Raw genomic sequence first — 51,480 nt, forward strand, 5'->3', positions numbered from 1 at the left:
CGATAAATCGCCACCTGAACAAAAAGATTTTTCTCCCGCTCCTGTGACTACTAAAAAACGCACATCGTCATGATTTTGGATATATGTAATTACTTCTCGAAGACCATTCATTACCTCATCGTTTACAGCGTTGCGCTTTTCCTCACGATTTATCGTAAAAGTCATGATCCCATCTTGATTGTCAATTATATAAGCCACTACAGTTCCCCCTTTGTCCCCATCTTCAATTATGCCTCAGCGCAAGCGGAGCCCGCTTGAAAAGCTCCTCTTAAAGCTACAACCTCCACTAAGACTTTTAACTTCAGCCACGCTTTAAACCCCCGCTGACAGCAAGTTACATAAATTGTATCACACAATTATTATAGTACTATATAACTTTGTAATATTTATTAAAAATTCTGTCACTTCATACAAACAAAAAGGCTAGTAAAGAGCCATGGTCTCTTTACTAGCCTTTTAAGTGAGCAAACACTGTATTATTTGCTTACTACTTCTTTACCTTTGTATTGTCCGCAAGCTTTGCAAACACGGTGTGATAATTTTGCTTCACCACAGTTTGGGCAAGCTACCATACCAGGTACAGATAGTTTGAAATGCGTACGACGCTTTCTTTTTGCAGTTTTAGAAGTTCTTCTAAATGGTACAGCCATTGATGGCACCTCCTTACAGATCGTCTATTCGTCTGTTTGATCAAAATACTTAGCTAAATCAGCTAGTCTTGGATCCACTTTTGGTTCGTCAGTTTTTTTGTGAAGCTTCACGTCTTCATCAGTTGCGTAAGACCAGTTTTTACCACCATGCACTTGTCCTTCGGTATTCTCTTTGAATACTTGCATTGGTACTTCAAGAAGCACTAGCTCCTCAATAACTGGCTTCATGTCGATTACATCACCATCTAAATAGTGAATATTACCGGCATCTTCCCCTCTTTTTTCTTCGTCAATCCAGCTAAATAATTCAACTGTCTCAACTTTGATAGGAAACTCAACATCTTCCCAAGTGCGAGCACACGGGAGTGTTAACGTTGCTGTCACAGTAAGCTGACAAGTCATTTGCGATGCACCGAATGTACATAGCCCTTTTACATGAACGGGCGAAATTGCTCGAATATCCTGGTTTCGCTCCATCACCTCATCCAATTGGACATAGGTATCGATCGGCATTCCGTCTTGACGGTATTTAGATAATTGATGAATTGACCATTTCATTCGTTTAATCACCTCGAGACAACACTGTTGATTATATAATGTGTAAAAATAGATGTCAAGATAATTTCTTGTCACCACTCGAAAACCCACCTATAATTAAATACATCAAAATCATTCCACTTAGCCACAATACACAACCTATACGAAAATTTCAATAGTAATGAGTAAAGAATAGGTTAGAGGCACAGTAAAACTATTTGTACCATCCTGATTGGTCAAAAACAAGAAGCACAAAAAATATATAAAGGGGGTTTTACGTAATGAAAGCAGTCGGTATTGTTGTTGAATACAATCCATTTCATAATGGACATGCTTATCACTTAGAACAGGCAAAAAAAGTAGCGCAAGCAGATATAGCAATTGCTGTTATGAGCGGTACATTTTTGCAGCGCGGTGAACCTGCCATGGTAGATAAATGGACACGCACAAAAATGGCGCTCGCTAGCGGAGTTGATATTGTAATTGAGCTACCGTATGTCTATAGTACCGCACCCGCAACAGATTTCGCAAAGGGGGCGATTTCATTGTTATCGGCAATTCGCTGTGATGCTTTTGCCTTTGGTAGCGAAGATGGCTCCATAGAACCCTTTATGAATACGTACCAGTTAATTTCGAAGCACCGCACCGAATATGACGCACTTATTAAAGAAAGCGTTAAAACGGGTGTTAGCTACCCTAAAAGCCTGCATTATGCCTATGAACAGCTTTCTCAAAAATTCCCTGCTACATACATTGATTTAGCACAACCAAATAATATACTAGGATTCCATTATATCGAAGCGGCAATAACGCTAGGAAGTGCAATTAAGCCTTTAACTATTCCACGTATAGCCGCAGGATATCACGATGCTATGCAGGAGGGGGCATCGATTGCAAGTGCCACTGGTATTCGTAAAGCACTCGCTACGAAAGGAACATTACAAAGCGTTCATGATGTACTCCCCCAATCTTCCTTTAATTATTTAGAGGATTGGTATGTTCAATATAAAAATTTTGCTAGCTGGGAGGCTTTTTGGCCGTTTTTACAGTTTACCCTTATTCGGCATACAGCAAGCGAGTTAACGCGCTATGCGGAAGTAACAGAGGGTATAGAGCACGCACTACTAAAAGCCGCGAAAACGAGTAGCTCCTTTAGAAGCTTTATGGAGAAAATAAAATCTAAACGCTATACTTGGACACGTCTACAACGCATGCTAACACATATTTATACAGGCTTTACAAAGGAGCAACTTAAAAGCTTCCAATCCCCTTCTACAATCCGCTTACTCGGCATGAGTGCGCAAGGGCAAGCATACTTAGGCATGCATAAAAAGGACTTTACATTACCATTAATAAGCCGTGTTGCCTCTACAAATGATGCCATGCTCGCTGTAGATATACACGCTGCAGAAGTATACAACTTTAGTATAGAACAAGGGGCGCAGCAGTTCACATTGCCAAAAGATTATCAAACGCCACCGATTCGATTTTAATGGTTGAATATTGCAGTTAATTGCCGTTGCGAGCGGACGCTTTAAGCTACAGTCTTAAAAGGCTGGAACATAACTTTAAAATTACGTCAGAGCAACGCGTTAGCGGGCTTACTGCGCAGAGCGGAAAGCAACCGCCGTAGCGGACATGCAGCACAGCAAAAAGTGTTAGATTGATGACCATCAATCTAACACTTTTTCTCTTTTGTCGACCACAAATAGACATTTTTATTTAGGTTCTAGTTGTTTTAAATAAGCAATTGCATCATCGACCGTTTTCACAGGTACAATTTTCATTTTTGTACCGATATCTTTAGCCGTTTTGACTGCCGTCGCATAATTCGATTCTAATTCAGGATACTTTGCTTTCATTTCAGTTGAGATTTCATCATCAGGTGCAAAAAAGATTTCCATACCATCTCGATCAGCTGCAATGATTTTGTAATCAATACCACCAATTCGCCCAACTGATCCATCTATGAGCATTTCACCTGTTCCAGCTACTGCATAGCCTTTCGTTAAATCCTCTTCCAATAATTGATTTAAAATTTCAAGTGTAAACATAAGCCCCGCTGACGGACCACCAATATCTTCTGTGTGCATTGTGACACTTGGATTCGTTTCAATCGATTTACTTTCTGCATAGGTAATTCCTAACCCAGCTCGCTTTTCCTCAGATTGAGGAATTTCCTTCAGAGTAACCGTTTCTTCTTGTTCCTTTTGATTACGTAATAATTGAATGGTCACTTTATCACCAATTTGTTTTGTTGATAACAAATCAACAAGCATTTGTTGGTTCGTAATTTCTGTACCATCCACTTTCGTAATTTCATCACCCGCTTTTAAGAAACCATCGGATGCGCCACCATCTAAGACATTTAATACAAATACGCCATTAAAGTGTATTTTCGTCTCTAGCCCAGCTCTTTGAAAGGCCACATATTTTGCATTGAATTGAGAGTCTGACATTAACTTTAACTGTCGGATATTATATTCCTCGTCATCCTCTAATGGATTTCTCACTTGTTGAATATCCATTATTTTTTCATATTTTTGCGTTTTCGCCCATAAATACGAAAACGGTGTGGCTTGTTGCATAGCAACTGTCATTAAACTCATTGACCCCGCTTCATCCGTATGATCATTAGCGACACTAACAAATTTACTAACATCGTATGCACTGCCAGGCTTCATAATATATGCGTCTAGTCGGTATAGCATTAAAAAACAAAGCGCGACTAAAAACACTACATATAAACCAATTTTTTTCTTCATGAATGGACACCTCCTAAGACGCATGCAAAAACCAGTAGTTCATGTTTTTGCCTTTTTCACATATATTAATTTTAGCATTTGCCTATGTGAATGACAAAAAGTTGAAACGAGATGATAACATGTTTGCGACAATTCAAATAGCGCTCTGCATACTTCTTATCCTATTACTCTTGTTATTCCCACAAACTGCTCATACTGGTACCGATTTAGGATTAAATCTATTTATGGAGGCGTTATTTCCGTATTTACTACCTTATCTTATTTTAACGCAATGGTTACTTCGTTTAACCGCTCCTATGCGCGCTAAAACAAAAAGAGTTTCTTTATACGTACAAGCCTACTTGATAAGCGCACTCGGTGGATATCCAACTGGAGCTACAACAATTGTGTATCTTAAAAACAGTGGACAATTACATCCTAAGGAGGCCAATTTTTTACTAGCGGTTTGTCATGCACCAAGCCCTCTTTTTGTATTAGGTTTTGTTAGCCTTGATTTATTACACAGTAATACGTTTGGTTGGCTGTTTTTATGTTTACTACATAGTTTTAATATTTGTTGCTTAGTAGTTGGTTACTTTTTATTTCGTAAAACCGACACACCTACTATTTCTATACACAATACAACCTTATATTCATCCCCATTTTCAGAGAGCATAAAAGAAACAGCACCAACCATCTTGTTAGTTGGAACGACCATCATTTTTTTCACTACGATTCAAACAATATTACAGCAAAGTTTAGATAAAATGTTGCCTAATCTTCCACAACCAGTCGAGCATGCTATCGCCGCTGTATTAGAAGTAACAAATGGATTAAAAATGACTGTCACAGAATTCGGAGATTACCAATACTTATCATTGCTAGTAGTCATTATGCTGACAATGCAAAGCATTAGTATCCATTTACAAATTTTTGTCATCGCAAAATCTGCCAAGCTTTCGGTCAGACCTTACATTAAATTTCGCCTTCTTAGCATAATCATTGTGCCTACTATTTATGCTCTTTTTTTCTTAAAATAAAAAAACGCATTTCTAAGTGCCTGGCACTCACACAATTTTGAATTTTCATGGCACTGCCAATAAAGTAAACCTAGTAAAAATCCACGGAGACTCCTGCGAGAACGCACGCAATGTAAGACCCACAAGCCGTGCGACAGCGAGGGTTGCGGCTTACAACGTGCCCGCGGAAAGCACAGTGGATTTTTACGCTTTTAAAAGTAAATTTAATGCTAGATAGCTTTGGAAAGTGCCAGGCACTCACACAATTTTTATTTATTTAAAATAAAAAAGACTATAGACAGCACTCGATTTTTTCAAGTTTGTCTATAGTCTTCTAAGAGGTTGTCTTAATTAATACATCCTCTATTTTTTATTTAGCAAAACCGTATTTTTCTTTTAAAGCTTGTTCCACGCAAACTGGAACAAGTTCATGAACATTGCCTCCATACTTTGCTACTTCTTTCACAATGCTAGAGCTTAAGAACGAATATTGATTTTTTGTCATGATGAAAAATGTTTCAATCGTCTCATCAAGAAAGCGGTTCATTGAAGTAATTTGCATTTCGTATTCGAAATCCGAAACTGCTCGTAGGCCGCGAACAATCGCCTTTGCGTTCTTTTCTTTAGCATAATCAATAAGGAGACCTGAAGAACTTTCAATTCGTACATTCGGCAATTCCTTTGTAACTTCAGCCATTAATGCCATACGCTCTTCTACAGAAAATAATGGGTGCTTTGATGAATTGTTTAAAACCGCAACATAAACAATATCAAAAACATCAGCTGCACGCTTAATTATATCTAGGTGACCAAATGTAACAGGATCAAAACTTCCAGGAACAACAGCAATTTTCTCCAACTTACTCTCCCTCTTCCCCAGCACAACGATAGACCGAAATAATCGTTCCGCCATATGTTTCTTGTCTCTGTAATAGAAAAGCACCAAAACTAGGTGGTAATTCTACTTCTTTTGCATGTTCACATAAAATAATACCATTGTGTTGTACTTTATCATGGTCCACAAGCACCTGTACTAAATCATAGTATTCTTTATGGTGATAGGGCGGATCTAAAAATACAAGATTAAACGTAATATCACGCTTTAATAGCGCTTTCACAGCACGCTTTGCATCAATGCGAAAAAGCTCTGAACAATTTTCATACCGACACTTCTTTATATTTTCCTGTAATACCTGATAGGCTTTAGCGTCTTTTTCAATAAAGATAGCATGTTCTGCACCTCTGCTGAGCGACTCAATTCCTAATCCACCGCTTCCTGCAAACAAATCAAGTGCAGTTCCGCCATCAAAAAATGGACCTATCATATTAAATATGGATTCTTTTACTTTGTCTGTTGTAGGTCTTGTTGTACTCCCTGCAACTGCCTTAAGGGGCATTCCTTTACGTTCTCCTGCTACTACTCTCATAGATGTATTTCACCGTACTTTCTGTTACAAATAGAAAGCATTTTTGCAGCGAAAGAACTCCTCCGCTGCAAAAAATTATTCTTGTTCTTGTGTTAAAACTTGAATTCGACCATCACTTTTTTGTAGTTCTACTAAAAATAGTCGTTGTAGCCAAGCTTCTTCTACATAATAATGATCAACAATTTTAATAATTGGATCAGAAATTGTGGAATATCTACGTTGATTGAACACGTAGAATCCAGATTCTTTCGGGAAGCGGAATGTTCGATTGTCACTATTTACGTAATAACCGTTCTTCCCTTCTCCTGCTGTATATCCTAGGTAAGGAAGTAATGTATCGGCACTGTATAATACTTGACCTTCATATAAAATAACATGAACATCTTTTTTATGAATGCCATCTACATAAATACTACGCTCGTCTTCCATTAATAACGGATACGTACCATTTTCTAGTGTTGCATTTAATTGGAAATAAGAAGTTTTCCCATTTAACACTGTTGAAAGTAGCTTATCCATTGTCACTGGAGAGATTGGTTCTTGTCCAAGGTTATCCATAGCTTCCTGCCATGCTAACTGTTGGCTTGCTGTCATGTAGTCTTTTAATGTTTGCACAATTTCTTTTGTCTTCTCTGAGCCTATCGTATCCTTCACTAAATAGGATGCCACAACTTCAGCCAACCATGCCGGTGAATTTTCAAAAGTATATTGTGAATGAATTTGCGAAAGAATCACTTCCTGCTCAACCGCTTGTGCTGTTAGCGTTGGTAAAAATAATAATCGTTCGTCATGTTGGGCAACAGGGTTTTTCTCCTGAACAATCGCTATATGCTCATCATTTAAGAACTTTAAATTTTCGAGTGATTTTAAGAAATCTTTTGAAATTGCCTGCTGTGCATAAATTGTTAAGACAGGAGTTTGCTCTTGCGCCTTTAAATCACCAGCTTGCCAATATAAATCACTCGCCGTGCCATTGCCGCTAAACATCGTATAGTTAACAAGCGATAATTGTTGCTGACCTACTAAAGGTAAACCTGTTATCCATTGTCCGACAGTTTTACTATCTGTTGAAATATGTATGACAGAATACGATACCTCTCCATTCGTTAAAGTGGCAAAGACATTTTGAAGCAGCATTTTATCTTTTAAGCCACCCTCGATTGGGATTATGTATGAAACGGATTGTGATTTAGTTTCGCCTTTTTCAAAATAGGAAACTTCCTCTGATAAACGATTACAACTATTTTCGTTATCGATAAAACACGTTGGGTTTGTTGCATCCTCTGGCCATTTTATTTTTACCTTTTGATTTGGCAAGTTTTTAAAATGGTGACGAATATCTAGACTATTTTCACGATAGACAATCTCAATTTCCTGTGAATAATGGAATGCACCATTTCCTGTCTCTAAATCAGAAGAATAGGCCTGATATTGGAAAAACAACACACCAGATACGACTAATACTAAAATTGAAAAAAAACTGACTGCAAATTTCATGTGCTTGACCTCCCGCAGCATGATACTATGTGTATTGGAAAGGATGTGCAATATTAAATGCCACAACAATTTATAGAATTAGGAGAAGGCTATGGCGATGTTTATGAACTACTTGAAATTATTAAAACGAATCAAGGTCGCTTTCACCAAGCCTTTATACTAACATCTACAAAAGAAGATAAAAAGGTAGCTTCTTTAGCTATCGCTTTAAAACCAGTCGGAGAAAGTAAATTCATGCCGATTTATATTTGTCGCGAAGGCATTCCATTCCATGAAGAAAAGCCTTCCAAGCGTCAAATTATGTTCGAAGAAAGTATTGAACAACTAGGTCGAAAAGCGGTTGTTGTAGAAATAAAGCACTCTTCTATATTTTCGGAGCCAAAACTATTTTATCAATACTTAATTGGAATAATGAGACTTCATCACTATATTCCAGCATTAAACTAATGTTATAGCCCCGCTTTATAGTCGTATTCCTTCGCTTTATCTGGCTTTGCATTTTCGAACTCAGTTTTAACGAAGGGACGATAAGATTCTACAACGTCTTTCACAAATGGAAGGCGTTGTAATTTTATTGACATCATTTCAATGTCCTCTCGATTGCAATATAATACTACGTACTTTTGCTTACGAGAAATGTAATGAACATGACCATATTTTCGAAGTGATTTCGCATGTTTTAATTGATGGACGTAAACGATTAGCCCTTGTCGTTCGTTCATATAGTTTCCCCTCATTTCTTACATAAAAGCATACCATAGACCGGAAAATGATAGCAACAGAGTTTAGCTGACAGAACGCTCATTTTTCCGTTATAATGGTAAAGCATAGCGCGTTTATCGACAGATTTACTTTCTCTCATGCTAGATAAAAGTGCTTTAGCTTGAACATTGCAAGTGAATTCGCCAGCACCTTTTATATTAATTTGATTGTTAAGGAGGACGAATATGGGTAAGAAAACGAAGATAGCTATTGCAATAGCAGCAGCCAGTGCAGCTGCTTGGGCAGGTAGTAAAGCTATTTCCAAACCTCAACAGCGTGAAGGGAAACAAGCATTACAATTTGATCGCCCGATCATTCTCGCACATCGTGGCGGAGCACATTTAGAACCTGAGCATACAATGCTTGCTTTTGAAAAATCTGCACAGTTAGGTGTAGACGGCTTTGAAATAGACATTCGCTTAACAAAAGACGAAGAAATTATCGTTTACCATGATGCTACCGTAGAACGTACTACTGATGGTTATGGGTCAGTATCAGAAATGACATTAGCAGAAATAAACGCATTGAATCATGGCTATCAATTTGAAGATTTAGCAGGTGAATTTCCTTATCGGGACAAAAAAGTTGACGTTGTTACACTACGTGAATTACTAGAAAGCTATCCAAATATGTTAATCAATATTGATATTAAAGATGCACCAGATACGTATGAAGGTAGTTTAATGCCTTCTAAACTATGGCGATTAATAGAAGAACTTAATGCAGAGGATCATGTCGTTGTCACTAGCTTTTATGGTGAACAAATTGACCGTTTTAATTTATATGCACAAAATCAAGTTGCGCTTGGAGCTGGTGAATCAGATGTACGCAAAGCATTTGCTTCATTCTCAAGTCAATTCGGACATTTATATCATCCAAAAGTAGACGTATTTCAAATTCCTCCAAAATCAGGTGTCGTATCGCTCGATTCACCGAAATTTATTCAGTTTTTAAATAACTTGAATATCCCTGTCCATTATTGGACAATCAACGATTCTGTTACGATGAATAAATTAATTAATAACGGCGCAAAAGGTATTATTACCGATCGACCTGATGTTGCAGTTGAATTACTACAAGAACATGATTGAAGACATAAAGGTAAGAGCAACTATTGTAAATGCTCTTACCTTTATCTTTTATAAAACGCCATTAAGATAATTGAGCTAAAATTGCATCAGTTACCTCCCGTAATGTGGCAGTTCCCCCTAAATCTCCGGTTTTTATACCTTGCGCCAATGTAGCCTCCATTGCATTTAGCACCGTTGAACCTAGCTCTTGATAGCCTAAAAAATCAAGCATCATTTTGCCTGTCCATATTTGCCCAAGCGGATTAGCAATTCCTTTTCCAGCAATATCTGGCGCGGAGCCATGAACTGGTTCAAACATAGAAGGATATTCGCGTTCAATATTTAAGTTAGCTGCTGGAGCAATACCGATACTTCCCATAATAGCTCCACCTAAATCTGTTAAAATATCTCCAAATAAATTGGAAGCAACGATTACATCAAAGTTTTCTGGTTTCATCACTAGGAAAGCTGCTAACGCATCAATATGGTTAGTCGCTTGTCCAATTGCTTTATAGTCTTTACCAACTTCTTCAAATACCTCATCCCAAAATGGCATGCTGTAAGTTAAACCATTCGATTTTGTTGCACTAGTAACATGCTGACGACGGGTTTTAGCCATATCAAAGGCATATCGCATCGCACGTTCGGTCGCTTTTCTAGTAAAGATTGCATTTTGAATGGCAATTTCATCCTGTCCGCTATGAATACGACCACCACTCTCTGAATACTCCCCTTCTGAGTTTTCACGTACAACAACAAAGTCAAAGCCATTCGGATTACGTAATGGTGATGCTAAGCCTTGTAGTAGCTTCGCTGGACGTACATTAATAGACTGCTTCATTTCACGACGAATTTTAATTAATAACCCCCACAAGGAAATGTGATCGGGTACTAGATCAGGCATTCCTACTGCCCCTAAAAAGATTTGATCATAGCCCTTTAATAGTTCGATGCCGTTATCAGGCATCATTTTACCTGTTTCTAAATAATAATCACAGCCCCATGGAAATGTTGTCCATTCAAATGTAAAGCTTCCATCTAATTGTGCAACCTTGTCTAAAACTTCTATCGCTGCTGGTACTACTTCTTTTCCAATACCATCTCCTGGAATAACAGCAATTCGATATGTATTCATTTCATTGCCCCCTTTTCCCAACTTTACTTACATATTTACTATATAATTTTTATTGCAAAAAAAATAGAAGCAGTGTTTTTTGACATGCTTCTACCTGTAGAGAATATGACACGATGATTTCCGTTCCAGGCGCTCCCTTTCCGTAGGCACGGCCTCAACTAATTTTTTCGGCAATGCCGCAAAAATGGATTTTCAGCTACAGGAGTGTCGCACCTTCCACTCCAATCAACTAGTAGCATCTACATATAAAATAATTTGCTCCTAGGTTATGAATTTTCACAAAAAAAGACACAACACCTCGAGAGGTATTGAGTCTTTACATGAAGCAGTGTCGTTTTGACACTATTTCTATTATGCAGAACAGGAGCAAGAGCCACCTGAGCCACAACCGCTTCCACATGAAGAATTGGATGCGAAAAATGGATTACTTACTGGTACTTTTACTGCTTCTGATACAGTTTTACCTATAAGTAAGCTTATCTCATCTAGTAAATCTTGAAAATCATTTTCAGCTAACTTTAATGCTGAAATTTTTTCATTTAAATCGAGTGAGCGCTTTTGCTGACGAATCGATTTCATAATTGTATGATAATCCGGATGATATTTTCCGAAACGTTGTACATCTTCGTATTGCTCCTTCATGCGACCAAATGCATAAATAGCTTCAACTAGCTCACTATCGCTATATACAGCATTATACGCTACCCTTAGCGCATTCGCAGGCTCGGAGGAAAGAATCATTTCGCAAAGCGCATCGGCCTCATCCAAAATGATTGCCCATTCAGAGGTTATCATCATTTTAATTCCCCCAATCTAATACCCATCATAACAGATTTTGTGGTAATTTTACATTATTGATATTTCTAAAAGAAGGAGTTTTAAAATTGGCAACATCAACTAAAGGACAAATTGAAGAATTACTCGCTACTATTTTACAACATAGTACAGCGGAGGATGAGGAAGTTTTACTACACTTGCTAAATGGTATTCACGGTAAACAACAAGGCATACATCGCCGTTATATCAATGCCGCTTTACATATGGTGGGTAACTTCGAGCCAGACAGTAGTGAGGTACGGATACCTATTACGCCCGTTATTCACAATACCATTAAAGTGCCGCATGGAGGGATTATTGCAACAATTGCTGATGCCGCAATGGGCGGACTCGCATCGCGTTCTGTTCCAGCAGGCTTTAATGTTGTAACAACAAATATTAACGTCTCCTATATAGCAACCACGACCAATAAAGAATTAGTTGCACGAGGACGTTTTGTTCATAAGGGACGTCAAACACTTGTAATGGAATGTGACATTGAGGATGAAACTGGTCGTAAACTGGCCATTGCCACCGCTTCGTTCTTTGTTATTCAGCGTCGTTAGTCATAACAGAGGAAAAATAATCTTTAATACATTGTTGATCGGAAAAAGGGAATTTTTGATTTTTTATTTGTTGTGTTTGTTCATGCCCTTTTCCGGCAACAAGCACAATATCTCCTTTTTGCGCTTTTGCCAATGCCTGATGAATCGCAACTTTACGGTCTAAAAAAATTTCATAATATTGCTGCTCTGAGAAACCAGCAATAATACTTTCATTAATTAATATAGGATCCTCATCACGAGGGTTATCAGTCGTTAAGAAAATAACATCTGCATACTTGCTTGCCACAGCACCCATGGCAAAACGTTTTGCCTTATCTCTATTGCCACCGCAGCTAAACACTAGGTAGATGGTCTTCTTACTATCAAAAGTTTGTAACACTGCCTGCAATGCCTCTGCCGTATGTGCATAATCTACATACACATCAATACCAAGTAGGTTTTCTATTCGCTCCAGTCTACCTTCTGGTAATTTAAGTCCCCACATATGCTCCGCTAGTTCATCAATAGTGAAACCTAAACGCCACACAGCCATTAATGCAGCTACTGCATTTTGCACATGATACTTACCAACAAAAGGAATGGCAATAATGTGCTCACTCGTTGTCGTTTGCAAACATAGTACGGTTTTTCCAATAGTTTCACTCACGATTTGTATATGTAAATCATTGTGATTGTCAAAGCCGAATGAGCATGATTTTTTCTTGTCGTAAATACCAACGGAGCGGCAAAAATTATCGTCTCCATTTAACACAATTTTTTTTGATAAATCCGCTAATCTCTTTTTAGCACGTTTATACGCTTCTAGTCCCCCATGGTCTTCCAAATGATCCTCTGATAAATTTAAAAATACCCCACAATCAATATCGCAATGATCAAGTCTATGCTGTTGCAGTCCCATTGAGGAAGCTTCTAAAACAACATGTGTAACACCTTGACGAACACATTGTTTTAAAATAGGATGCAGCTCTTTTGCTTGTAATGTTGTTAACTGCTCATATTCTGTTTGTTGTTTTTGCCCATTAACGAAGAAGCCTACTGTTCCAATAACTGCTACATTTTTATGTAAAGCTTTTAGTAATTGGCTTACAAAATGACTTACCGTTGTTTTTCCATTCGTTCCCGTTATGGCAATAACCGATAATGCTTCAGCCGGAAAAGCAGCTAGTTTTGCACTTGCATAAGATAAAAACAAAGCGGTATTCGGTACCCAAACGAAAGGAATATTCTGATCGCTGAATGGTATTGCAATACTTTCCTCGGATACTACAGCGGCAGCTCCTCTTGCCAGTGCTTCTTTTACAAAGCGACTGCCAGATGTCTTTTTTCCTTTTCGGACAATGAAAATATCTCCAGGTTTCACCGATTGTGCATAATCCTCTACACCAGTAATTATTGTACGAATGGATCCACCAGTTACACTACATGGCCAATCTTTCAATAGCTCAGCTAATTGCAATGTCTCATTCCTCCTTTCAGTTCTCTATCATATGACGGCTTTTGTAACGGTGTGACGAAAAATGTAGGAGCCTCCAAATGCCATTTAAGTAGGCTATTGTAAACGTGGAAAGTTGCAAGCCATTCACCAATACGAAAAATATTAGCCATTTGATTTTGCCTGTTTTAGACAAAAAAAGATTGTCTTGAATTAATCAAGACAATCTTTTGAGACTGAATAAATTATAGAGTTACCTAAAATAATATAGGGTTCTTAATCGTAAAAATCCTACTCGCAAAGTTCAGAATTGTTTGAGTGCCTGGCACTTATTGAATTGCTTCTTCTGTATCCTCAACAGATTCCTCACTATCATCCTTTTGCTTCGATGGCTCCACGAAAATTTGAGTATAGTAATTTAAAAAGACACCTGATCCTACAGCAGAAAATTTATCGTTTAAAATTACTTTGCGATGTTCAGGTGAATTGAGCCAGCCGTGCATTGCCTCAATCGCATCAAAGTATGCTGTCGCGAGGTTTTCATTCGCATCACTATAGGCAATTTCATGTGTGTCTAAACGTTTCTTTAAATCGCCATTTGTTGGTGATTCATGACCTGAAAAATTTTGCACTTTCATATCTTCACTGTGCAATTTTGCTACTTCTTCTAGTTTTGCATCAAGTTCCAATGGAGCTAAATCATGATGAACGCGCGTGACATTAATTAAATCATCAAGCTGTGCAGTACTTGCTTCATTAATATCTTGTTGTAAAAACGAGGATGGCGGCGTCGGACTAACAAGCTCACCTTGATAAATCATTTCATAAGGCTGATGTAGTACGAGCGTCTCACTATCCGTAAAGCGAACACCTTGTAGTGCACTCGTTTCTCTATCAATATAAAGCTGTGCAAATAGTCCATCAAATTTTATTAGTAGCCTAGTCTGCATATCTTCCTCACTCATAGAGAAAATGAAAATATTTTCCCCCACATTGGCAGCTACTTCATAATCTATAATCGTCATTCGGTAAATATCGTCCCGCTTCTGACCTATTTTAAAAGGTGTAGCATCTAGCTTATCACCCGCTATGTATACTTGTGTCACTACATCATTTTGCACGCCCAGCATAAAAAATGTTGACACACTTGTTTTATAAACCCACCATTCATAACCAAATGATGAAGGCTCTTTCCTTGCCGGTTCACCATATTGTTCTAAGACAACTTGAATTCCTTGGCCAATTAATGTCGACATACCACTTTGCGGACGTGTCATCGCTCCAACTTCTGGTTGCTCCAGCTCTGTTTTCGGAATAATATTTGAATTGGCATTTGGACCTTCAAGTGGCTCATTTTCTTTAGGCGTATTAAAGAACATAAAGCCGATAAACGCAATCGTTGCACAGGCAATTAAAATGCGAAATAAAGCTTTCATAAACGACTCCTTTCTTCCCCATTATTGTAAGTTATTATATCAATTGTAAACGTGTTGACACAATGTTGTCATTGCAACAATGTCGAATATGCTCTATTATAAAAATGAGCGTATACTATGTACGAAAAGCTAAAGGAGGATTATTAGATGTATTTTGAGAATACTAACCTTGAGAATTTAACAGCTGACCAAGAACTGATTGAAAACATTATGAAAAATAATGGTTTAGAATGTGATGGTGCTTGGGATTACGAACGCATGACTTTTGACCGTCGTTTCGATACTCGTGAAGGCCGTTACTACCTACGCGTATTCGCATATGCGCAATCTGGTGATGTTGGGGCACATGATGCTGTCTTAACATTAATGAAACCAGCTCTTGGTAAATACTACTATCCACATGGTGTTGAGTATGGTGACGATGAAGTTTTCCCAGCTCATCTTGTAAAAAAATGTGATGAAATCTTAAAAAAAGTAAGATTAGACTTAGAAGCATTCGTAGTTGAGTCTCCTTCTAACAAAAAAGCGTTGGAAACTGTTAACGCGTAATTAGCGCTTTAGCAACAACGTAAAGCCAATGTCTTTGCATATTAATGACCAAAACGATGGTATTAATGCAACAACAAATTCATGTTTACAGAATTTATATGTATAATTATCAAGAAAAGACTGGTGGTCCAGTCTTTTTTATTTTGAGTAAAAAAATTATTTTTCCTCATACTAACGGTATCTTTCAAATGATGTAGGTGAGATACTTGATACAATTTTTTAAAAGACCCTTTTTTCGTCATCCTATAATTGTCATCGCCATAGGATTAATTATACTATGGTTTTTATCCTTATCTTTTCCTATCCTTCTTGCCTATGTAACCGCACTATTATTAGAGCCTCTTATTATTCGAATGAGCAAACGTTTTCGAAAAAAGCGTAAAATCATTGTCTCCATTTTTTTAGTTTTCTTTTTTTGCATAACATTACTACTATGTATTCTCTTAGGTTATATAAGCTGGAAACAGTTTTCGTCATTTATTATTCATATTCCAGATTATCTCAACCAATTATCAGCACTATGGATTCAAATTCAATCTAAGCTAGCTAATTATACGTATCATTTGCCACTTGATCTTGTGACACAAATTCAATTAATAATTGAACGAGGGTTATCCTCCATTGAAAAATTTGCACTTTCTTTAACAAATATTAATGATTGGTCGTCGTTACTTTCCCATTTACCATCACTTTTGTTTGATATTTTCGTTTATTGGATTGTGTTATACATGCTTCTTTTAGATTTACCATCGATTAACAAGAGACTAATGGCACCTATCCCTTTTCATTACCATCAAAAAATACTTTTTATCGGAGAACGTGTTAAAGTTGCATTATTTGGCTTTATTAAAGCTCAATTACTTGTTGGAATTTGTATATTTGCCGTAGCCTTAATATCATTTTTTTTATTAAAAACGCCTTTTCCGTTTATATTAGCACTTCTAATTGTACTATTAGATGTTATTCCCTTTTTAGACTCATTTATTTTACTGTTACCGTGGGCAATTTACAAAGCATTTACTGGTGATTATGTCTTTGCTATTGCTTTAGTTGTGCTGACAGTCGTACTTTTCTTAATACGTCGTATGATTGAGCCTAAAATTATTGGTGATAAAATTGGTCTTTCTTCGCTCTCCACTTTTATCGCGATGTTTATCGGCTTTAAAGTATTTGGTTTTCTCGGTATTTTAATCGGCCCATTACTCGTTGTCGTTGCTCTTTCTTTATTTAATCAGTCTTCTATAAAAAATCTCCCACCTTCTCAAGAGTAAGGAGGGAGATTTTTGTGTTAAAATCCTAAAATTGCTTTAATAACAGATGTTGTTTCACCTGGCTCAAATAGTATATACAATAACATGTACACCATAACACCTGTTACTGCTACAAAGAACCAGATAATACTAGTGATTGGTCCAATTCGCTTATGAAGCTTAATGTTTGTTTTTAAACCTGAAATAATACTAACTAGTCCAAATACGGCTCCAGCTGTTGCTAATGTAATGTGGAATATTAAAAAGAATGTATAGTAAGGTTTTAAATCCTCACCGCCACCAAAAGCTGTATTACCAATAAAGACCGTACGTGAAGCGTAGATGATAAAGAAGCAAAGTGCAGCAACACCAGCAGCTAACATAACCTTTTTATGTGCTTCTACTTTTCCCTTTATAATTAAGCCCCAACCAATTGCTACAAGTACAGCACTTATTACAATAAATGATGTACTAATAGTAGGCAAAATTTGCAATTCCATTCACAAAACTCCTTATACAAAATAAATTTCAATTATTACAGCTGATGTTGATGTTCTCTTTCCCATTTCTGTTGGTGTGCTTTTAATGCATCGGCAGTAATTTTATCAGGGTCCTTTTGCTCAGAACGGTACCATTTTGTAAAGATAGCGCCGATTAAAACACCAAAAATAATCTCTTGTAATATTTTCATAAGAACACCACCAAGTTGCTGATCCGCAACAGGCGTCATATCTGTAAATAACTCTGGTCCAGATAAAGACAAGCCCGATAAAGTTGAGGCTGGTACACATAGCTCCATTGCTTTGAGCCAAGCTTCACCACTCGTATATGTTTCATACATAGCATTAGGCGCAAAAATGATTAAAGCACATGCAGGAGTAATTAAAACCGCATTGGCAATAATATACGCTAATTTATGCAAAGGTTTCATTTCAGCACTATCTGGTATTTTTTGAATTAGAGGCCAGTACATTAAAACAGCAGAAACAAATAATACAAATGTATAAGTACCGTGTAATGTTTCGTTTAATTTAATGTAGTCTAATACTGATGGTAAATGGTAGATAGAAAATAAACCTATAAAAACAAATATCGCAACCACTGGTAATGTTAACACTTTAAATAAAGGTTTGACAACAGGCGCTTCAATTGCAACTTTCCACACCCACCATGGAATACCCTTAATTAAGAAAATTGGCACAAGTAATAAAAGAATAGCCATTTGCACCATATGCATCGTAAACATAATATGGGCCATTAAATCAATCGGAGATCCTTTAATAATATAAATCGTAATCATTGCCAATACAAAATAAATTGCTTCACTTTTTTTCAATGGCTCACTAACTTTAAAATCTTTACGCCATTTCGTTGTCACTAAAAAGTAAATCGCTGTTATAAAAACGAGAACTCCTATTAAATACGGGCTCCATAAAGCTTGGAAACCAAATATACTAAGTGGCATACAATACGCGCTCCTTTAACTTTTTCCAGCATACATTCCTAACGCCTTAAGCGAGTGATGCACGCCAAAATGTTTTACTTATCTTAGAAACAAACATTTACAAAATAAAGTTACGCCTCTAGCGAATATCGTGTTTTTTTAAAAACGCTAGCACTATAAAAACAGGCACGATTAGACAGAGACAATAAAACTCAGTATCCCTATTATAAAACGCTTACAGCTATACTGCAATGAACGAACGGTGAACAATTTACCAGTACTACATTCTATTAGCAAAACAAAAAAAGCACGTCTCTGCGAAGAGCAGAGAACATGCCTTTTGGTGATTACCACCAAATAATTGTTAAAAATGCTAAGAAGAATGTAAATGCGATTAATACACCCATCCACATAAAGAATGCAATAACACCACCGAAGTGTGTTTTTTTATCTTCTAAGTGCATGAAAGCATAAAGTTGAAGAACAACTTGAACGCCAGCTAGCAATAGAACAAATGGTGCTATTAAGTATTTAGAAAAACCAGCTGCAACTACAGCGAACGCGATAAACGTAAAGAAAATCATGATCGCAAAGTTGATTACTTGTTTACGCATATGAACGGCATTATGATGACGATCATATTCGAATTGCGCTTGAGACTTAGCAACTACAGGTGTATCATGTGATGACATATTATCCGATCACTCCCATCAAGTATACTACTGTAAAGATAAATACCCAAACAACGTCGATAAAGTGCCAGTATAATGCAGCCACAAAGAATTTAGGCGCATTGTACAAGTTAAGTCCACGTTTAGCGTTACGGATAAGTAATGTTGTAATCCATACTAAACCTAAAGTTACGTGGAAACCGTGTGTACCTACTAGCGTATAGAACGAAGTTGCGAATGCAGATTGGTTAAAAGTGAAACCAAGGTGCACATAGTGTTGGAACTCATAAATTTCTAGGGCAAGGAAGCCAAGACCTAAAAGTAACGTGATTGCTAACCAAGTTTGCATACCTTTGTAATTAAAGTTACGCATATGGTAAATCGCATACACAGAAGTCAGTGAAGACGTTAATAGTAACATCGTCATTGCAAATGCTAACGGTAATTCAAATAAACCTTGTGTTGTGAACTCCATGCCAGCTGGCCCTTTGTTCTTAAGTGCTAAGTAAGTTGCAAATAAACTTGCGAAAAGTACAACTTCACAGGCAAGGAAAATCCAGAAACCAACGACTTTATTTTTACCTTCCATCGTTGCTTGTTCAGGATGATCTGGCCAAGTATGAGGAGTAAATTTAGTATTGATATCCATTATTTATTTCCTCCTTTACCGTAAAGTTGTTCTTCAATTTCAATAATGTCTTCTTTGTGTAAGTGGAAGCCGTGATCGTCCTTAACAGAACGGAAAATCATAGCACCAAATGTAATAGCAAGACCAATAATTAATACATAAATTGACCATGGTTTATCTGCATCTGGATTATAAAGAGCACCGAATGCTGCGATAAACATACCTAAAGAAATAACGAATGGTATTGCAGAGTTGTTTGGCATATGAATATCACCTAATGGCTCAGCAAATGTAACATCTTTATTACCTTCTTGCTTTTCGATCCACCATGGATCTAGACCACGAACAAGTGGTGTTTGACGGAAGTTATAGAATGGAATTGGTTGTGGAATTGACCATTCTAAAGTACGTCCATCGCCCCATGGATCGCGACCTGCCGGTTTACCTTTGATAGACATTAAGCAGTTAATTACCATTAAGATAACCCCTACACCCATCATCAATGCACCGATTGTAGAAATATAGTTGAACTGATCCCAACCTTGACCTTCCATGTAAGTGAATACGCGACGTGGCATACCCATTAAACCTAAGAAGTGTTGTACGAAGAATGTTAAATGGAATCCGATAAAGAATACCCAGAAAGTCAATTTACCAAGCGCTTCGTTTAACATACGGTTGAAGAAAATTGGCCAGTAGAAGTGCGCTGAACCGAATAAAGCAGTTACGATACCACCTACGATTACGTAGTGGAAGTGAGCAACGATAAAGTAAGAATCGTGTAATTGGTAGTCAAGTGGAGCAGATGCTTGCATTACCCCAGTAACACCACCCGCAACGAATGACGGGATAAAACCAAGTGCATAAAGCATTGGTGTAGTAACTTTAATAGATCCGCCCCAAATAGTTAAGATCCAGTTGAATACTTTCATACCTGTTGGAACGGCAATTGCCATTGTTGCAACAGCGAAAATTGCGTTCGCAGTTGGCCCAAGACCAGTTGTGAACATGTGGTGAGCCCAAACCATGAAGCCTAGGAAACCAATTAAAATTGTTGCGAATACCATTGAAGAGTATCCGAATAGACGCTTACGAGAGAATGCTGGGATAATCTCCGAGAATAAACCGAAAGCAGGTAATACTAAAATATAAACTTCTGGGTGTCCGAAGATCCAGAATAAGTGTTCCCAAATTACTGTGTTACCACCCATTGTATGGTCAAAGAAGTTACCACCGAACATACGGTCAAATAACATCATTAATAAACCAATAGTTAATGGAGGGAATGCGAATAAGATTAATGCACTTGATACTAGAGCAGTCCAAGTGAATAATGGCATACGCATAAATGTCATACCAGGAGCACGCATAGTAATAATCGTTACGATAAAGTTAAGACCTGAAATTAACGTACCCGCCCCTGAAATTTGTAAACCAAGTACATAGAAGTCGATACCATGTCCTGGAGAATATAAAGATAATGATGCATAAGATGTCCAGCCCGCATCAGGTGCGCCACCCATAAAGAATGATAGGTGAAGGAATACAGCACCTAGGAAGAACAACCAGAACCCTAAAGAGTTAAGGAACGGGAATGCAACGTCACGTGCACCAATTTGTAATGGTACAAGCATGTTCATAAATGCGAATAGTAATGGAGTCGCGGCAAGGAATAACATTGTCGTTCCGTGCATCGTTAATAATTCATTGAAAAAACCAGCTGAAACGAAATCGTTATTTGGTTTCATTAACTGAATACGCATTAATAACGCTTCAAAACCAGCGATAGCGAAGAACAATGTACCGGCTAATAAATACATTACAGCTAACTTTTTATGGTCAACAGTTGTAATGTAATCCCAGACAGCTGCTCCAAAGCCCTTTTTCTGTGTATATGAGCTCACAACTTTTACCTCCCTCAAAGTTTGTTACATAAAACGAAAAATTATTTCTCTACTGATAAGCCCATGATGTAAGTTGCAAGAGCTTGAATTTCTTCTTCAGATAAATCGCCATAGATTGGTGCAGTACCATCTGGATTCATCATTAAGTTACCTGGTTTAAAATCACCTGGGTTTTTAATCCATGCTTGTACGTTTTCTTCAGTATGTTCTAAGAAACCTGCAACACGGTTACGGTCACCGAATGTAGTTAAGTTAGGACCTACTCCACCAGTACCACCTACGCCAGATACAGCGTGACAAGCTAAACAGCTGTTAGCAAATGTAGCTTCACCAAGATCAGTTGAATCTTTTGAAGCAGTTTGTCCTTCAGTTGCTTTCATGCTAGCTACCCAAGCATCGAATGCATCTGGGCTAACTGTTTTTACCTTAAAGTCCATTAGTGCGTGTGAAGGGCCACATAGCTCAGCACATTTACCATAGAATACGCCATCTTTAAGATCTGCTGATTCTTTATCGAATACTAAATAGAATTTGTTTAAGTTCTCTACGTTAGTATCCATTTTACCGCCAATCGCGGGAATCCAGAATGAGTGCTTAACATCAGCAGCTTTTAAGTTAAAGTAAACTTTTTGACCTGTTGGTACAACTAATTCTTGTGCTGTTACAATCCCTTGGTTTGGATATTCAAACTCCCACCAGTATAGTTTTGCAGTTACATTTACTGTTAGGGCAGTTTTATTACCTTCAGCATCTACTTCGTCCATTGCAGCAACATCTGCAAATTTATAAGTAGCAGTAACAACCGGTACAGCTAAGATTAATAATAAAATAATTGGAATAACTGTCCAAATTACTTCAAGTGTGTGACTACCTTCCACTTGCTTAGGAATAACGTTTTCGCCTACTTTTGATCGGCGGAATTTTAAGAATGCAAGTAAATAGATTACAGATACTATTACTACAACTAACGTCATAATTCCAGTAGCCAACATTAATAGGTTAAATTGTTCTTTACCTACTTGACCAGACGGTTTCAGTGCAGAAATATACTCTTCACCACAACCAGAAAGGAAAACCATCATCACTGCTAGAAGTGAAAAAAGACGCCACTTTTTAAGCCCTTTCATCATAGCTTAATTAAACCCCTCTTTCTTTGTTGTATTTTCATGTGTACCTAGGACATTGGTTCTATCTATATGAATTCTTGTGAAAGAAAGAATTCCAAATTAGCTGAATACCGCAAATATTATGATAGCCACAAATAGTATGGTCATATGATTCAATGAATAAATAAACATTTTATTTGCCCACTTCATATCGTCTTTTGTGGTAAAGCCCTTTAAAGCTAGTAATAACCAGCCTACGTTCAAAGTAGTCGCAAGCACTAAGAATCCAACTCCAAGCTCAGGTAAAAGGAACGGTAGCGGTAATAATAAAAGAATCCAGAAAAACATTGAGTACTTCGTTCGTTTAAAACCTTTTACAACTGGTAGCATTGGAATATTAGCTGCACGATATTCTTCAGTACGTTTCATAGCAAGCGCATAAAAATGCGGTGGCTGCCATACAAACATGATAAGAAATAGGGCAAGTGCTCCTGGGCCAAGTGCAGGTTCAACTGCTGCAAAACCAATTACAGGTGGAATCGCCCCAGAAATACTTCCAACAATCGTGTTACTAACATGCTTCCTCTTTGACCACATTGAATATAGAACAACATAAGCGAATATTCCAACTAGTCCCCACATGCCGGCCGCAAATGATGCCGTAAATAACAAAATTTCACCTACAATTAAAAATGAGAGGGCAATAGTCAATACAAAGTTCAGCTTAAATCTACCTGTCACTGTCGGTCTTGACTTTGTGCGTTTCATTATAGGGTCAATATCTCGATCAATGAAATTATTCATTGCACCAGAACCGCCAATAATTAATGCAGCACCAAGCATGATACAAACTATAACATCAAGCTCTTGCAAGAAATGTCTACCAGTAAATTGAAATGCTAGCCACATCCCTGTAAACGTTGTGACAAGATTCGAGTTAACGATTCCAATTTTTATCAGTGCTAAGAAATCTTTTACAACGGATGAAGTTCCTGGATTAGTATTTCTAGTAGCTGAAAACGTACGACCGTTTGACATGTTACCTCTCCTTTCATTTTTGTAAGCATATTCCGCTAACAATAACTATAGCGAAATTTGCGATTGATTTCTAGACGTTTAGTGAAATTTAGATGAAGTTGTAAAAATTAGCTTTGTCTAGAAATATAATTAAAAACAACATATCTATAGTAAATCATTTTCTAAAATGAATTGTGAAGGTTAAAGCACGAAATTATGAACAATTTGTGAAATGGAATCAACATCTAAAACTACCTACTCCTTACAAGTTGTTTTTTAAACGTATTTTAGATATCATCTAGTAGCAGAAACATTACTTTCATGTAATATTGATAGATAAAGTAGGTGACTCATTTTATGCAACACAACAGGTATATGAAGTGGTTTGCTGTTGCCGCTACAGTGGGAATGCTCCTTATTTTACTAGGCGGGGCACTCGTTACTAAAACAGATAGTGGCTTAGGCTGCGGTAGAAACTGGCCGGATTGTAATGGATCTCTTATCCCAAAAGAAATTACAACAGAAGTATTAATCGAATTCTCGCATCGTCTTGTTACAGGAGTCGTATCAATTTCAATTCTTGTCTTAACAATTTGGACATGGCGGAAACTTGGGCATATTCGTGAAGTAAAATTTTTAGGTTTTTTATCGATGTTCTTCTTAATCGCACAGGCACTAATTGGAGCAGCTCAAGTATTATGGGGACAAGGAGACTTCATTCTAGCACTTCACTTTGGAATCTCACTTATTTCTTTTGCTGCCGTTCTTATTCTTTCTATGATTGTATTTGAAGTTGATCGAAAGTTTGATGCAGATAACGTATTTATTGGGAAAAAACTACGTTGGCATACAATTGCTGTCACAATTTATTCTTATTTGGTCGTTTATACAGGGGCACTCGTTCGACATACAGATTCTAGTTTAGTATGCCCAGACTGGCCATTTTGCTACAACGAAACACCGTTTGCCTCACCAAACAATATGTACGAATGGGTACAAATGGGACATCGACTTGCAGCTATCATTATTTTCATTTGGATTACATACATAACTTGGCACGCTATAAAAGAATACAAACAACAACGTGTTATTTATTATGGCTGGATTACCGCTTTCATCATAGTTATATTACAAGTTTTAGCTGGTATGTCAGTAGTCCTTACTAGATTGAATTTAACAGTAGCTTTATTGCATTCATTGTTCATTTCACTTTTATTTGGTCTCCTTTGTTACATGATTATGCTTGTAGCACGTAGCAATTATAATGAAAAAAATAAATAATTTTAGAAAAGGATTCGGCTCTGTCGAGTCTTTTTTTTCATTTACCCCACTTACTCCTCATCCAAAATTAAATAACCCACATGCACGAACTTTGCTAAGAAACAGCTAATTTATATTACTTTTTTGATACGAAGGGAAAGACTAATTGTTTACTTCGATTATAAAATCTTCGATAAGAAATTGGACATAATACAACAACAGCATCAGCAAACAATAAACCGCTTATACCTTAAGTCAAAAAAAGTGAATTTCTACTATTATAATAGTGAAATATTTTTTACTATTAAAACTATTTTTATAGGGTTTTGTACTATATTATTTCTTGAGCACTTCCTACTATTCTTTTTTATAAGAAAAAAGGTTATTAGTATGCAATAGCAGCAAACTAATAACCTTCTTCTATCATTAATTATTCAATTTCAATTAATAAATCGCCTGTTGAAATGGCATCGCCCGCAATTGCATAGACCTCTTTCACTATACCGTCTTTTGGTGCTTGTACAGTTGTTTCCATTTTCATAGCTTCGGTAATTAACAAGTGGTCACCACGTTTTACTGGACTGCCCTTTGATACTACGACCTTCAGAACAGTACCTGGCATTGTCGCCCCAATTTGATTTGGATTGCTTGGGTCAGCCTTCAGTGCTATACTGCCGTCCACTTCTACTGTCATGTCTTGAATGACAAGCTCTCGTGATTGACCATTTAACTCGAAGTACATAACACGTGTACCATCATGCTGTGGCTCACCAATCGATACAAGTTTAATAATTAACGTTTTACCTTTTTCAATTTCTACTTCAATTTCTTCGCCTAGCTTTAATCCGTATAAGAACGTAGGTGTGTCTAAAACTGAAATATTCCCAAATGATTCTACAGTTTTAGCATACTCTTCAAATACTTTCGGGTACAGTGCATAGGCAAGTATGTCCTTCTTAGTAACAGGACGATTTAATTTGTCCGCCAATACTTCCTCTAGCTGTTCAAAGTTAACTGGCTGTAACAGCTCACCTGGACGAACAGTAATTGGCTCACGCTCTTTCAATACTACTTTTTGAAGCTCCTCAGGGAAGCCGCCGTGTGGTTGCCCTATATATCCTTGGAATAATTCGATAACTGAATCTGGGAAATCAATTGTTTGCCCTCTTGAAATAACCGTTTCTTCATTCAAATCATTTTGCACCATGAATAAAGCCATATCACCAACCACCTTCGATGATGGTGTTACTTTCACGATGTCTCCAAATAGTAAGTTTACACGTGAGTACATACGTTTTACTTCATCCCAACGATCGCCAAGTCCAACAGCCTTAGCTTGCTGCTGTAAGTTACTGTACTGTCCACCCGGCATTTCATGGACATAAATTTCAGAATGCGGACTGATCATGCCGCTTTCGAAATCTTTATAGTATTTACGAACATCCTCCCAGTAATATGAAAGCTTTTCAAGCGATTCAATATCGGCACGAATTTCACGTTGACTACCCTTCATCGCATAGTACAGTGAGTTTGCACTTGGCTGTGACGTTAAGCCTGCCATTGCTCCGAGTGCTGTATCTAAAATATCTACCCCTGCTTCAATCGCTTTTGCATATAAATAAATACCATTGCCACTTGTATCATGCGTGTGCAAATGAATAGGTAGGCTTGTCGCTTCTTTTAACTCCGAAATTAAGCGATATGCAGCTTCCGGCTTCAATAGCCCAGCCATATCCTTAATCGCTAAAATATGGGCTCCTGACGCCTCTAAAGACTTCGCCATATCTTTGTAGTACTGCACAGAGTATTTCGCACGACCATCATCTAAAATATCTCCTGTGTAGCAAATCGCAGCTTCAGCAATTTTTCCTGCATCTCTTGCCGCATCAATCGCTACTTCCATACCTTTAATCCAGTTTAAGCTATCGAAAATTCGGAATACATCAATGCCAGATGCAGCTGACTCCGCGATAAACTCACGAATTAAATTATCTGGATAGTTCGTATAACCTACAGCGTTTGCCCCGCGTAGCAACATTTGGAATAGTACATTTGGTATTTGCGCTCGTAGCTTCGCTAAACGCTCCCATGGATCTTCTTTTAAAAAGCGGTATGCTACATCAAACGTTGCGCCTCCCCACATTTCTAGCGAGAAGAAGTTATGCATCATACGTGCTGTTTCATCTGCAATTTGGTACATATCTTGAGAACGTACACGTGTGGCCAGTAAGGATTGATGTGCATCACGGAACGTTGTATCCGTTAATAATACATCTTGCTGTTCTAAAATCCATTTTGTCAGCCCATCTGCACCATGTTCATCTAAAATTTGTTTTGTACCTGACAGTGGCTGTCCATTCAAGTCTACTAGTGGCTTAATAGGCTGAGCAAAAATTGGCTTCGCCTTATTTTCCACCCCTGGGAAACCATTTAACGTCACATTACCGATATAGCTTAGCAGTTTTGTTCCGCGGTCTTGGCGCACAGGGAAGTTAAACAATTCAGGCGTTGTATCGATAAAGCTTGTATCAAACGTGCCTTCTATAAAATTTTTATGTGTTACTACATTATTTAAAAACGGAATATTTGTTTTTACCCCTCGAATACGGAATTCTTTTAAATTTCGGTCCATTTTCGCAGCGGCTTCTTTAAACGTCATACCGGAAGTTGAAATTTTTACGAGCAACGAATCATAGTACGGTGTTACAACGGCACCTTGGAAGCCATTACCGGCATCTAAACGAACGCCAAAACCACCACTTGAACGATATACCATTAACTTTCCTGTATCCGGCATAAAGTCATTAGCTGGGTCTTCTGTTGTAACACGCGATTGGATTGCATAACCAATCATCGGAATATCCGCTTGTTGTGGAATATGAATTTCCTCGCTATGCAAGCCGTAGCCCGCAGCTACTTTAATTTGAGCATGTACAATATCGATACCTGTAATCATTTCCGTAATAGTATGTTCTACTTGAATGCGAGGGTTAACCTCGATGAAATAGAAATCATCGCCTGCAACTAAAAATTCCACTGTCCCTGCATTTATGTACGAGACATTTTCCATTAGCTGAACCGCAGCATCACAAATTTTATTTCTTAAATTTTCTGAAATCGAATTCGATGGTGCAATTTCTACAACCTTCTGATGACGGCGTTGAATAGAGCAATCACGCTCATATAAATGCACAATATTGCCCATTTTATCGCCTATAATTTGAACTTCAATATGCTTTGGTTGGAGAATGCACTTTTCTACATATACTTCATCCGAACCAAAAGCTGCTTTTGCCTCTGATTTGGCACGTTCATAAGCAGACGCAACGTCATCCTTTGTTTGTACAACACGCATTCCACGTCCACCGCCACCTAAAGAGGCTTTAATCATAAGCGGATAACCATATTGTTCACCAAAATCTTGTACTTCTTCTACAGAAGCAACTGGACCATCTGTACCTGGAATGACAGGGATATTTGCGTTAATAGCTTGTTCACGTGCTTTTACCTTATCACCAAACATATCTAAATGCTGCGAAGTTGGGCCAATGAATAAAATTCCCTCTTCCTCACAACGACGTGCAAAATCCACGTTTTCTGATAAAAAACCATACCCTGGATGAATCGCATCAACGCCTGCATCCTTAGCGATTGCAATGATGCCCTCAATATCTAAATACGCATCGATGGGCTTCTTGCCTGCCCCTACTAAATAAGCCTCATCTGCTTTAAAGCGATGGAATGCCCCACTGTCTTCACGTGAATATATAGCGACAGTGTTAATGTTGAGCTCCGTACACGCACGGAAAATTCGAATTGCAATTTCTCCCCGATTGGCTACAAGGATTTTGTTGATTGATTCCATAGGTATCCCCCTTATGTTTGTGATTTCTTTCTTTCTACCCTTTCGAACATGGAAACATTGACCAATATTCCCATAGCTAAAGATAGCAAAATTATAGATGTCCCGCCATAACTAATGAAAGGCAGCGTGACACCGGTTAACGGGATTAACCCGGTTACACCCCCAAGATTAATAAACGATTGCCAAGCTATCCAGCTAGCAATACCTGCCGCTATCATACGTGCTAGCGGATCTTTTGTTCGTAATGCGATAGAAAAACCTTTATATACTATAAATCCTAAACCACCTAAGACGATTAACACGCCCCATATACCAAGTTCCTCCATCACTATTGCCATAATAAAATCGGTTTGTGGTTCAGGTAGATACCCTAATTTTTGAATAGATTGACCGAGCCCTCGACCTTCTAAACCACCACCGCCAATTGCATAATAACTATTGACAACTTGGTGACCTACCCCGTTTTCATAATCAAACGGATTAAAATAAGACTCGATACGTCCTTTACGGTTCCCTTTTAATAGTTCGCCCTTAAAGAGCCAAAGCATACCAAGAATGGCTGCACCAAATGCACCTAATACGCCAAAAAACTTCCAAAACGTTTTAAAAGGAATACCACTTGCCGCTACAACGGATACTGCAATGCCACATAAAATAATGACAGCACCTAAATCTGTTTCAAATGCCACACCAGCAACAACAAGAATCCATAGGAAAATTGGATAAAAGATTTCTGTTGGTTGTAGCTTTTCAAATGTATATTTTTGAGATTTTCGATAAAATGCTGCAGCAAAATATAAAATTATAAATAGTTTCGCATATTCAGAAGGCTGAAAATTCCCGAATCCCGGTACATGAATCCAACTTTGAGATCCTACTTCCTCTGCACCATTACCCGCTACTTTTACCCATGTAAAGAGAACGATTAATACTATCGTAAGTAACAACATAATATTCTTATTTGCATAATGCTTATAAGGGAAAAATGCTGCTACCAAAAAACCTAAAGACGCGACAGCTAAATTAATTAGTTGTTTTTGATAAAAATAATCAGGTGCTTGTTCCTTTTGTACAATTGCAACCATCATACTCGAACTATAAATCATCACTAACCCAAATAAACTTAACAACAAGACAGTAAAAAATAATGGATAATCAAAATTTTGAGCATATCGTTTTAAGTATTGTTTCATTGGAAAACCTCGTTCTAGTAAAAAAACTCAAATCGCAAGCAGCGTTTGAGTTTTTTCTTTTTATTTGTCTGTATACGCGTCATGTAGTACAGAAAGTTCTTTCTCGAGTGAATCGAGAATTGCTTTGCCTTTATCGCGTTCAATAAGTCCAAGCTTCACAGCAAAGTCAATTTCACGTGAAAGGCCGAACATTTGTGTATCTAATACTTCTTCATATAAAGGGCATTGTGGCATCGTTAAATGATCCATTTGTACTCGAATGAGGCGAGCAATTTTATCTGCATCAGCTACTAAAAGCTCCAAAGCCTTCTCTTGAAAGGAAGTTTGTGATTTCGTATCCATGAGGACGCCCCCATTATCTGATATTTCTTCGATTCTATCTTAATAAAGTTTATCTTTTAGTCGATAAAAATGCAAGTGTCTTCGTAGGAAAATAAAGAATCCAAATTATATTTCTTTATTATCTCCTTGCATTAGCGTTATACTAATTCATGGATATACAAGATTTGAGGAGGATTTCTATTATGGAAACAATTATTCCTATCAAGGGTGCAGTTTCGTATCAGCTTACATTAGATCCAACTGTTTGGATTTTTGACGATCGTAAACTAGACTTAAATACGTACTTCCAAGCAAGAGAAGTAGAGGAAGATGCGGATACAAAATATATGCGTGAAGTCGGTGCTCACTGGTCACGCGAAATTATGGAAGGTGCTACTTTCCCACCAACTTTAAAATCAGAACGAAAATTCGATCGTAAAGGGATGGAAACAGGTACATTCGGTATCGAATTAAGTCATTTCTTGAAAAATGCTGAACTTAAACCAGAGGCGACAAAAATCGTCATTGAATGCAAAGACAGCGAAGAACATGCATTTACAATTGCAGAAGCACAGACATTAATTTTTAAATACAGCCAGGATGGCAAACCTTTATCAGAAGATGGCCCTGTCCATATATTATTTGGAGACGGCTCAAATGTTGACAACCCTATCAAAAATGTATTAGCCGTTCGTGCGGAATAGGGAGGGAATGCGATGCGCGTAAAATGTGTCATTTGCGATACTATTAACCAGTTAGATGATGATTTACCGTTAGCAAAAAAACTACGTAATCGCCCAATTCATACGTATATGTGCGACACATGCCACGATCGTATTAAAGAAAATACGGTGACGAGAATTGAAACGGGTAACTTCCGTTTTTATCGTACCTCACCACAAATGGATAAAGAATTTTAATAAGTGCCATTTAAAGTGCCAGGCACTCAAACAATTCTGAATTCTTTGCCCGTACGGTATTTTAATAACAAGTAAAAATCCACTTAGACTCCTGCGGGAACGCACACTACGTAAGACGCAACAATCCGCGCGTTAGCGACGGTCAAGGCTTACGCTGTGCCCGCTGAAAGCGCACGCCTGGAGCGGAAATTAACAGCACAAAACGCAAAACCTTATGAAAACAGGTTTTGCGTTTTTTAATTATCCATTATTTTTAATAATCACTTTTTCGATCAATTCGACAACTTGATACATGATTGTCGCAAAGAAAGCGATAATGAGCAGTGACATAAGGACAAGATTAAAGTTAAATACTTGGAAGCCATAAATGATTAAATAGCCAAGTCCCTTTGAAGCAACTAAAAACTCACCGACAATAACACCTACCCACGATAATCCAACATTCACTTTTAAAGTCGAAATAATTGTTGGAAATGATGCGGGCAAAATAACCTCTTTGAAAGTTTGCCAACGAGTCGCTCCAAAAGTTTGCAATACTTTACTATAATTTGGGTCAACACCTTTAAAGGCGGTGTAAACTACAATTGTTGTAATAATGATTGAAATTAGTGCACCCATTGCTATAATCGAAAAATATCCTGGGCCAAGCGCTACAATTAAAATCGGTCCTAACGCTACTTTCGGCATTGCATTTAAAATAACTAAATATGGATCAAGTATTTTTGATAACATCGGAGACCACCATAGAAGAGTTGCAATCAAAGTCCCTAATAATGTACCTGCAATAAAGCCGATAACTGTTTCCATTAACGTCACACCAACATGTAATGTTAGCGAGCCGTCACTTACTTTTTCAATGAACGTATGCCATACATTTGTGGGCGAGCTAAAGATTAAACGATCAATCCATTCAAGCCTTGATAGTAACTCCCACCCTCCAAAAAAGACGATCAAAATAATTATTTGATATAATCGAACAAAGCGTTTTTCCTTTTTTAGCAATTGTTGATACTGTTTAAACAATGTGTTATCCAAGGCTCTCCAGCTCCTTCCAAATCGTTTGGAATACTTCTGTATATGCTGGATGCTGCCTTACATCGAACGGGGATAGCTGTTGTAACGCAGAAGGTATTTCAAACACTTTGTGTAACGTACCAGGATTGGCTGAGAAGAGAAAAACTCGTTCACTCATCGCAATTGCCTCACCAATATCATGTGTGACAAGAATCGCGGTTTTTTGATAGGCCTTTAATGTTTCGACAACTAAGTCCTCAAGCTTTAATTTAGATTGATAATCAAGTGCTGAGAACGGCTCATCTAGCAGTAAAATTTTCGGATTAACTGCCAATGTCCTTGCTAGTGCAACGCGTTGACGCATTCCTCCTGACAATTCTCTCGGATAATAACTTCCGACATGAGGTAAACCAACTTCTTGTAAGAGCGCATTTGCAGTTACTTTATGCGTCTTTTTATCCCGCTGCATTATTTTTAAACCAATTGTGACGTTATCCTCAATCGTTTTCCACGGAAATAAATAATCCTGCTGAAGCATATAGCCAATAAGCGATTGATTGTGTGGTGCGATGATTTCCCCATCAATAAATACCTTGCCCTCTGTTGCAGGAAACAACCCAGCAATAATAGACAATAAAGTCGTTTTCCCACAGCCACTTGGCCCTATAAAGGAAACAAATTCACCTTCACGAATATCTAGGTTAATGTCACGTAAAACTTCCTTCGCCTGCGTACTGGAGTAATAACTATGGTGAATATGTTCTAGTTTTAAAAAATCCATTTACTCCGCAGCCTTTTTTGCAAACTTCGTATTCACAAGGTCTTCATATTTTACTCGTTGAGGAAGTTCACCTGCTTCCTCCATTATTGTTTGTAAATTATCCCACTCTTCTTCATCCAAAATCGGATCTGTCGCGTAGGAGCCTTGTGATTTATAGCGCTCTACTACTGTTTCAATTAAAGAAACGTCTACATTTTCAAAGTATGGTTGAATTATTTTTGCCACTTCTGCTGAACTTTTTTCCTGTACAAAATCTTGTGCTTTTTTCAGCGCATTTGTAAAACCTTGCACTGTTTTAGCATCATCCTTTAAATAACTACTTTTTGCCATGAAGGATGTATATGGTAAATGACCTGATTCTGTACCAAATGATGCAACAATATAGCCCTTACCTTCTTTTTCAAATACACTTGCTGTCGGTTCAAACAGCTGTACATAATCCCCAGTCCCAGAAGCAAAGGCTGTAGCAATATTCGCAAAATCAATATTTTGAATAAGTGTCAAATCTTTCGTAGGATCAATACTATGCTTTTTTAGAACAAATTCGCCAGCCATTTGTGGCATTCCACCTTTGCGTTGCCCTAAAAATGTAGATCCTTTTAAATCATCCCATGAAAAATTCTCCATCTTTTCACGTGCTACTAAAAATGTGCCATCTGTCTGTGTTAATTGCGCAAAATTTTGAATCGGATCATTGGCACCTTGAGCAGTGACATAAATAGATGTCTCAGATCCAACCAAAGCAATATCAATACCATCAGATAGTAACGCTGTCATCGTTTTATCGCCACCAGCAATAGTTTGTAGCTCTACGGAAAGGCCTTCTTCTTCAAAGTACCCTTTTTCAAGCGCTACATATTGCGGCGCATAGAAAATCGAGCGCGTCACTTCTCCGACTTTTACTTTTTCTAGCTCAGCTTTATTACACGCTGCCAACGAAAGGAGCAACAAAGCAATACCACTAAATAACAAACCTTTTTTAAGCCAACGCATTCCATTTCCTCCTTGAATTGATAAATAGCCTATCGAGACTAACTTATTCACATACAAAGATTTCGGTGCCTACCATATTTAATAAAAATATAATGGAAAATAAACCCTTTTTAAATGCGCTATAATGAAGAATCTATTCAAACATACATATTTGTCCAAATTGTTTTCTGCCCTTTATTTGAAACTAGCAAACAACAATCGAACTATTTTATTAACGATAGAAAAAGAAAACAGCCTTAGCAAATAAATGCTAAGACTGTTTACGGTAAAGGAGCCAAGCTACTCTCATTGATTGGCAGCTTGTTGCTCTTCTCTTTTTTCTCGCCACATACGTGTTTTGTATACAATTAAAATTAACGCCGCTACGATGAGGCCTTCAATCATAGGTAGGAATAACGCGAAAAATGTCAACATAATACATCCCAAAAATAGGAACACATAAATGACAATATTTTGAGATAGCTTTAACTTTTTTGCAAAGCCTAATTTATAGACTATTGCAGAAAGTGCAAACACTAGAAGGAATACAACATAGCCTGCAACTTCATAGCTCGGTAAATTTTCATATAAAAATCTTGTTATACCAGCCATTCTTTCATAAACCTTTGTTGTTTCCTCCGCATTTACAGGTGTAGCAACTTGAATAACATTTAGTTCACCCAATAAAGCGGACTTTATATCCAAGACTCCTCTTCCTTTCATTTCAGCGGAAAATTATTATTCAGCGTTTTTTAATTTTTTCGCTGCTTTCTCACGTTCGTTTTTATCTAGAATTTTTTTACGAAGGCGAATAGATTCTGGTGTGATTTCTAAGTACTCATCATCACCTAAGTATTCAAGAGCTTCTTCTAGAGATAAAATACGTGGTTTTTTAATAACATTCGTTTGGTCTTTATTTGCTGAACGGATGTTTGTTTTTTGTTTCATTTTTGTAATATTTACAGTGATATCAGCGTCACGAGTATTTTCTCCAACAATCATACCTTCGTAAATATCTGTACCTGGCTCTAAGAACAGTGTACCACGGTCTTCAATTTGCATCATACCATAAGTTGTTGATTTACCAGTTTCCATTGAAACGAGTACGCCTTGGTGACGACCACCAATTTTTCCTGGTAATAATGGTTGGTAGCAATCAAACGTATGGTTGATAATACCGAAACCTTTTGTCATCGACATAAATTCAGTTGTATAACCGATTAATCCACGAGCTGGTACTAAGAACGTTAAACGAACTTGACCACTGCCGTTGTTAACCATGTCAAGCATTTCACCTTTACGTGTACCAATAGATTCAATAATAGAACCAACATTTTCTTCAGGTACATCGATTTGAACGCGTTCGAATGGTTCACATTTCACACCATCGATTTCACGCACGATTACTTGAGGTTTTGATACTTGTAATTCGAAACCTTCACGACGCATGTTTTCAATCAGGATAGATAAGTGAAGCTCACCACGACCTGAAACTGTCCAAGCATCTGGAGAATCCGTATCTTCAACGCGTAAAGAAACGTCCGTTTGTAATTGAGCACGTAAACGCTCTTCTACTTTACGAGAAGTAACCCATTTCCCTTCACGACCTGCAAATGGAGAATTGTTTACTAAGAAAGTCATTTGTAAAGTTGGCTCATCGATACGTAAAGGCGTAAGCGCTTCTTGGTGTTCAACAGGACATACTGTTTCACCTACGTTGATATCTTCCATACCTGAAACGGCGATTAAGTCACCAGCTTTTGCTGTCTCTACTTCTTCACGTTTTAAACCGAAGAAACCAAAGATTTTTGTTACACGGAAGTTTTTCACTGTACCGTCTAATTTCATCAGTGCAACTTGTTGACCTACAGAAATTGTCCCGCGGAATACACGGCCAATACCGATACGTCCAACGAAGTCATTATAGTCAAGTAAAGCTACTTGGAATTGTAATGGGTCTTCTGAGTTATCAACTGGTGCTGGAATAGCCTCAATGATTTTTTCAAATAGACATTTCATATTTTCTTCTTGTTTAGATGGATCAGCGTCTAACGAAGCTGTACCATTTACACCTGAAGCATAAACAACTGGGAAGTCTAATTGATCGTCATCTGCACCTAGCTCGATGAATAATTCAAGCACTTCATCTACTACTTCTAGTGGACGAGCAGAATCTTTGTCTACTTTGTTAACTACAACGATTGGTGTTAAACGTTGTTCTAATGCTTTTTTAAGTACGAAACGTGTTTGTGGCATACAACCCTCATACGCATCGACAACTAGTAAAACGCCGTCTACCATTTTTAAAATACGTTCTACCTCACCACCGAAGTCAGCGTGTCCAGGCGTATCAAGGATGTTGATACGAGTTCCTTCATAGTTTACTGCTGTATTTTTAGCTAAAATCGTAATACCGCGTTCACGTTCAATATCATTAGAGTCCATTGCACGTTCTTCAACACGTTCGTTTGAACGGAATGTACCTGATTGTTTTAATAATTGGTCGACTAAAGTAGTTTTACCATGGTCAACGTGGGCGATAATTGCGATATTGCGAAGATCTTGACGTAAGTTTGTCATTATTCCACTCCATATTCTTTTTTCGAATGTTTAACTGTGATATTATAGCACAAGAAGGATGTAAATGTCCTTATTAGAATTTCTATCATTCTAAAAAAATATTTTCAATCACAAATTTATTATAAATTAGGGGGCGCTCGATTATGAATCGTGGAAAAATCGTAATGGCCATTTATGCACTAGCAGCTGTACTAGCAATGTGTTCTATCGGGTATTCAGTAGCAGCAAGTAATACATTTGGTGTAATAGCAGGCATTGTCGCTACTTGTGTCATTTTCATGACAGCATTTAAAATGAAGCGTAAACTGCGAGAACAAGGCTTACTTTAATGTTAGTATTCGCTTACTAACAACATTTATGTGTCCAAAATGACACATTATCACAGTTGGAGCTGTACATTATTAGGCAACTCCTTCCATACTGTAGAAAACACGAGTCATTGTCCATTGTAGACAATGACTCGTGTTTGTTTATAATTCCTATTGCTCAAAAATATTATTTAACGCTTTGCAACTATCTCCTCAGCATTCAATCAAACAAGTAACACTTTTCTTTAATGGTCTTTTGCTAGGTAATCTAAAGTTGCTTGGCCTAAAACATTTGCTGCAATGCGCAATGAGCGTTCATCAATATCGAATTTTGGATGATGGTGGGGATATACTTCCTCCCATTCTGGATTTTTTGCTCCCGTAAAGAAAAATGCCCCTGGAATTTCCTCTAAATAGTATGCAAAATCCTCACCACCCATAGTTGGGTCTACGAATTCAACCGCCGTCACATCTGTTACTTTTCTTGCAGATGCCATTACATGTTCTGTTTCTATAGCATGATTAACAACTGGTGGGTAACCACGACGATACTCATATTCATAGTCCGCCTTTGTTAAATAACATGTTGCCTTTAATAGCTCCTCAATTTCACGTTCTAGTAAATCGCGCTCCTCCTCATGGAAAGTACGTACAGTTCCTTTCATGTAGACTTGGTCTGCAATTACATTAAAAGGATTTAATGCCTCAATATGACCTACCGATACTACCGCCGGACGCAATGGATTTATACGACGAGACACAAGCTGTTGTAAATTTGTAATAAATTGCGCTGCAAGCAAGATTGAATCCTTCGTATCGCTCGGGTTTGAGCCATGACCGCCCTTTCCTTTAATCTTAATGTAGATACCATCAGCCGCAGCCATAAATGGTCCGATTGCTGTCTGCACCCTTCCAAGTTCTGTTGGTGCCCATAAATGTGTACCAAAAATAACATCCACACCTTCTAAACAACCATCCGCAATCATTGATTTCGCTCCACCTGGTGCAAGTTCCTCTGCATGTTGGTGAATAAACACAATTGTTCCAGCTAAGTTGTCTTTCATTTGATTAAATGCCTTCGCTAAAATTAACAATGAAGCTGTATGTCCATCATGTCCACAAGCATGCATACGCCCTTTAATTTTTGATTGGAAAGGCAAAGCTGTTTCTTCTGTAATAGCTAAAGCGTCGAAGTCTGCACGTAATGCTACTGTTTTTCCTGGCTTACCGCCTACTAATTTCGCCACAACACCATTGCCACCAACACCTTCGCGTACGTCATGTCCTAATGCGCGATGAAATGACGCAATAGTTTTCGGTGTTTCAACTTCTTCAAACGAAAGTTCAGGATTTTCATGGAAATGACGACGAAGCTGTATCATTTCCTCTTCATATTGTTTTAATAAATCAATTAGTTGCTCTTGCTGTAAAACTGTCATAGATTAACACTCCTTATTTTAAGTATATATAATCTCCAGGTCCAAGTGGTAAACCAAGTAAGAACCAAATGGCAAACAGTAGAATCCATCCGATTGCAAAGAACACAGAAAACGGTAGTAACGCTGAAATGAGTGTACCAATTCCGATATTTTTATCGTAGCGTTTGGCAAATGAGAGCAAAATGGCGAAATACGGTAGCATCGGTGTAATTGGGTTTGTAATTGAGTCCCCTACACGATATGCCATCTGCGTTACAGCCGGGGAATAGCCTAAGTATAGGAACATTGGTACGAAAATTGGTGCAAGTAATGCCCATTTTGCAGATGCACTGGCGATTAATAAGTTAACGAACGCACAAATTAATACAAATCCTATCATCATCGGTAAACCTGTAAAATTTAATGCTTGTAAAAGTTCTGCACCTTTAATAGCTAATATGGCACCGATATTACTCCAGTTGAAAAAGGCAATCATTTGTGAAGCAGCAAATGCTAAGACAATAAATGGAGCCATATCAGAAATTGATTTAAAGATTTTCTCAGCAACTTCCTTGTCATTTTTCACTTCTTTTGCCGCAATACCATAGGCAAGACCAGGTAAAAGGAAGAAAAATAACATAATCGGTACAATACCTGACATGAACGGTGAATTTAAAAAGCCACCTGTTTCAGGATCGCGTAAAAGACCGTTCGACGGAATGACCGTAAATGCAATTACTACAATATAAATGACTGTAACAATACCTGCCCATAATAAACCACGTTTCTCTAAAGCTGTTAGTGGCTCTAACTTTTCAACCTTGCCTTCAAATATGCCAAAGCGAGGCTCTGTAAACTTTTTCGCAACCCATGTACCAATGACGATTAATAAAAACGTCGAAGCAATTAAAAAGTAATAGTTCATTGTTGCTCGTCCAGTATATTCTGGGTCTGCAATATGCGCTGCGGATTCAGTAATTCCTAGTAATAATACATCTAGTGAACTAATTAAAATATTGGCACTAAAGCCCCCAGCTACTGCTGCATATGTAATAATTAAACCTGCAAGTGGATTTCGGCCAATGCTCATAAAAATCATTGCTGCAATTGGCGGTAAAATGATGAATGCTGCATCAGCAGCTAGATTACCAACTAAACCTGTGAAAATAATAAATGGCACAATTAATTTTGTAGGAGCTGACATTACAAGCTTTTTCATAACAGCTGAAATAAGTCCTGTTTGCTCTGCTAAACCAATACCAATCATTGTTACGATTACTAATCCCAAAGGAGCAAAACCTGTAAATGTCGATACCATTTGCGTTAAAATTAATATAAGACCTTCTTGACTCAACAGATTTTTTACTTGTATGACATTTTCAGTGCCAGGTTGAACCGCTGAAATACCAAAAATGGATAATATCCATGATAAAACAAGCACAATACCTGCTAAAATAATAAATAGCGTAATTGGATCAGGCAATTTATTACCTGCCCTTTCAATGTTATCTAGCAGTTTATCAATCCAAGATTTCTTTAGAGTGTCTGATTTTTTTTGCATAAATCCCTCTCCTTCTATTTTTAAAATTCGACTTATGCTATTCAATCTAACACTATTTTAAGACATTGATAGCATGTGTCCTTAATACAAAGAAACCATATTTTTAGAATATTTTCAATATTTAATTTAAAATTAAGGAGATAATACTATGTATAAAATTAATGTTTTCACTGCTAAATTATCCCTCTCATGGGTACAGCAACTTGAAAAAATCAAACCATCTTTTTGCGAATTCCATTACCATTCCTACACAGATTATGAACATTTATATACACTGATAGAGCAACATTTAACAGCTGGAGACGGTGCACTTTTTAGCGGGCAAATTCCATACTTTTTTACACAAACAAATTTTCCAAACATGGGTATACCTATGCTCTATTTTGATATTTCAGAACGTGATTTTTACCGTGCTTTAACAGAGTTATTTTATGAGAATAAAATTGCTATGAATCGAATTGCCATTGATTTTTGTTATGAGGAAAACGACTATCTCGGCATTCATGAATGGTCAATGGGAAGACAGCCTTATCTTTTTAGTCAAACTATGAATGAGTACGCAAGCAACGATATTATAGATAAAGTTGGGAACTGGCATATTCAGTTACATCGCGACAATAAAGTAGATTTAAGTTTTACTCGTATTGCTGAGATGCGGGAGCGATTGGCACACCAAAATATACCGTTTATCGCTTTTCATCCATCACTCCATGCCATGCAATTAACATTGGATCAGTTGGTAAATCAGCTACACCTTCGCCAACTTGAGCAAAATAAAGTAGTCGTTGTACATATTTTAATTCCGATAGATAAATCCAATATAGATGAATTGGAGTATCGGCAAATTGCTTTATACAAAGCCATTTTAGATTTTAAGCAACTGTATGACAGCACTTTTATAGTGCATCGGGAAGCTTCCTATATCGCCATCATCACAACCTATAAGCAATTTTTAATGACAACCAATGATTATACACATTGTCAACTCGTAGATTTTTTAGATGAAAAATTACTATTTCCTGTAAAAATAGGTTGGGGCATTGGTAACTCTCTAACCGAAAGTCAGAATTTCGCAAAAAAGGCTGCAACACTCTGTTCTTCAAAGGAAACACAGGGCTATATTATTGAAAATGCAAAAGAAATTGGTCCGTTACTATACGGAGCTTTATTGCAGTTTGATAATGAAAAACAGCAGTGCTTAAAAAAATTAAGCGCTGCCCATGATATCCCTTTATTGCAATTGCAAAAAATCGAGGCTGTTATGGAAAAATTAGCAACAACTATCGTCAACGGGGAACTGTTAAGCACACATTTAGGCATCACTGTGCGCTCTGCAAACCGCATTTTAAAACAACTCCATGAAAAGAATTTAGCGGTCGAATTACCAAGTCTTACTTCAACTACAAGGGGACGTCCAAAAAAATACTATCAACTCAATTTATATTAGCGTCAGCAAAAAAACTGTTTAGGAAAATATTCCTAAACAGTTTTTTATGTAAAAGCTATACATCATAAGGCACAATATATTTTCCTAATAATTCTTGATGAATGGCAGGGTTAGCAATAATAAATGTATCCTGATGCAGGAAGTCAAAGCCTTCCCCATGTAAATTTGTTGTGATAGCTCCAACTTCTTGTGCAATGATTATTCCTCCAGCGATGTCCCAAGGAGATAGTCGCATCGACACATAGGCATCTAGTTTCCCACTGACAACAAAGGCAATTTCCATTGCAGCGGAGCCATAAGAACGCGTACCTCGCACTTTTCGAACTAATTCTATTACTTTTTCATGATGTATATGTCGATTTGGTGCTACCCAATGTGCATTAATGCCAATAACAGATTCTTCAATTTTCACAGGCTGTAATTTGCGCAGCGGTGATGCATTATACCAAGCACCTTCTCCAGCAACTGCATTGAACAAGTCTTCACGCATTACGTCATATATGTAACCAAGTTTCCCTACACCATCAATAAATATGCCAATAGAAATCATAAAGTGACGATGTTGCTTTACAAAATTCATTGTTCCATCAATCGGATCAATAATCCATACAACACCATCTAACGATTCGACTTTTTCTCCCATTCCCTCTTCGCCTAAAATTTTATGGGTAGGGTCAAAAGATTTAATTTTTTCAATAAAAAATAATTCTGTTTCTCGGTCTATATTTGTAACAAGGTCATTCGCATTCGATTTTGTCTCGATCACTAAATTATATGAAAATGCATTACGAATACGTTTAGCTGCTTCAACAATGATACTTTTCGCGTATTGATCGATTTGCTTTAAATCCATAAAAACCCACCCCTCGAATATAGAAAACATTCACGCTCTTGCACAACGCATTTTGCTAGTCCTTACCATTCGAGCGACATAGCTACTGTACGCTACACAATACATACATTAACCCGTTTCTAGTCATCAAAATAGTATACCCATTAACAGAAAGCGTGAGTTATGTATTATATTACACCTTTCAGACCATTTAATGTGCAATGTCACGCACTAAAAAATGAAAACAATAAATTCTATTATGATATATTGTCTATTTTAACCTTTATAACAACAAAAATCACCTGCTGTCAGAATATTCAGCAAGTGATTTTATATGGGGGTTAATTTTTTTTTACGCATAGGCGTGCAAACTTTCCAGCTCCATCTGTATTTCGACTAGTCGCTTTTTACTTTTCGCTATTTCACCCTCATCTTTCTCATTCATCGCTGAAAATAGTGAGGCTAATTCATAATCAATTTCTAATTGTAGAATGCGTTCATATTGCTTTTCAATGTCAACTTTACGTATAATTTTTACGACTTGTTTCATAAAAGTCACTTCCCTTTTTTATTTTTTTACAAAACCTTATACTATTCGATAAAGTTCTTGTTATAAGATTTTTTCCCATTTTTTTAATAAAATAAACCTTATAATCGAAAGGAGTTACTAAAAATGTCTACCTTAAAATGGACTAATAAAGACTTTAATGTTTTTCAAATAAACGGTTTAGAACAACGAATGGATGCTTTAGAATCCTGTGTACGACCAAAATTCAATAAACTAGGAGAAAACTTCTCCGCCTTCTTTTCCAGCCACCTAGGGGAAGAATTTTATCCCCATGTAGCAAAACACGCCCGCAGAACGGTTAATCCACCAAATGACAGTTGGGTTGCATTCGCTCCTTATAAAAGAGGTTATAAAGCGTTGCCTCACTTTCAGATTGGTCTTTGGAGCACACATTTATTCATCGTCTTGGCTATTATTTATGAAGCACCGCAAAAAAATTTAATGGCAGAGCGTTTGCTAGCCAACAAAACCTTGTTACAACAGCTTCCGGATGAATTTATTGTTTCTGGGGATCATATGTCGCCTGCTGCGATTTCCTTACAAGACGCTAAAGAAGAACAACTAGAAGAATTGCTTATACGTCTACGTGATGTTAAAAAAGGGGAATTTTTAGTTGGACGTCATATTCCAAAAGAAGAAGCGATAAAAATGTCTGTTAAACAATTCCAACAACTGACAGAAGAAACATTCCAAACATTACTTCCTATTTATAAAATTATTCAAGGAAAATAATTTGTCGAGTCTCATCATAAAAATGTGGAATAAAAATCTTACTTGAACAAGTATAATCGAAAGATTGTGAAACCCGAATTTTATAAGGTTTTACACATATGGACGAGGTCTTAATGTAGGTCTTTTGAGGAAATGCTCAGCACAGCTTAAGATGTATTGACGATGCATATTGAGGGTATGATAATTTTTATATCATTTGACATTAGTTCTATCGCATTGAGCGTGTGGACGAGGTGTTGGACGATCGTCCGTGAACATTTTGTTACAGAAATCGATATTGCTGTAGTTTATGCAAATTTTCATTAATTAACACAATATTTCACATAGTGATTTAATAAAATTTTAAATAATAATGCTATAAGAAATCCGCTTCGCTTTTCGTAGGCACAGGCTAAGCAGAGTTTTTGCATAGTTAGTTGATTATCGTTAATAACGGTTCCTACAGAAAGCTTTGCGGGTTTTTTCTTAACTAAAAAGGCATGCTAGGAAATATCCTAGCACACCATTTTCACTTTTGGCCGCGACGATTTTAACGTCGTTGCTTTGGAACTACTTTAATTAACGTTCCATCAGCTGCCTCTTTTGCTTGTTTCACAACTGGATAGCTTACATAGCCACTTGCTTCTTCAAATTCTCGAAAAATTGTTTTTTCCTCAGCTTGTGAAGGAACAATTTCTTTAAAGCGACGATATTTTGCCATCATCACTTCACGTTTAATGCCCTTTTCATAAGCAAGCTCGATGCCTTCAAAAAATTTAACAACATCAACAATCTCTTCAGTCGACCAATCAATTGAAAACGGATAAGAATATTCCATTTGGACTTTACCACCTTTACATTACTGTCCCCATTTTACCCGGATACTTTCCGCTTCTGCAACCATTCGTGTAATGAGCTCGTCCACTGTTGGAATATCTTGAATCATTCCTGTAACTTGTCCTGCCCAACCAATGCCTGCATCCTTTTCTCCATCATAAATAAAACGCTTATTAGCACTCCCACTAATATAATCTTTCAATGCTTCATAAGAAGGTGTCTCACGCTCTATTTCTAAAATTTTCTCTGTGAAATTACTGCGTAACGCTCTTGCTGGTGCCCCAATAGAACGCTTAATAACAGTTGTATCTGCCTCTGAACTAATGAGTAACGCCTCTTTATATGCTTGTGATGCATCTACACATTCTTTTGTAGCAATAAAGCGTGTCCCCATTTCAATGCCTTCTGCACCGAGTGCATGTGCTGCCATCCAGCCACGACCGTCACCAATACCACCAGACGCAATCACAGGAATTTTCACACTATCCACTACTTGTGGTACAAGCACCATAGTCCCGACATCGTCACGACCAAGATGTCCACCACCTTCTTGTCCCACTACCATTACTGCATCTGCACCTAGCTCTTCCGCTTTCTGAGCTTGTCTACGAGCTGCAACAAGTACAAGTTTTTTTATATTTGTTCCTTCAAGTAAATCAAATATCGGAGCTGGATTTCCACCCGTCATTGTGACAACGGGTACTTTTTCTTCAACAGCTACTCGCACCATATCCTCATAGCCTGTGCCATGCATTCCGATAGCAAAATTCACTCCAAATGGATTATCAGTTAATGTTCTTACTTTATGGATTTCTGCACGCAATAAGTCTGGATCTCGTAAGCTCATAGCAGTTATTTGCCCTAGACCGCCAGCATTCGACACCGCGGCTGCTAAATCTGCATAAGCTAAATAAGCTAATCCCCCTTGAATAATTGGATATTTTATTTTTAAAAGTTCGGTGATACGTGTCTCCCAATTCATCGAATCTCTCCTTTCGTACCATACTAACTTCTCGTAATCATGAAAAAATCCCTTTATTTTTTTAATTAAAGTCTATTTTTTCATGTCGTTAGGTGCTATAATTCATTTGTTTTCTTAGATATTATAAAAGTGAGGTGGTACCTGCGTTGTCACAATTAGAGACTCCATTGTTCGACGTATTACTAAAACATCGGAACAGACATCCAATTCAGTTCCATATTCCAGGCCATAAGAAAGGGCACGGTATGGATCCTGCTTTCCGAGAATTCGTCGGCGACAACGTTTTATCAATCGATTTAATTAACATTGCTCCACTAGACGACTTACATTCACCAAAAGGTGCAATCAAGGATGCACAAGCACTTGCTGCAGAAGCTTTTGGTGCTGATCATACATTCTTTTCCGTACAAGGTACTAGTGGCGCCATTATGACGATGATCCTGACCGTCGTCGGTCCAGGTGATAAAATTCTAGTACCACGGAATGTTCATAAATCCATTATGTCAGCGATTGTTTTTGCTGGTGCCATTCCTATTTTTATTCATCCTGAAGTAGATAGCGAATACGGCATTTCTCATGGTATTTCAGCGGAAGCGGTTGAAAAGGCATTAAATGCTTATCCAGACGCTAAGGCTGTTCTAGTCATTAATCCAACATATTACGGCTTCTCAGCGGATTTAAAACGCATTGTCGAAATTGTCCATCGTCGTAATATACCAGTCGTTGTCGATGAAGCGCATGGGGTACACATCAAATTCCATGACGAGCTACCCTACTCTGCAATGGAGGCTGGCGCAGATATGGCTGCAACAAGCGTACATAAGCTTGGAGGCTCTATGACGCAAACTTCAATTTTAAATGTACGTGAGGGACTAGTTTCCGCAAAACGTGTACAAGCAGTCTTCTCGATGCTCACAACAACATCAACATCCTACCCATTACTTGCATCGCTTGACACAGCACGTCGTCAGCTAGCAATTCATGGCTATGATTTAATTGGTGATGCACTTCGTTTAGCAAAAGATGCACGTAAACGCATTAACCAAATTCCACATTTAAAATGTGCTGGTAAGGAAAAACTTCACTCATCAGCAACATTTGATATGGATCCATTGAAGCTATTAATTAGTGTAAAAGACTTAGGTATTTCAGGCCATCAAGCTGAGGAATGGCTTCGTCACAATGCGAATATCGAAGTGGAATTATCAGACTTATATAACATTTTATGTTTAGTGACATTAGCAGATACAAAAAAAGAAATTAATCTTCTTATTAATGCATTAAGTCGTATGTCAAAAGCTTTCGATTCAGAAGCTGCCATTACAGAAGCAGTAGTCAATGTACCTGAAATCCCAGCACTTGCAATGTCACCTCGTGATGCATTTTATGCAGATACAGAGGTAGTACCTCTTGCAGATGCGGATAATTGTATTTGCGCTGAATTCATAATGGTTTATCCACCTGGAATTCCAATTTTTATTCCCGGGGAAATAATTACGCAAGAAAATATTCATTACATTCAAATGAATATTGAAGCTGGTTTACCAGTTCAAGGACCAGAAGATACAACATTAAAAACGATTCGTGTTATTAAAGAACGCAGAGCGATTATTTAAAATAATTTAAAACTTCAAAGCTACCTCTTTTAAATACAGTCTTAAGTGTTGTTGATTTCAGTTACGTGCTACGGCTTTCCGCTCAGCACACTGTAAGCTGCAACTCTTGCTAGCGCGCGGTTTATGCGCACTGAGCAGGAGACGCCGCTCCCACTCCAATCAACAAGATAAAAGGTATCAAGTTAAATTTCTTGATACCTTTTGTCGACACTCTGACCCCTTGTAACTATAGAAGAGGTAGCTTTTTAATGTCTTAAAGTATTCAGTTACCAGTTCTTCATAAATCCTAATTATGTTTACTAAACCTGTTCACTGTAATGGTTAGAAGTTATTTAATTTTTTTCTCAATTTATGCAGCACTGTATTACTTAAGCGTTGAATATGTTCCTTATTTTTCACCAGTATTCGATAAGAATCGATAATTGATAATATACGAATTAACATGTAAACACCAACTGCAATGAAAGCAATTAACAATGGATAATAAGGTATTAAAACTTCTGGTGCTACAAATTCTTTTTTTACTAATAAAAAGGAAATACCACCTGCTACAATTAAGCAAACTCCCACTACCATAATCACCGTATTTTTTTTCTTAACCTCTTCGTATCTTATGCTCAATTCTTTTAAATAATTTTGGTCAAATATTAATGCTTCTCTTTTAAGAATTGAATACCGATCTTCCTCTATAAAGCCCGCTGTAATCATTCCGATTCCAAGAACAACAATAATCGTAATAAGAATGGTATAAATTAATGGATCTTGTTTAAAAAGGAAATAAGGTATAGTGGATATGATAAGTAGACTAAAACCTATAGCGAAATATTTGGAAATTTTACGTTGAGATAATACATAACCTTCCGCCATTTCTTTACTTACATAATAACCATTGCTATCTTCATGGCTATGTTCAATAGTATCTTTTAGCAAGTAATCTATTGACACTTCGAAAACATTACCAAGCATTAAAAGTTTCTCTGTTTCAGGAAAACCTTGACCATTTTCCCACTTACTAATAGCTTGCCTAGTAGTATTTAATTTTTCAGCTAGTGCCTCTTGTGATAAACCTTTCTCTTTTCTTAATTTAAAAAGTTTTTCACTAAATGTCATATCTTGACTCCCCTTTCTGTTATTAATTAAATTTTATTAAAACAATTCTACTAATTCCATATTTCAGGGAGTGCACTTTGTCAACTTCAAGTTGCAACTGTGTTATTTGGCGCAATTTCTATATTACGAAGCGAAAAATTAGATTAAGTATTGGACATTACTTACAATATTTAAAAAGGGAGTGAATTGAATGAATACATGGGATGAACGTTTTAAAACGGCAGAATATGTTTATGGTGAACAACCAAATGCATTTATAGAAAACTATGTAGATTATTTAAAGGGGTATGTAAATGTAGCAGCCTATGCTGAAGGCGAAGGTAGAAATGCGGTTTTTTTAGCATCTAAAGGGCATACAGTAACTGCATTCGATTATGCTAAAAGCGGTCTTGAGAAAACGGCACAGCTAGCAAGAAAGCATTGTGTTACTGTTAATACTCAACTTGTAGATTTACTGCAAGATGAATTACCAATAGAAAAATTTGATGCCGCAGTCATGGTTTTTGGTCATTTTCCTGTAGAACAGCAGCATGCCGTTTTTAAACGTATAGTTCATTCTGTTAAACCTGGCGGCCGCATTATGATGGAATTATACTCCACATATCAACTACCATATGCCACAGGAGGCCCACAGAATATAAATTTATTATATCATCCTATTTCTATACTTACTTGGTGTCAGCCCTATAAAATTATTCATTTCTTTACAGGCGAACAAACACGAAATGAAGGTAGCTTACACACTGGTCTAGCACATACCATTCAATTAATAATTGAAAAAGATTAGACAAGCTTCATTTCGAAAAGACCCATCCCTTTACAAGCACATTATATCTTGTAAAGGGCCTTTTATTACATAAATAGATAAACAAAGAGCGGACATAGAAACGCTCCTATAATCGCTGTTAACCCCATAGAAAGCGAGCCAACTGATAATTCTTGTTCACCATACTCTCTAAGTTTAACAAGTCCTACACCATGCGAGGCGCTTCCTATCGCTACGCCTCTACTAACAGCAGAATCAATTTTTCCATATTTGATAACTAACGGTCCAATAATAGCTCCAACAAAACCTGCAATCATAACAAAAACTGCTGTTAAAGGAGGAATTCCGCCAATCGTTTCACTTACTTGCATACCTACAGGTGTTGTTAAAGATTTAGGCAAGGCTGTTAGCATCCAACTATCCTTTACACCGATCCATTTTAACAATATAAAAATTGTAAGTAATCCGGTAACCATTGCTAGCATTATTCCTGAAAGAATGGAGTACTTATATTTCATAATAATGGCTCTTTGATTATAAAGTGGGTATGCAAGTGCAACAACAGCTGGACCGAGCATTTTTTGAAGCCATTCCCCACCTACCATATAGGTTGAATACGGAATATGAAAGACAACTAAAATAACAGCACTGACAATAGTTGTTGTCACTAAAGGAATCATTATAGGATGTGGGAACCGTTGATAAAGCTTTGTAAATAAAACGAACAGCCCTATCGTACCAAGTACAACTATAAGTTCAATCAACAGATAATTCTCCCTTCCCGTCTTCAACATTTACTTCTTTTTCTTTCTTCGCTAATTCTCTTTTTTCAATCAGTTGGGTCAGCACTCCTGTTAAATAAATAGAAATTAGTGTACTTGCAATTACAGCTAAAATAATGAACAGACCTGTTGTAGACATTAGTTCTGGATAATCAATAATACCAACCGTTGCTGGAATAAAAAACAATGTTAAAACGCCAATTAAAAAACCAGCACCATCTTGAATGTATTCTACTTTAATTATTTTAAAATTGAGTAAAAGTGCTAATAACAGTAATCCAATTACACTTCCAGGAAGCGGAATGTGCAAGTACGAAACAATGCCCACACCAATATAATAAAAAATATTGAGAATCCCAATTTGAACAATAATACGGACAGCACGCATTAATATCATAGTAAATTTTTCGTTCAACATTTCGCCTCTTTTCACCCCCTATTACGCTTATTCTACAACTGCAGGAATTTTCTGTCTATTATAATTTTAGAAAAACAATAGAAAAAGGAGTCAACCTAAAACTTAATCGGTTGCTCCTTTTCATTCAATATCGTCTTAATAACACAGTTTTTTTCTGCATTTTTATGTTACATGTTACCTAATGGGATGAAAAACGTAAATATGTTAGAGCATTTTGCTTATCGGTATTTGTCGTTAAACTATAAGGAGTGTCCTGAACCGCCGTCTATATTAACAGCAGTACCTGTCACATAACTCGCTGCATCTGATACTAAAAAAGTAATGACATTGGCAGCTTCTTGTGTTTCTCCTACGCGGCCAAGTGGTATCGTTTGACCGACTTTTTGCGAATAGTCTTCCCATGTTAACTCTGATGCTTCTTTTTTCCATAGCTTCTCAATTTGATCACTTCGAATTAAGCCAATACACACTGAATTCACACGGATATTATCTTTCCCTAAGTCCTTGCTCATCGCTTTCGTTAAAGCTAGTCCAGCTGCACGGCTAACTGTTGTAGGAAGTGAACTTGCTGGTGGCGTTTTAGCCATAACTGCCGTTACATTAACAATTGCTCCACCGCCAACCTTTCGCATATGTGGTACTGCATATTTGGAACAATTAATAGCACCAAATACTTTTAAGTCAATATCAGATTGCCACACTTCACTGCTAACCGTTTCAAATGGATGTGCTGACGCTGTACCTGCATTATTAATAACAATATCAATACGCCCAAAATGCTCTACTGTACGCTCTATTAGTCTCTTACAATCTTTCTCCTTTGTGATATCCGTTGGAACAAATAACACATCTTCGCCCGTTTCGTTTTTAATGCATCCAGCGGCCACTTGTAGCTGTTTTTCGCCACGTGCACTAATAACTACCTTCGCGCCTTCTTTCACTAGCTGCATCGCCGTATAATAGCCTATACCTTTACTTGACCCAGTAATAATCGCCACTTTTCCTTTTAAGCCTAATTCCATTTCGTCCCACCCCTATTTTTTCGAATAGTCATTCAATAGTTTTACTGTATCAAAATTAGTAGAATTATACAAAAAAACGACTATAAAGCGTATACGCTTTATAGTCGTGTATCTGTGTTAAATTATTTTTTTGCTACAATATGGATTGGGTTGCCTAGTAATACTTCAGCAGCTTCCATCGTAATTTCACCTAATGTTGGGTGAGCATGAATTGTTAACGCGATATCTTCAGCAGTCATGCCGCCTTCGATTGCTAAGCCCATTTCAGCGATCATATCAGATGCACCTGCACCTACGATTTGAGCACCGATTAATAAGCCATCTTCTTTACGCGCAACTAGTTTCACAAAACCTTCTGTTTGGTTCAATGCAAGAGCACGACCATTTGCTGCGAATGGGAATTTTGCTGCAGTATATTCAATACCTTCAGCTTTAGCTTGATCTTCGTTATAGCCCACTGTCGCCATTTCTGGATCAGTGAAGCATACAGCAGGAACAGCTAAATAATCTACGATTGATTTCTCGCCAGCGATTGC

General features: G+C 37.4%; 52 protein-coding genes and 1 pseudogene (1 of these 53 running past the window's edge). 15 read left to right on the top strand and 38 right to left on the bottom strand.

The features are described from left to right. The 3 genes from ACIP9G_RS15430 to ACIP9G_RS15440 all read right to left on the bottom strand — a co-directional run. Positions 1-198, bottom strand: partial view of an enoyl-CoA hydratase/isomerase family protein gene (locus tag ACIP9G_RS15430; protein WP_337981945.1) — the 5' end (the start) only. It extends 570 nt beyond the left edge of the window; the window shows 198 of its 768 coding nt (coding positions 1-198); its start codon is at positions 196-198; its stop codon lies off the left edge, out of view. Positions 199-476: 278 nt separating this feature from the next. Continuing rightward, on the bottom strand, positions 477-650 hold the full coding sequence (gene rpmF / locus ACIP9G_RS15435; protein WP_010858320.1) for a 50S ribosomal protein L32: 174 nt from the start codon (positions 648-650) through the stop codon (positions 477-479). A 24-nt stretch (positions 651-674) separates the two neighbouring features. Beyond that, positions 675-1,208: a YceD family protein gene (locus ACIP9G_RS15440; RefSeq protein ID WP_340826003.1), complete on the bottom strand. Its 534-nt coding sequence runs from the start codon at positions 1,206-1,208 to the stop codon at positions 675-677. Between the two features lie 260 nt (positions 1,209-1,468). On the opposite strand from ACIP9G_RS15440, the gene ACIP9G_RS15445 reads away from it, so the two are divergent. After that, entirely contained in the window at positions 1,469-2,680 is a 1,212-nt protein-coding gene (locus tag ACIP9G_RS15445; RefSeq protein WP_401020504.1) for a nucleotidyltransferase, read from the top strand. Between the two features lie 225 nt (positions 2,681-2,905). On the opposite strand, the gene ACIP9G_RS15450 is transcribed toward ACIP9G_RS15445, so the two are convergent. Beyond that, positions 2,906-3,952 (bottom strand): SepM family pheromone-processing serine protease, encoded by a 1,047-nt coding sequence (locus tag ACIP9G_RS15450; RefSeq protein WP_340826005.1) that lies wholly within the window; start codon positions 3,950-3,952, stop codon positions 2,906-2,908. Between the two features lie 41 nt (positions 3,953-3,993). Here ACIP9G_RS15450 and ACIP9G_RS15455 point away from each other — a divergent pair, with 41 nt between their 5' ends. Continuing rightward, positions 3,994-4,971, top strand: coding sequence for a hypothetical protein (locus tag ACIP9G_RS15455; protein WP_340826007.1), 978 nt, complete (start codon positions 3,994-3,996; stop codon positions 4,969-4,971). Positions 4,972-5,320: 349 nt separating this feature from the next. Here ACIP9G_RS15455 and coaD read toward each other — a convergent pair whose 3' ends face one another. The 3 genes from coaD to ACIP9G_RS15470 all read right to left on the bottom strand — a co-directional run bounded on the left by coaD (position 5,321) and on the right by ACIP9G_RS15470 (position 7,874). Further along, on the bottom strand, positions 5,321-5,809 hold the full coding sequence (gene coaD / locus ACIP9G_RS15460) for a pantetheine-phosphate adenylyltransferase (protein ID WP_340826008.1): 489 nt from the start codon (positions 5,807-5,809) through the stop codon (positions 5,321-5,323). A gap of 1 nt (position 5,810) precedes the next feature. Continuing rightward, entirely contained in the window at positions 5,811-6,377 is a 567-nt protein-coding gene (gene rsmD, locus ACIP9G_RS15465) for a 16S rRNA (guanine(966)-N(2))-methyltransferase RsmD (protein WP_340826009.1), read from the bottom strand. Between the two features lie 75 nt (positions 6,378-6,452). Further along, positions 6,453-7,874: an RNA polymerase II gene (locus ACIP9G_RS15470; protein WP_340826011.1), complete on the bottom strand. Its 1,422-nt coding sequence runs from the start codon at positions 7,872-7,874 to the stop codon at positions 6,453-6,455. A gap of 57 nt (positions 7,875-7,931) precedes the next feature. Between ACIP9G_RS15470 and ACIP9G_RS15475 the strand changes: the two genes are divergently transcribed. After that, positions 7,932-8,321, top strand: a complete 390-nt coding sequence (locus ACIP9G_RS15475) for a DUF7147 family protein (RefSeq protein WP_401020508.1) — start codon at positions 7,932-7,934, stop codon at positions 8,319-8,321. A gap of 2 nt (positions 8,322-8,323) precedes the next feature. On the opposite strand, the gene ACIP9G_RS15480 is transcribed toward ACIP9G_RS15475, so the two are convergent. Continuing rightward, positions 8,324-8,596 (bottom strand): YlbG family protein, encoded by a 273-nt coding sequence (locus ACIP9G_RS15480; RefSeq protein WP_340826014.1) that lies wholly within the window; start codon positions 8,594-8,596, stop codon positions 8,324-8,326. 225 nt (positions 8,597-8,821) lie between these two features. Between ACIP9G_RS15480 and ACIP9G_RS15485 the strand changes: the two genes are divergently transcribed. Then, entirely contained in the window at positions 8,822-9,727 is a 906-nt protein-coding gene (locus ACIP9G_RS15485; RefSeq protein WP_401020511.1) for a glycerophosphodiester phosphodiesterase family protein, read from the top strand. 61 nt (positions 9,728-9,788) lie between these two features. Here ACIP9G_RS15485 and ACIP9G_RS15490 read toward each other — a convergent pair whose 3' ends face one another. Both ACIP9G_RS15490 and ACIP9G_RS15495 read right to left on the bottom strand, forming a co-directional pair. Continuing rightward, positions 9,789-10,841, bottom strand: a complete 1,053-nt coding sequence (locus ACIP9G_RS15490; RefSeq protein ID WP_401020513.1) for a tartrate dehydrogenase — start codon at positions 10,839-10,841, stop codon at positions 9,789-9,791. Positions 10,842-11,192: 351 nt separating this feature from the next. Next, a complete protein-coding gene (locus tag ACIP9G_RS15495) occupies positions 11,193-11,639 on the bottom strand; it encodes a YlbF/YmcA family competence regulator (protein WP_340826018.1) in 447 nt (148 codons plus the stop codon). 86 nt (positions 11,640-11,725) lie between these two features. Between ACIP9G_RS15495 and ACIP9G_RS15500 the strand changes: the two genes are divergently transcribed. Beyond that, positions 11,726-12,223 carry a PaaI family thioesterase gene (locus ACIP9G_RS15500; protein WP_340826019.1) on the top strand — a complete coding sequence of 166 codons (498 nt, stop codon included), beginning with the start codon at positions 11,726-11,728 and terminating at the stop codon, positions 12,221-12,223. Here ACIP9G_RS15500 and ACIP9G_RS15505 read toward each other — a convergent pair. Together ACIP9G_RS15505 and ACIP9G_RS15510 are read right to left on the bottom strand one after the other, a co-directional pair. Continuing rightward, the gene (locus ACIP9G_RS15505) at positions 12,207-13,679 is read right to left on the bottom strand and encodes a UDP-N-acetylmuramoyl-L-alanyl-D-glutamate--2,6-diaminopimelate ligase (RefSeq protein WP_401020516.1); all 1,473 of its coding nucleotides are present in this window, start codon (positions 13,677-13,679) and stop codon (positions 12,207-12,209) included. The two genes, ACIP9G_RS15500 and ACIP9G_RS15505, sit on opposite strands and share 17 nt — an antisense overlap. A 305-nt stretch (positions 13,680-13,984) precedes the next feature. Continuing rightward, a complete protein-coding gene (locus ACIP9G_RS15510; RefSeq protein WP_401020518.1) occupies positions 13,985-15,091 on the bottom strand; it encodes a CAP domain-containing protein in 1,107 nt (368 codons plus the stop codon). Between the two features lie 147 nt (positions 15,092-15,238). Between ACIP9G_RS15510 and ACIP9G_RS15515 the strand changes: the two genes are divergently transcribed. Together ACIP9G_RS15515 and ytvI are read left to right on the top strand one after the other, a co-directional pair. Continuing rightward, positions 15,239-15,640 carry a YugN family protein gene (locus ACIP9G_RS15515; protein WP_173477879.1) on the top strand — a complete coding sequence of 134 codons (402 nt, stop codon included), beginning with the start codon at positions 15,239-15,241 and terminating at the stop codon, positions 15,638-15,640. A 197-nt stretch (positions 15,641-15,837) separates the two neighbouring features. After that, the gene (ytvI, locus tag ACIP9G_RS15520) at positions 15,838-16,911 is read left to right on the top strand and encodes a sporulation integral membrane protein YtvI (RefSeq protein ID WP_401020521.1); all 1,074 of its coding nucleotides are present in this window, start codon (positions 15,838-15,840) and stop codon (positions 16,909-16,911) included. Positions 16,912-16,928: 17 nt separating this feature from the next. On the opposite strand, the gene ACIP9G_RS15525 is transcribed toward ytvI, so the two are convergent. The 7 genes from ACIP9G_RS15525 to cyoE form a co-directional block, all read right to left on the bottom strand. Next, positions 16,929-17,390: a DUF420 domain-containing protein gene (locus ACIP9G_RS15525; RefSeq protein ID WP_340826024.1), complete on the bottom strand. Its 462-nt coding sequence runs from the start codon at positions 17,388-17,390 to the stop codon at positions 16,929-16,931. Positions 17,391-17,425: 35 nt separating this feature from the next. Further along, complete coding sequence (gene ctaG / locus ACIP9G_RS15530) at positions 17,426-18,355, bottom strand: cytochrome c oxidase assembly factor CtaG (protein WP_340826025.1); 930 nt, start codon at positions 18,353-18,355, stop codon at positions 17,426-17,428. 326 nt (positions 18,356-18,681) lie between these two features. Next, a complete protein-coding gene (locus tag ACIP9G_RS15535) occupies positions 18,682-19,026 on the bottom strand; it encodes a cytochrome C oxidase subunit IV family protein (protein ID WP_340826026.1) in 345 nt (114 codons plus the stop codon). A 1-nt stretch (position 19,027) separates the two neighbouring features. Continuing rightward, complete coding sequence (locus ACIP9G_RS15540; protein WP_340826027.1) at positions 19,028-19,654, bottom strand: cytochrome c oxidase subunit 3; 627 nt, start codon at positions 19,652-19,654, stop codon at positions 19,028-19,030. Next, positions 19,654-21,537: a cytochrome c oxidase subunit I gene (gene ctaD, locus ACIP9G_RS15545; RefSeq protein ID WP_340826028.1), complete on the bottom strand. Its 1,884-nt coding sequence runs from the start codon at positions 21,535-21,537 to the stop codon at positions 19,654-19,656. The genes ACIP9G_RS15540 and ctaD overlap by 1 nt, the downstream gene beginning before the upstream one ends. Positions 21,538-21,578: 41 nt before the next feature. Next, a complete protein-coding gene (gene coxB, locus ACIP9G_RS15550) occupies positions 21,579-22,667 on the bottom strand; it encodes a cytochrome c oxidase subunit II (RefSeq protein WP_340826030.1) in 1,089 nt (362 codons plus the stop codon). A 96-nt stretch (positions 22,668-22,763) separates the two neighbouring features. After that, complete coding sequence (gene cyoE / locus ACIP9G_RS15555; RefSeq protein ID WP_401020525.1) at positions 22,764-23,681, bottom strand: heme o synthase; 918 nt, start codon at positions 23,679-23,681, stop codon at positions 22,764-22,766. Between the two features lie 336 nt (positions 23,682-24,017). Here cyoE and ACIP9G_RS15560 point away from each other — a divergent pair, with 336 nt between their 5' ends. Next, complete coding sequence (locus ACIP9G_RS15560; protein WP_340826032.1) at positions 24,018-24,941, top strand: COX15/CtaA family protein; 924 nt, start codon at positions 24,018-24,020, stop codon at positions 24,939-24,941. A 409-nt stretch (positions 24,942-25,350) separates the two neighbouring features. Here the strand turns inward: ACIP9G_RS15560 and pyc are convergent, their stop codons facing one another. From pyc to ACIP9G_RS15575, 3 genes are read right to left on the bottom strand one after another with little or no spacing between them, the layout of a single operon-like run. Further along, a complete protein-coding gene (gene pyc, locus ACIP9G_RS15565) occupies positions 25,351-28,785 on the bottom strand; it encodes a pyruvate carboxylase (protein ID WP_401020527.1) in 3,435 nt (1,144 codons plus the stop codon). Positions 28,786-28,796: 11 nt separating this feature from the next. Continuing rightward, positions 28,797-29,978, bottom strand: a complete 1,182-nt coding sequence (locus tag ACIP9G_RS15570) for an FtsW/RodA/SpoVE family cell cycle protein (protein WP_401020529.1) — start codon at positions 29,976-29,978, stop codon at positions 28,797-28,799. Between the two features lie 60 nt (positions 29,979-30,038). Then, positions 30,039-30,320 (bottom strand): Fpa/YlaN family protein, encoded by a 282-nt coding sequence (locus ACIP9G_RS15575; protein ID WP_173477891.1) that lies wholly within the window; start codon positions 30,318-30,320, stop codon positions 30,039-30,041. A 182-nt stretch (positions 30,321-30,502) separates the two neighbouring features. Here ACIP9G_RS15575 and ACIP9G_RS15580 point away from each other — a divergent pair, with 182 nt between their 5' ends. Together ACIP9G_RS15580 and ACIP9G_RS15585 are read left to right on the top strand one after the other, a co-directional pair. After that, positions 30,503-31,003 carry a peptidyl-prolyl cis-trans isomerase gene (locus ACIP9G_RS15580; RefSeq protein WP_340826036.1) on the top strand — a complete coding sequence of 167 codons (501 nt, stop codon included), beginning with the start codon at positions 30,503-30,505 and terminating at the stop codon, positions 31,001-31,003. A 12-nt stretch (positions 31,004-31,015) separates the two neighbouring features. Beyond that, positions 31,016-31,219 (top strand): YlaI family protein, encoded by a 204-nt coding sequence (locus tag ACIP9G_RS15585; RefSeq protein ID WP_173477893.1) that lies wholly within the window; start codon positions 31,016-31,018, stop codon positions 31,217-31,219. Positions 31,220-31,459: 240 nt separating this feature from the next. On the opposite strand, the gene ACIP9G_RS15590 is transcribed toward ACIP9G_RS15585, so the two are convergent. The 5 genes from ACIP9G_RS15590 to typA form a co-directional block, all read right to left on the bottom strand. Continuing rightward, positions 31,460-32,254 carry an ABC transporter permease gene (locus ACIP9G_RS15590; RefSeq protein WP_401020531.1) on the bottom strand — a complete coding sequence of 265 codons (795 nt, stop codon included), beginning with the start codon at positions 32,252-32,254 and terminating at the stop codon, positions 31,460-31,462. After that, positions 32,247-33,014, bottom strand: coding sequence for an ABC transporter ATP-binding protein (locus ACIP9G_RS15595; protein WP_401020534.1), 768 nt, complete (start codon positions 33,012-33,014; stop codon positions 32,247-32,249). Before ACIP9G_RS15595 ends, ACIP9G_RS15590 begins: the two co-directional genes overlap by 8 nt. Then, the gene (locus tag ACIP9G_RS15600; RefSeq protein WP_340826040.1) at positions 33,015-34,007 is read right to left on the bottom strand and encodes an ABC transporter substrate-binding protein; all 993 of its coding nucleotides are present in this window, start codon (positions 34,005-34,007) and stop codon (positions 33,015-33,017) included. It lies immediately after the preceding gene. A 285-nt stretch (positions 34,008-34,292) separates the two neighbouring features. Next, the gene (locus tag ACIP9G_RS15605) at positions 34,293-34,691 is read right to left on the bottom strand and encodes a YlaH-like family protein (protein ID WP_340826042.1); all 399 of its coding nucleotides are present in this window, start codon (positions 34,689-34,691) and stop codon (positions 34,293-34,295) included. A gap of 33 nt (positions 34,692-34,724) precedes the next feature. Continuing rightward, on the bottom strand, positions 34,725-36,566 hold the full coding sequence (gene typA / locus ACIP9G_RS15610; protein WP_340826044.1) for a translational GTPase TypA: 1,842 nt from the start codon (positions 36,564-36,566) through the stop codon (positions 34,725-34,727). Positions 36,567-36,709: 143 nt separating this feature from the next. On the opposite strand from typA, the gene ACIP9G_RS15615 reads away from it, so the two are divergent. Next, entirely contained in the window at positions 36,710-36,895 is a 186-nt protein-coding gene (locus ACIP9G_RS15615) for a DUF5325 family protein (protein WP_340826045.1), read from the top strand. A 224-nt stretch (positions 36,896-37,119) separates the two neighbouring features. On the opposite strand, the gene ACIP9G_RS15620 is transcribed toward ACIP9G_RS15615, so the two are convergent. After that, positions 37,120-38,313: an amidohydrolase gene (locus ACIP9G_RS15620; RefSeq protein ID WP_401020536.1), complete on the bottom strand. Its 1,194-nt coding sequence runs from the start codon at positions 38,311-38,313 to the stop codon at positions 37,120-37,122. A 13-nt stretch (positions 38,314-38,326) separates the two neighbouring features. After that, a complete protein-coding gene (locus tag ACIP9G_RS15625) occupies positions 38,327-39,853 on the bottom strand; it encodes an AbgT family transporter (RefSeq protein WP_340826047.1) in 1,527 nt (508 codons plus the stop codon). A gap of 148 nt (positions 39,854-40,001) precedes the next feature. On the opposite strand from ACIP9G_RS15625, the gene ACIP9G_RS15630 reads away from it, so the two are divergent. Further along, positions 40,002-41,300 carry a hypothetical protein gene (locus tag ACIP9G_RS15630; RefSeq protein ID WP_401020538.1) on the top strand — a complete coding sequence of 433 codons (1,299 nt, stop codon included), beginning with the start codon at positions 40,002-40,004 and terminating at the stop codon, positions 41,298-41,300. Between the two features lie 55 nt (positions 41,301-41,355). Here the strand turns inward: ACIP9G_RS15630 and ACIP9G_RS15635 are convergent, their stop codons facing one another. Continuing rightward, positions 41,356-42,153: an inositol monophosphatase family protein gene (locus tag ACIP9G_RS15635; protein ID WP_340826049.1), complete on the bottom strand. Its 798-nt coding sequence runs from the start codon at positions 42,151-42,153 to the stop codon at positions 41,356-41,358. A gap of 331 nt (positions 42,154-42,484) precedes the next feature. Continuing rightward, complete coding sequence (locus ACIP9G_RS15640; RefSeq protein WP_340826050.1) at positions 42,485-42,682, bottom strand: hypothetical protein; 198 nt, start codon at positions 42,680-42,682, stop codon at positions 42,485-42,487. A gap of 123 nt (positions 42,683-42,805) precedes the next feature. Between ACIP9G_RS15640 and ACIP9G_RS15645 the strand changes: the two genes are divergently transcribed. Continuing rightward, on the top strand, positions 42,806-43,432 hold the full coding sequence (locus ACIP9G_RS15645; protein ID WP_340826052.1) for a YktB family protein: 627 nt from the start codon (positions 42,806-42,808) through the stop codon (positions 43,430-43,432). Between the two features lie 529 nt (positions 43,433-43,961). Here ACIP9G_RS15645 and ACIP9G_RS15650 read toward each other — a convergent pair. Then, a complete protein-coding gene (locus ACIP9G_RS15650) occupies positions 43,962-44,249 on the bottom strand; it encodes a UPF0223 family protein (RefSeq protein ID WP_340826054.1) in 288 nt (95 codons plus the stop codon). A gap of 21 nt (positions 44,250-44,270) precedes the next feature. Next, the gene (locus tag ACIP9G_RS15655) at positions 44,271-45,230 is read right to left on the bottom strand and encodes an NAD(P)H-dependent flavin oxidoreductase (protein ID WP_401020541.1); all 960 of its coding nucleotides are present in this window, start codon (positions 45,228-45,230) and stop codon (positions 44,271-44,273) included. Positions 45,231-45,376: 146 nt separating this feature from the next. On the opposite strand from ACIP9G_RS15655, the gene ACIP9G_RS15660 reads away from it, so the two are divergent. Further along, positions 45,377-46,846 carry an aminotransferase class I/II-fold pyridoxal phosphate-dependent enzyme gene (locus ACIP9G_RS15660; protein ID WP_340826057.1) on the top strand — a complete coding sequence of 490 codons (1,470 nt, stop codon included), beginning with the start codon at positions 45,377-45,379 and terminating at the stop codon, positions 46,844-46,846. A gap of 321 nt (positions 46,847-47,167) precedes the next feature. Here the strand turns inward: ACIP9G_RS15660 and ACIP9G_RS15665 are convergent, their stop codons facing one another. Then, positions 47,168-47,956, bottom strand: coding sequence for a helix-turn-helix domain-containing protein (locus tag ACIP9G_RS15665; RefSeq protein WP_401020544.1), 789 nt, complete (start codon positions 47,954-47,956; stop codon positions 47,168-47,170). A gap of 190 nt (positions 47,957-48,146) precedes the next feature. Here ACIP9G_RS15665 and ACIP9G_RS15670 point away from each other — a divergent pair, with 190 nt between their 5' ends. After that, entirely contained in the window at positions 48,147-48,743 is a 597-nt protein-coding gene (locus tag ACIP9G_RS15670) for a class I SAM-dependent methyltransferase (RefSeq protein WP_401020546.1), read from the top strand. 65 nt (positions 48,744-48,808) lie between these two features. Here ACIP9G_RS15670 and ACIP9G_RS15675 read toward each other — a convergent pair whose 3' ends face one another. The 4 genes and pseudogenes from ACIP9G_RS15675 to ACIP9G_RS15690 all read right to left on the bottom strand — a co-directional run. Beyond that, a complete protein-coding gene (locus tag ACIP9G_RS15675) occupies positions 48,809-49,486 on the bottom strand; it encodes an LrgB family protein (RefSeq protein ID WP_401020548.1) in 678 nt (225 codons plus the stop codon). Further along, on the bottom strand, positions 49,479-49,922 hold the full coding sequence (locus tag ACIP9G_RS15680; RefSeq protein WP_340826065.1) for a CidA/LrgA family protein: 444 nt from the start codon (positions 49,920-49,922) through the stop codon (positions 49,479-49,481). The genes ACIP9G_RS15675 and ACIP9G_RS15680 overlap by 8 nt, the downstream gene beginning before the upstream one ends. Positions 49,923-50,161: 239 nt before the next feature. Then, positions 50,162-50,944 (bottom strand): SDR family NAD(P)-dependent oxidoreductase, encoded by a 783-nt coding sequence (locus tag ACIP9G_RS15685; protein WP_401020551.1) that lies wholly within the window; start codon positions 50,942-50,944, stop codon positions 50,162-50,164. Positions 50,945-51,066: 122 nt separating this feature from the next. Next, a pseudogene (locus ACIP9G_RS15690) lies at positions 51,067-51,480 on the bottom strand (dihydrolipoyl dehydrogenase); the annotation flags it as partial.

This window comes from Lysinibacillus sp. NPDC093197, from assembly GCF_044754025.1.
Classification (GTDB): Bacteria; Bacillota; Bacilli; order Bacillales_A; family Planococcaceae; genus Lysinibacillus.

What these genes read in the sequence shown, in the direction of transcription:
- rpmF (WP_010858320.1), bottom strand. Translation starts at nt 650, where the DNA reads ATGGCTGTACCATTTAGAAGAACTTCTAAAACTGCAAAAAGAAAGCGT.
- ACIP9G_RS15440 (WP_340826003.1), bottom strand. Translation starts at nt 1,208, where the DNA reads ATGAAATGGTCAATTCATCAATTATCTAAATACCGTCAAGACGGAATG.
- ACIP9G_RS15445 (WP_401020504.1), top strand. Translation starts at nt 1,469, where the DNA reads ATGAAAGCAGTCGGTATTGTTGTTGAATACAATCCATTTCATAATGGA.
- ACIP9G_RS15450 (WP_340826005.1), bottom strand. Translation starts at nt 3,952, where the DNA reads ATGAAGAAAAAAATTGGTTTATATGTAGTGTTTTTAGTCGCGCTTTGT.
- ACIP9G_RS15455 (WP_340826007.1), top strand. Translation starts at nt 3,994, where the DNA reads ATGTTTTTGCCTTTTTCACATATATTAATTTTAGCATTTGCCTATGTG.
- rsmD (WP_340826009.1), bottom strand. Translation starts at nt 6,377, where the DNA reads ATGAGAGTAGTAGCAGGAGAACGTAAAGGAATGCCCCTTAAGGCAGTT.
- ACIP9G_RS15470 (WP_340826011.1), bottom strand. Translation starts at nt 7,874, where the DNA reads ATGAAATTTGCAGTCAGTTTTTTTTCAATTTTAGTATTAGTCGTATCT.
- ACIP9G_RS15475 (WP_401020508.1), top strand. Translation starts at nt 7,932, where the DNA reads ATGCCACAACAATTTATAGAATTAGGAGAAGGCTATGGCGATGTTTAT.
- ACIP9G_RS15480 (WP_340826014.1), bottom strand. Translation starts at nt 8,596, where the DNA reads ATGAACGAACGACAAGGGCTAATCGTTTACGTCCATCAATTAAAACAT.
- ACIP9G_RS15485 (WP_401020511.1), top strand. Translation starts at nt 8,822, where the DNA reads ATGGGTAAGAAAACGAAGATAGCTATTGCAATAGCAGCAGCCAGTGCA.
- ACIP9G_RS15490 (WP_401020513.1), bottom strand. Translation starts at nt 10,841, where the DNA reads ATGAATACATATCGAATTGCTGTTATTCCAGGAGATGGTATTGGAAAA.
- ACIP9G_RS15495 (WP_340826018.1), bottom strand. Translation starts at nt 11,639, where the DNA reads ATGATGATAACCTCTGAATGGGCAATCATTTTGGATGAGGCCGATGCG.
- ACIP9G_RS15510 (WP_401020518.1), bottom strand. Translation starts at nt 15,091, where the DNA reads ATGAAAGCTTTATTTCGCATTTTAATTGCCTGTGCAACGATTGCGTTT.
- ACIP9G_RS15515 (WP_173477879.1), top strand. Translation starts at nt 15,239, where the DNA reads ATGTATTTTGAGAATACTAACCTTGAGAATTTAACAGCTGACCAAGAA.
- ACIP9G_RS15525 (WP_340826024.1), bottom strand. Translation starts at nt 17,390, where the DNA reads ATGGAATTGCAAATTTTGCCTACTATTAGTACATCATTTATTGTAATA.
- ctaG (WP_340826025.1), bottom strand. Translation starts at nt 18,355, where the DNA reads ATGCCACTTAGTATATTTGGTTTCCAAGCTTTATGGAGCCCGTATTTA.
- ACIP9G_RS15535 (WP_340826026.1), bottom strand. Translation starts at nt 19,026, where the DNA reads ATGTCATCACATGATACACCTGTAGTTGCTAAGTCTCAAGCGCAATTC.
- ACIP9G_RS15540 (WP_340826027.1), bottom strand. Translation starts at nt 19,654, where the DNA reads ATGGATATCAATACTAAATTTACTCCTCATACTTGGCCAGATCATCCT.
- coxB (WP_340826030.1), bottom strand. Translation starts at nt 22,667, where the DNA reads ATGATGAAAGGGCTTAAAAAGTGGCGTCTTTTTTCACTTCTAGCAGTG.
- cyoE (WP_401020525.1), bottom strand. Translation starts at nt 23,681, where the DNA reads ATGTCAAACGGTCGTACGTTTTCAGCTACTAGAAATACTAATCCAGGA.
- ACIP9G_RS15560 (WP_340826032.1), top strand. Translation starts at nt 24,018, where the DNA reads ATGCAACACAACAGGTATATGAAGTGGTTTGCTGTTGCCGCTACAGTG.
- pyc (WP_401020527.1), bottom strand. Translation starts at nt 28,785, where the DNA reads ATGGAATCAATCAACAAAATCCTTGTAGCCAATCGGGGAGAAATTGCA.
- ACIP9G_RS15570 (WP_401020529.1), bottom strand. Translation starts at nt 29,978, where the DNA reads ATGAAACAATACTTAAAACGATATGCTCAAAATTTTGATTATCCATTA.
- ACIP9G_RS15575 (WP_173477891.1), bottom strand. Translation starts at nt 30,320, where the DNA reads ATGGATACGAAATCACAAACTTCCTTTCAAGAGAAGGCTTTGGAGCTT.
- ACIP9G_RS15580 (WP_340826036.1), top strand. Translation starts at nt 30,503, where the DNA reads ATGGAAACAATTATTCCTATCAAGGGTGCAGTTTCGTATCAGCTTACA.
- ACIP9G_RS15585 (WP_173477893.1), top strand. Translation starts at nt 31,016, where the DNA reads ATGCGCGTAAAATGTGTCATTTGCGATACTATTAACCAGTTAGATGAT.
- ACIP9G_RS15595 (WP_401020534.1), bottom strand. Translation starts at nt 33,014, where the DNA reads ATGGATTTTTTAAAACTAGAACATATTCACCATAGTTATTACTCCAGT.
- ACIP9G_RS15600 (WP_340826040.1), bottom strand. Translation starts at nt 34,007, where the DNA reads ATGCGTTGGCTTAAAAAAGGTTTGTTATTTAGTGGTATTGCTTTGTTG.
- typA (WP_340826044.1), bottom strand. Translation starts at nt 36,566, where the DNA reads ATGACAAACTTACGTCAAGATCTTCGCAATATCGCAATTATCGCCCAC.
- ACIP9G_RS15615 (WP_340826045.1), top strand. Translation starts at nt 36,710, where the DNA reads ATGAATCGTGGAAAAATCGTAATGGCCATTTATGCACTAGCAGCTGTA.
- ACIP9G_RS15620 (WP_401020536.1), bottom strand. Translation starts at nt 38,313, where the DNA reads ATGACAGTTTTACAGCAAGAGCAACTAATTGATTTATTAAAACAATAT.
- ACIP9G_RS15625 (WP_340826047.1), bottom strand. Translation starts at nt 39,853, where the DNA reads ATGCAAAAAAAATCAGACACTCTAAAGAAATCTTGGATTGATAAACTG.
- ACIP9G_RS15630 (WP_401020538.1), top strand. Translation starts at nt 40,002, where the DNA reads ATGTATAAAATTAATGTTTTCACTGCTAAATTATCCCTCTCATGGGTA.
- ACIP9G_RS15635 (WP_340826049.1), bottom strand. Translation starts at nt 42,153, where the DNA reads ATGGATTTAAAGCAAATCGATCAATACGCGAAAAGTATCATTGTTGAA.
- ACIP9G_RS15640 (WP_340826050.1), bottom strand. Translation starts at nt 42,682, where the DNA reads ATGAAACAAGTCGTAAAAATTATACGTAAAGTTGACATTGAAAAGCAA.
- ACIP9G_RS15645 (WP_340826052.1), top strand. Translation starts at nt 42,806, where the DNA reads ATGTCTACCTTAAAATGGACTAATAAAGACTTTAATGTTTTTCAAATA.
- ACIP9G_RS15650 (WP_340826054.1), bottom strand. Translation starts at nt 44,249, where the DNA reads ATGGAATATTCTTATCCGTTTTCAATTGATTGGTCGACTGAAGAGATT.
- ACIP9G_RS15655 (WP_401020541.1), bottom strand. Translation starts at nt 45,230, where the DNA reads ATGAATTGGGAGACACGTATCACCGAACTTTTAAAAATAAAATATCCA.
- ACIP9G_RS15665 (WP_401020544.1), bottom strand. Translation starts at nt 47,956, where the DNA reads ATGACATTTAGTGAAAAACTTTTTAAATTAAGAAAAGAGAAAGGTTTA.
- ACIP9G_RS15670 (WP_401020546.1), top strand. Translation starts at nt 48,147, where the DNA reads ATGAATACATGGGATGAACGTTTTAAAACGGCAGAATATGTTTATGGT.
- ACIP9G_RS15680 (WP_340826065.1), bottom strand. Translation starts at nt 49,922, where the DNA reads ATGTTGAACGAAAAATTTACTATGATATTAATGCGTGCTGTCCGTATT.
- ACIP9G_RS15685 (WP_401020551.1), bottom strand. Translation starts at nt 50,944, where the DNA reads ATGGAATTAGGCTTAAAAGGAAAAGTGGCGATTATTACTGGGTCAAGT.